The sequence below is a fragment of the Flavobacterium sp. GNP010 genome, from assembly GCF_056428945.1.
In genome coordinates, this window is record NZ_JBWJVK010000014.1 from 1 (window position 1) to 57,671 (window position 57,671).

Below are 57,671 nucleotides of genomic sequence, written 5' to 3' on the forward strand. Positions count from 1 at the left end.
TATGGGGGATTTCGATACAACTTTTAAAAAAGAGTATTCCTTAAAATAAAAAATTCCTGTTTGCATTAGCAAACAGGAATTTTTATTTTGTGAAGATCAGCATTTATCTAATGGTATTGTTTTGAATTAAATCAATATACAAGTTGATCTTATCTTTTAGTTCCTTTCGCGGAGTAATAAAGTCTAAGAAACCATGCTCAAGTAAGAACTCAGCAGTCTGGAAACCTTCAGGTAAATCTTTACCGGTTGTGTCTCGTACTACTCGCGGGCCAGCAAATCCAATTAACGCCCCTGGTTCGGCAATGTTAATATCGCCTAGCATCGCGTAAGAGGCAGTTGTACCTCCAGTTGTAGGATCTGTACATAATGAAATGTAAGGAAGTTTTGCTTCGGCAAGTTGTGCTAACTTAACAGATGTTTTGGCTAATTGCATTAATGAATAAGCAGCTTCCATCATTCTGGCGCCACCTGATTTTGAAATCATCACAAAAGGCAAGTTGTTTTTAATTGCGTGATCAATTCCTCGTGCGATTTTTTCTCCAACTACAGCTCCCATAGAACCACCGATAAAAGCAAAATCCATACAGCAAATCACCAATTCTTTCCCTTTTGATTTTCCAACACCGGTGCGGACAGCATCTTTAAGTTTGGTTTTTTCCATCACATCTTTCAATCGATCTGCATATTTTTTTGTGTCCACAAAATGCAAAGGATCTTTAGAGGTCATGTTTTTATCAAGTTCAACAAATTCATTGTTGTCAAATAAAATTTGAAAATATTCTGTACTTCCAATTCGAACATGAAAACCATCTTCGGGACTTACAAATAAGTTACGCGCTAGTTCATCAGCATCGATAATTTTTCCAGTTGGAGATTTGTACCAAAGTCCTTTTGGAATGTCCATTTTGTCTTCGGTAGCAGTAGTAATCCCTTTTTCTTTTCTCTTAAACCAAGCCATATCCCTAATTATTATAAATTATAAATTTTGAATTATAAATTATTCCATAGTAGAATTTAAATTTATAACTCAAAATTTAAAATAGTTTAAAGTGTATTTACGTTATTTAAATCTGCAAATGCTTGCTCCAATCTTGTATTGAAAGTGATTTCACTTTCACGCAACCATTTTCTTGGATCGTAATGTTTTTTATTAGGAACATCGGCACCTTCTGGGTTTCCAATTTGAGTTTTTAAGTACTCAATATTTTTTACCATATAATCACGAATACCTTCTGTAAATGCAAATTGCAAGTCGGTATCAATATTCATTTTTATAACTCCGTAGCTAATGCCTTCTCTAATTTCTTCAAGTGTTGAACCAGATCCACCATGGAAAACGAAATCTACTGGATTGTGACCAGTATTGAATTTATTTTGAACAAAATCTTGAGAGTTTTTCAAAATTTTCGGTGTCAATTTTACATTTCCTGGTTTGTATACTCCGTGTACGTTTCCAAAAGCGGCTGCAATTGTAAAACGAGGGCTTATTTTAGAAAGTTCTTCGTATGCGTATGCAACTTCTTCAGGTTGTGTGTATAATTTTGAACTATCAACATCAGAGTTGTCTACACCATCTTCTTCACCACCTGTAATCCCTAGTTCAATTTCAAGAGTCATTCCCATTTTGCTCATTCGCTCTAAATAGCCTTTGCAAATTTCGATGTTTTCTTCAATTGGCTCCTCAGATAAATCAATCATGTGTGATGAATATAACGGTTTTCCAGTTTTAGCAAAATGTGCTTCTGAAGCGTCTAATAATCCATCAATCCAAGGTAATAATTTTTTTGCACAGTGATCAGTATGTAAAATCACGGTTGCTCCGTAGGCTTCCGCCAAGGTATGAATATGCAATGCACCTGCTATTCCGCCTGCTATTGCTGCTTTTTCACCTGCATTAGAAAGTCCTTTTCCAGCGTTGAATTGTGCTCCACCATTCGAAAACTGAATGATAACTGGTGCGTTTAATTTTGCTGCAGTTTCAAGGACACAATTAACGGTGTTCGATCCGGTAACATTTACTGCTGGAAGTGCAAATCCTTTTTCTTTAGCATAATTAAAAATTTCTTGAACTTGATCTCCAGTTGCTACTCCAGGTTTTATATTGTGTGCCATTGTACTTTTTTTAGTTGTTTTTTATTAGTTTTTAGTTTTGCAAAAATAAGAATTAATTAGCATTAGAAAGGGTAATTTATTCCAAAATTTAAAACCGAGTTGGCAAAGTTGTAATCTCTAAACCATCTTTTGTTGATTTCATCAGCAGGATTGTAGGTTTTAAATCCAAAATCAAAACGTATTACAAAAAAGCTCAAGTCGTATCTAAGCCCAAATCCTGTTCCCAAGGCAATATCTTTTAAATCTTTGAATTGGGTGAAAGTAGATTTTTCATCTTCAACATTATCTAATACGTTCCATATGTTTCCTGCATCTGCAAAAAGAGCTCCTTTCAAACTGCCTAATATCTTAAATCGAAATTCTGCACTAATCGCAATTTTCATATTGGCTTCATTAAAATCATCTAAAGCACCACTGCTTCCTGGTCCTAAACCATAAGGTTGCCAAGCTCTGTTGTCATTGGATCCGCCCGAAAAATAACTTCTGGAGAACGGTACATAATCAGAGTTGCCAAAAGGGATTGCTATGCCAAAAAATGATCTAAAGGCTACTATTTTTTCTTTGGATAAATCCCAGTGTTTGATGTAATCAAATTCTGTTTTGATGTATTCAGAATATTCTAAATTGAAAATCTCATAATTTCCATTAGAGTTTTTCTTTTGATTGGTTGTGGATGCAACAGCTGTTAAAACAGTTCCTGCCGATTCTATTTTGGTCTTAAAAAGATAAAAATTGTTATCTGCTAAATCCTTTTTTGTCGTTTTTGAAAAAGTAAAACTGGTAGCCAAAATGAAGTCATTTTCTGTAAGTCGGAGTCTTCGTTCCTCAATACTTTTTACAGCTTGAAAATCTTCCGGCTCTAGTGGTTTCAAGAAATTGGCATTGCCAGTCAGCACATCGTTAGTAAACCCATCAGTTCCTTCTTCAATTAGTAAATCTTGGTCAATGCTATTGTTGTAATAAGATGAATTGGTATTGTATTCTTTACTAATTTCGTTCAACGCATTATAACTAGAACCGTATACATTAAAGTAATTCTGCGGGTTTAGGTTGCGCACAAACTGTGTGTTGAACAAATCAAATCGGGCAGTTGAGTTTCTAGTCGGGGTCCAATTGTAGGATAGTGCTCCCGTAAAATTTTCTTTATCCAAACCAATATTTTGCTGCTTTGCAAAACCCAACGTAATTAACGTTGACGGAATCATACTTTTTGGAATAATTTTTTCAGTACTGAACGGCATGAAAATCCTAGGAATGTTCAGTTTTAGATCTAACCCATACTCTGAAACATTAAAGAAATTATTTTTGGGATTTGCTAAATCTTTTGAGGAACCAATATTACCACGGGCTGCTAACTCGAGCGTTTCGGCACCATTAAACACGTTTCGAATAGTTTCAGATACACTAAAACCTACACCAAAATCCTGAATATTAGAGTGGGTCACATCTAAAGTGGTGCCGAAACTATATTTTTTTCGAGGGGTCAAATACACTTTTGCAATTAAGGATTGTGCAGTTGAGTCTCTTGGGTCAACTTCATATTGTATCGATGGGTAGTTGAAGATTTTGAGATTGTTTAAATAACGGGTGGTAAGTACCGTTTTATAATCTGCAAACAAACCGCCTTTGGTAATGAAGATCGCATTAGTAATGGCTTTTGGTTTGTATTTTAATTTATCCTGGCTGTATAAGTTAAAGTTTTTATAGGTAGTACTATCTGTGATTTTTTGGTTGTTGGTGTTTGAAGAATAATCCGTGTATATATTTACATCACTTATTTTGTAAATTTTAAAAGGTTCTGTTCTGCTCGAATCTTGCTGCTGGTAGGAGTAATTTGCAATTCTCAAATTGATATTGGCCTGATTCACTTTCTTAATGGTGTCTATGTCAAAGGTCACATAATTAGGCTGAAAATAATAAACACCGTTGTTTCGAAAATGAGTGTTAATACGATTTTTTTCATTGTCAAAATCTTCTGTTTTGTATTGATTCCCAGATTTTATGAAGGTATTAGATTTGTTGGTTTCGTATAAAGAATCTAACGCTGGGGTCAAAATAGTAGTTTTTAAGGAATCTAAAAAATAGGCACTTCCAGATGTAATAGCATATTTTATTCTTCCTTTTTTGACACTCAACGTGTCAATTTTATAGGAAGCATCCACATTAAAAAAGCCATTATTAAAATAATAATATTTGAGGCGCAAAAGGGATTTGTCGGCCCTGTCTTTATCAATAATAACAGGTGGTTCTCCAGTTTTTTTTAGGAAATCATGAATTCCGTGATACCAGAATGATTTGCCAAGTCTGTTTACTTGCTTTTCAGATAGCCATTTTGATTTTCTTCTAAATTTTTCAGGATTATTTGTAAATTTAGCTTGATACGTAGAGTCCGGATTTAGATTAGCAAGATTATACAGATTCAATCGCAAACGATAGCCCAATAAAGTGCTGTTTGGTTTTTGATACAGTTGATTAAAAACAGTTTCGTCCTTAATTTTTTTGTCATTTACGGCAATCTCGTTTTTAGTAAGCAGCAATTTCCCCTCTGGAACTCTTTTTACAGCGTTACAAGCGCAAATTAGTATTGCAATTAGAATAAATGCAGTTATTTTTGTAGAAGTTTTTTTCAAGTGTTCTAGAATATTTAATCCAAAAGTACATTATTTTATGGTTAGTAAAAACCAAATAAAGCTTATAACGAGTTTGCAGCAAAAAAAATATAGAATTACCAATAAATTATTTTTTGCCGAAGGCGTAAAAGGGATTCAGGAGTTATTATCTTCTAATTTTATACTAGAACATTTGTATACGACCCAGAATGATTTTGAAGAAGTGGCATTTTCTAAAAAAACAATTATTCAAGAAAGTGATTTAAAAAAAATAAGTGCATTAGCAACCCCAAATACCTGCTTGGGAGTTTTTAAGATGCCTCAAGAAGAATCAATTACAACAACTGGATTAATCCTTGCGCTCGATACTATTCGTGATCCAGGAAATTTAGGAACTATTTTGAGATTGTGTGATTGGTTTGGCGTGAAGCAAATTCTATGTTCTAAGGAGACTGTAGATATTTATAATCCAAAAGTAGTTCAAGCTACCATGGGTTCTATCGGCAGGGTCAATGTAAATTATATTGATCTAGAGCATTTTATTGCTGATTCGACATTGCCCGTTTTTGGTACTTTTATGGACGGCGATAATATTTACAAATCGGTTTTGCCCAAGGAGGGAGTACTAATTATGGGGAATGAGGCCAATGGAATATCAGTTGAATTAGAAAAATTGGTACAAAACCGACTGACGATTCCTCGTTTTGGAGCAGTTCAAAAAACGGAAAGTCTTAATGTCGCTACGGCAACTGCCATTGTATTGAGTGAGTTTTGTCGAAGCTAAAATTTATTTTAATGCCATTTAAAGTCTGAAAATAATACTTTTATAGGGACTTTAATGGAACGTGAAATTAATGAACACAGCACGAGTTTTCAAAGATTCTATATTGCTGGTCCAGGGACTATTTGGGTCTTTGTCCCTAATTAATTCATCATTCATACCAAAAACACCTCTGATTGATGGTGAAAATATGAAATATTCAGAGAAAAGATCAATTCCAAAACCCAATTCATAATTGGTTGTCCATGATTTTACTCGAAATCGTTGTTCTAGATTGTCGTCAATTAATTTGGAATTACTAGATAAATTCAGTGTTGCAGATACGCCTCCTAGTGCATACGGTCGAATATTTCCGGTACGCAAAGAGGAGAATTTCAACAATAAAGGAAAGTGTATGTTAGTGCTATTTACCTCTCTTAGCGCATCACTATTTTTTGTAAAAGCTGAATTGGGAGGATAATACAAATCTCTTTTTGTATAATATAAGCCAGGTTCAAATCGCAAATTAATGTATTCTTGAAGTTTTAAATCGCCTACGATTCCTACGTTAAATCCGGTGGTTTTTTTAATGAGAATATCGGGTCCTACTGTTTTGTAGTCAATTTTGAAATCATAGGAATTGAATCCGAGATAAAATCCGTAGTATACTCTCTTCTTTTGAAAATTTTCCAAATTAATAATAGGGTCTTTGCTAAAAATGTTTTTAGAATTTTGTGCGTATCCTTTTATTACAAAAGCAAAAAATAGTAAGACAATTAATTTTTTCATGTTTATGCTGAAATCTTCAATATTATTTTTTAGAAGCAGAGTAAATGGTAGCAACACCAAAAGTTTGTGGCAAGGCTACCACATCTATAAACCCAATTTTTCTTAAAATATTGTTTAAAGCTTCTCCATATGGAAACGCAGCAGCAGACTCTGATAAATAACCATAGGCAACAGTGTCTTTAGAAAAGATCTTACCAATTATAGGAAGTATGTTTTTACTGTAAAAATTGTAGCCTTGTTTGTAAGGTGTTTTGTCTGGGACAGAAGTTTCTAGGATTACAAATACGCCATTTGGTTTCAAAACTCTCAAGATTTCAGCCAAACCTTTTTCTAAAGTCTCAAAATTACGTACACCAAAAGCAACAGTAATTGCGTCAAAGTAGTTGTCCTCAAAAGGCATGTTTTCAGAATCGCCCAAAATCATTTCGATGGTGGTAGAAAGTTTTTTTGAAGCAATTTTTTTTACGCCTACCTCTAGCATGCCAGCAGAGATATCTAAACCAATAATTTTTTCTGCTTTTGTCTGCGCCATCAATATTGCCAAATCACCTGTTCCTGTTGCAATATCAAGAATTATCTTTGGATTTGATTTCGCAACCATATGCAATACTTTTTTACGCCATTTGATATCAATACCAAAAGAAATGACACGATTTAGATTGTCATAATTTCCAGAAATGGTGTCAAACATTTGTGCGACTTGTTCTTTTTTACCGAGGGCTGAATCTTTATAGGGCGTTATTTTTTCTGACATTATTTTAGTTTGTGCAAATATAATACAATCTTAATGAACTTAAAATGAGTTTCAAAAAATTGATACAAGTTTATCTTTTGTCAAAAAAAGATGAATGTGATATTAATTTTCATTTCAATTGAAATATCACTAAAAGTGGGTATTGCGTTAAAGGATTTAATTGTACAAATTTGTAATTCAGGAAAATAACCATATTAAATGATTAAAAGAGAATTGATCAACCAAATCAAGTGGATAATTCTAGCGTTTTTTATCTCATTTGTTCTTGTTAGCTGTTTTGAAAATACTGTTTTAAACGACAGTGTTGTTGTTAAAGCGCCAAACACGTTCTTAGGATTAAATTTGTTTTTGGAAATTTTAATTTTTTTCGTCTTTAGTACCTTCGTGGTATTTGGTATTAAAGGCTTTTTTGAGATGTATTCTCAGAAAACATCAAATGTAATAATCCTCGTTTCTGGAGTTTTACTACTATTTGTAAATTTTATTTTATGTTATCAAATACTCTTTCAAGAGTAGGTCATCTCTTAAATCAATGGTAAAAAAAAACATCCCGTAAAAAGGATGTTTTTTTGTTTTATTTTCTAAGGAAAGTTTGAAAGGTAAAATCATACATATGATGATCGTCTTTACTATTAAACACAGAATCAGAAAGTTCCCAAATTTTAAAATCGATATCTGGAAAGTAAGTATCTGCCTCAAAAGACTGGTGTACTCTAGTAATGTCTAGTTTATCAGCATAGGGAAGTCCTAAGGTATAAATTTCACCACCACCAATGATATACGTGTCTTGATCTTGTGGACAAACCGCTAGCGCTTGGTCTATACTATCCACTATTATACATCCTTCTGCTTTGTATTCTTTTTCTCTGGTGATGATAATGTGAGTTCTATTTGGTAATGGTTTTGGAAAACTTTCAAATGTCTTTCTTCCCATTATAATGTGGTGTCCAGAGGTAAGTGATTTGAACCTTTTGAAATCATTAGGTAAATGCCAAAGCAAATCATTGTTTTTTCCCAATGCATTATTTTCGGCAACGGCCGCAATCATTATTATCATTATAAATGTACTTTTTATTGTTGGTTATCGTTGTTAACCTGCGTTTGTAATTGATCTATTTTCTTTTGCTGTAATGCTACAAGTCGGTCTATTTGCTCTCTTTCCCAATTTTTGTTCATAAAACGATCTGTTATGAAAATTTTTATAAAATGTAGAATAAAAAGGAACAACCAGATTGTAATTATCCAAATAGACCAATGAGAATCTACAGCAATTTCGAAAAATTTATTAGCAATAAATAGCATTAAACTTCCTAAAACGAAAACAACAAAATGGAAATAGAGTCCTTTTTTTTGTTTTATTCTTCTTCGGGCATATTCGTACTGCTCGTGTAGTTCTTTTTCCATCAATTATAATTTTGTTTATAAAGGTAAAATATATTTTGGAAAGGCACTATTTTGCCAGTTGATAATTTGTAATGAAAACGTTTTCGGATTTCCGAATAGTAAATTTAGCTATTTTTAATTATTAAATCAGGTATAAATTAACATAGTTTACACCATTCTATTAAATTTTATAGTTGGTGTTGAAACTTCACTTTCTTTTATTTACTTTGCCATATAAATCTATAAATGAAATAGTTATGGCTATCAAAAAACAGTTTGTAAAAACAAAACCAGTATGTAAAGTTACTTTTTCAGTTGCAGCAAAAGAAGCAAATCACGCTTCGGTTGTAGGGGATTTTAATAACTGGAATAGTGCTGAAGGAGCTATGAATAAATTAAAAAATGGTACGTTCAAAGGGGTATTTGATGTAAATAGAAACGCTTCTTATGAATTTAAGTACGTTATTGATGGCACATTTGTCAATGAGCCTGACGCAGATTCTTTTCAATGGAATGCATTTGCAGGAAATGAAAACGGTGTTTTAGTCGTATAACTAAAACACCGTTTTTTTTATTCTTTAAACAGCTACAGTACCTTTTATGATAGGATGCGGTTCATAACCTTCGAGTGTGAAATCTTCGAAATTGAATTCGAAAATATCTTTTATATTTGGATTTAAAATCATTTTTGGTAATGGTTTTGGCTCACGGGACAATTGCAATTCGAGTTGTTCAAAATGATTGTTGTAAATATGGGCATCGCCAAAAGTGTGAATGAATTCCCCTGGTTCTAAGTCGCAAACCTGCGCAATCATCATCGTGAGTAGCGCGTAAGAAGCAATATTAAAAGGAACACCTAAAAAAATGTCAGCACTTCGCTGGTACAATTGACACGATAATTTACCGTCCGAAACATAAAACTGAAAGAAAGCATGACAAGGAGGCAAAGCGGCTTTATTGTTAGCTACATTATCGTCAAATGATTTTGTAGTGTCAGGAAGAACTGAGGGATTCCATGCCGAAACCAGCATTCTACGGCTGTTAGGATTGGTTTTTAACTCTTTAATCAGTTCTGAGATTTGGTCAATCTCTTCACCGTTCCAATTGCGCCATTGCTGGCCATAAACGGGTCCTAAATCGCCATTGGCATCAGCCCAAGCATCCCAAATTTTAACTCCATTTTCTTGTAAATACTTTATATTGGTATCTCCTTTTAGGAACCAAAGCAATTCGTATATAATCGATTTTAGGTGTAATTTTTTAGTAGTAACCATAGGAAAACCATCCTGCAAGTTAAAACGCATCTGATATCCGAATACGCTTTTTGTTCCAGTACCTGTGCGATCTCCTTTTTGACAACCGTTTTCCATAACGTGTTGTACTAAGTCTAAATATTGCTTCATTGTGCTACAGTTCTATAAATGGTAATCGATCTAGTTTTTATATATTTTTCCGTCTTTCATCACAAAAATAACTTTCTCAAGTGTTGAAATGGTAAGCAACGGATTTTCATTTACTGCTATGATGTCTGCCAAAAAGTTTTCTTTGATTTGACCTACTTCATTGCCAATGCCCAATAACATCGCATTAGTAATTGTTGCTGATTGAATTGCTGCTAACTGCGGCATTCCAGCATCTACCATATAGCCAAATTCTTTAGCATTTATGCCATGGGGATAAACGCCAGCATCTGTTCCAAAAGCGATTTTCACTCCTTTTTGGTATGCTTTTGCAAAAGTAGCTTTTAGTTGCGGACCTACTTCTCTAGCCTTGGGAACCACAATTTCGGGATAAAATCCATTAATCTCTGCATTTTTTTCTACTTCTTTACCGGCAGTAAGCGTAGGGACCAAATACGCATCGTATTTTTTCATCATTTCCATTGTCTCTTCACTCATAAAGGTACCGTGCTCAATGGTTTTTATGCCGCCAAGTATGGCTCGCTGCATTCCTTCATCACCGTGTGCGTGAGCGGCAGTTAACATGTTATAATCTTTGGCAGTTGTAGTAATGGCTTTGATTTCTTCTAAAGAAAATTGTGGATTTTTACCGCTTTTCGCTACGCTTAAAACGCCTCCAGTAGCAGTAATTTTGATGACATCGGCTCCTTCTTTGTACCGTTCTCGTACTGCTTTAACAGCATCTTCGGGAGAATTAATTACACCTTCGTGTGGGCCAGGATCTCCTACAAGTTTTCGGTTGCTTCCGTTCGTTGGGTCAGCATGTCCGCCTGTAGTGGCAATAGCTTTTCCAGCAGTAAAAATTCTCGGACCTTTTACAATTCCTTTGTTAATAGCATTTCTAATGGAGATATTAACACCTGTTCCGCCTAAATCGCGTACCGTAGTGAATCCGGCTAGAAGAGTGATTTCGGCACAACGAACTGCCTGAAAAGCTATGTCAGCCTCGTTTTCCAAATATTTTGACATATAGCTTTTTGTATTTTGTTCGCCTTCAATATGTACATGAAGATCGATTAAGCCTGGGAGTACATACTTGTTTTTAAGATCAATTTCAATGTCTTCGGGTTTGGTTTTTACAATAAAACCATCCTGAATTTTTATGATTTTGTTTTTAGAAACAACGATAGTTTGGTTGGATAACTCTTTACCAGTAAGGGTATTAAGAATTTTTCCACAGTGAAGGTAATAATCTTGGGAAAATGCAATTGTTGAAATGAATAGGGATGCGACAACACCTAAAATTTTTGTTTTCATAGAATAATTTTTATAACAGATGTGAATAAAAAATAGATAAAATAGCATTTTTACTTACATCTTAATTTTTTAATATTTAATCTCTATCAAAGAAAATTATAATGAAACGCAATACTAAAATTATCTTTTTGAAATTTCATCTCTAATTTTAGCAGCTTTCTCATAATCTTCATGTGACACGGCTTGGTCTAACAATTCATTCAATTCTTGCAAGCTGTGTTTAGAATAGGTAGATCCAGATTGATTGCTTTCTTCCTCACGACCAAAGGTTTCTGGATTAGACAATACGTCATCAATTTCTTGAGAGTCTTTGTTGGGTTCCAATGGATTTGCTTTGAGGTATATTCCTGCTTTGTCCAAAATGTTTTTATAGGTAAAAATTGGAGCATTGAAACGTAGCGCCAGAGCGATTGCATCCGAAGTTCTAGCATCGATAATTTCCTCAATTTTATCTCTCTCGCAAATTATACTGGAATAAAAAACGCCATCAACTAACTTGTGAATGATGACTTGTTTTACTACAATATCAAAACGCTCAGCAAAATTCTTGAAAAGGTCATGAGTTAAAGGACGCGGTGGTTTTATTTCTTTCTCTAATGCGATAGCAATGGATTGAGCTTCAAAAGCACCAATGACAATGGGTAATTTTCTGTCACCATCGACTTCGTTCAATATCAAAGCGTAAGCTCCGTTTTGTGTTTGACTGTATGAAATTCCTTTTATGGATAATTTAACTAAGCTCATAATTGTTGTAATGGAAAAGTACGGTGTACTTTTTTTTAATAAAATAAGGATGCAATTTTTTGATAATAGACCATAAAAAAAGCTGTCCAAAAGCAAAGGTACGAATAACTTTTATTTTTGGACAGCAATAATTGTATTGTGAATATTTTAGAATTCTAATTCTGAGCTTTGAATGCTTTGAATTTTTCTATCAATTGAGGTACTATTTCAAAGGCATCACCTACAATACCATAATCAGCTACTTTAAAGAAAGGCGCATCAGCATCACTATTGATAACTACTTTTACTTTTGAGGAGTTAATTCCTGCGATGTGTTGTATCGCTCCCGAAATTCCAATGGCAATATACAAGTTTGTAGCTACGGGTTTTCCAGTCTGCCCTACGTGTTCTCCGTGAGGTCTCCATCCTAAATCTGAAACTGGTTTTGAACAAGCTGTAGCAGCTCCAAGAACTGTAGCTAATTCTTCTACCATTCCCCAATTTTCAGGGCCTTTTAATCCACGACCTGCTGAAACAACAATATCAGCATCAGCAATTGAAACTTTTCCAGATGCTTTTTCTACTGATTCTACTTTGACGCCAAAATCTTTGTCACCAATAGTAGGATTAAAATCCTCTTCGGTAAGTGTCGAAGGAGTTTCGAAAATCCCGTATGAGTTTTTTGCAAGTCCAAGTACTTTAACTTCAGTCTCAATTTCTGTAATGTTGAATGCCTTGTTCGAGAACGCCGTTCTTTTTACTTGAAAAGGAGTTGTCGAGATTGGTAGTCCAACCACATTTGATGCATAGCCAGCTTCTAGAGCCACTGCTACTAGAGATGAAAGATAAATACTGTCTGTTGTGGAAGATAGCAAAACTAATTTTACGTTTTCTTTTTCAGCAGCTTGTTTGATGACATCAGCATAGGCTTTTGCAGTAAATCCAGATAGTTTATCATTGTTTACTTTTAATACTTTGTCTACACCGTATTTTGATAACTCCGAAACATCTCCGGCATTTACCGTTACAGCAGTAACCGTTGTGCCTAAAGTTTCAGCTACTTTTTTCGCATAAGAAGCTAGTTCAAATGCTACTTTTTTAAATTTTCCTTCTGCGTACTCCGCGTATATTAATATTGACATAATTTTTTATTTTAGTCTTAAAGTTTTAAAGTCTTAAGTCTTAAAGTGAAATTAATGTAAAATTCTATCCTTTTGACTTTTGACCTTCGACGTTATGACAGTTAGATTACTTTTGCTTCGTTGTGTAGTAAATTAATTAACTCATCTAAATTATCAGCTGAAATTAATTTTACGGCTGATTTAGCTGCTGGTTTTTCAAATTTCACTGCTTTGGTGTTAACATTTGCAGCTACTGGCTCCAATATCGTTAAGGCTTTTGTTCTTGCCGTCATGATTCCTCTCATATTTGGAATACGCAAGTCTTTTTCTTCAACCAATCCTTTTTGACCACCAATTATTAATGGTAAACTAGTTGCTACTGTTTCTTTTCCCCCATCGATTTCGCGAACTGCTGTTACGCTTGTTCCATCAACCGTTAGGTTTGTACATGAGTTTAGGAAATTGTATCCTAAAATTCCAGCGATCATTCCTGGAACCATTCCTCCGTTATAATCTAATGATTCTTTTCCGGCGATAACAACATCGTATCCTCCGTTTTTGATAACCTCTGCTAATTGTTTGGCAACAAAAAATCCGTCAGTAGGTGTTGCATTTACTCGGATCGCTTCGTTAGCACCAATGGCTAAAGCTTTTCTTAAAGTAGGCTCTGTGTCTGGTCCTCCAACATTTACAACTGTTACCGTTGCGCCTTGTTGTTCTTGAAACCAAATAGCACGTGTTAATCCAAATTCATCGTTTGGGTTAATTACATATTGAACACCGTTTGTGTCAAATTCAGAATCACCGTTAACAAAGTTAATTTTTGATGTAGTATCAGGAACGTGACTGATGCAAACTAATATTTTCATACCTATATTTTTTATTAATCTTAATTTCTTTTACAAATTTAAAATATTAATTTGAATAATATACTATGCGTGCATAATATTTTTTGTTAACTATTTCGTTTTCGTAGCCCGGATAGTAGCGACATCCTTCTTGTGGCTCCTTTAGCCACAGGAAGATACAGCGAAGAGCCGGAAATAGCTCCTTAAAATAGCGCTTGAAATCCTGAATTAATTTAGAGAAATTTATGCTTTTAAGTGATTTAAAATATTTATTTTTGCTGTTCGAAAATTAGACACATACAACATAAAATATGAGAACGATACAATTTAGAGAGGCTATTTGTGAAGCGATGAGCGAAGAAATGCGTCACGACGAGTCCATATACTTAATGGGTGAGGAAGTTGCAGAATATAATGGTGCTTACAAAGCATCTAAAGGAATGCTTGCAGAGTTTGGTGAGAAAAGAGTGATTGATACTCCTATTGCAGAGCTTGGTTTTACTGGTATTGCAGTGGGATCAGCCATGAACGGATGCAGACCAATTGTAGAGTACATGACCTTCAATTTCTGTTTAGTGGGGATTGACCAAATTATAAACAACGCTGCCAAAATGCGTCAGATGACTGGAGGACAGTTTAATGTGCCTATCGTTTTTCGTGGACCAACAGCTTCAGCAGGACAATTAGGAGCTACGCACTCACAAGCATTAGAAAACTGGTTTGCGAACACACCGGGTCTTAAAGTGGTAGTTCCATCTACAGTTTATGATGCAAAAGGATTGTTGAAAGCCGCTATTCGCGATAATGATCCTGTGATTTTCATGGAATCAGAGCAAATGTACGGTGACAAAGGAGAAGTGCCAGATGGTGAATATACAATTCCGCTTGGAGTTGCTGATATCAAACGTGAAGGTACCGATGTTACAATTGTATCTTTTGGAAAAATCATCAAAGAAGCGCACATTGCTGCTGACGAACTGGCTAAAGAAGGCATTTCATGTGAAATTGTCGATTTGAGAACGGTACGTCCTATGGATTATGAAACGATTTTAACTTCGGTTAGAAAAACAAATAGACTAGTAGTTCTTGAGGAAGCTTGGCCATTTGCAAGTGTTGCTTCGGAGATTACCTATATTGTGCAAGAGCGTGCTTTTGATTTTCTAGATGCACCTATCCAACGTATTACCACAGCAGATACTCCGGCACCGTATTCTCCTGTTTTGTTGAAAGAGTGGTTGCCAAATGCTGGTGATGTTGTAAAAGCAGTAAAAAAAGTGATGTATAAAAAATAGTCAGTTCCAAATGATTTGATATTTAATATGTTTTATAAAAATGCTCATTAAGTATTCAATATGGCACTAGCTTAAATTAACTATATTTGAAACTTCATCAATTTTTTAATTTGATGAAGTTTTTTTTTGAATGATTATGAAAAAAAATTTCTTGTTTTTTCTGTTTTTTGTAGTGATCTCGACTACAATTGCTTTTGCTCAAACCAAAGTGAGCGGTGTTGTGGTTGATAAACAAAATCAACCTATTCCTTTTGCGAATGTAGTTTTCAAGGGATCTAGTGAAGGAATAGTGACTAATGAAGATGGTATATTTTATTTAGAATCTGCTAAAACGTACGTTACGTTACTAATTTCCTCCGTAGGATTTTCTGAAAAAGAAATAACGTTAGACAAAGCAGTCAATTATGATTTCAAAATTCAGTTGAGTGAAGCCGAAAGTTTGAATGAAGTAGTTGTTTTTGCTGGTAAAACTTCTAAAAAAAACAATCCTGCATTAGATATTTTGCGCAAAATTTGGGAACGAAAGCGTAAAAACGGTCTGTTTATGTACAACCAATACCAAATGGAAAAGTACGAAAAGATAGAATTCGACATGAACTCTATTGACAGTGCTTTTATGAAAAACAGGGTGTTTAAAGGAATGGAATTCATTTTCAACCAAATGGATACTTCGAAAATTACAGGTAAAACGTATTTGCCTATTTTTATCAATGAATCATTAATTGATGTTTATGGAGATGCCAAATTAAATAAAGTAAAGGAGAAAATTAAAGCGAGTAAAACATCTGGATTTAATGGGAATCAACAAATTTTATCTTTTGTAAAAGATTTATATTCGGATTACAACATCTACAATAACTATTTGACTTTTTTTGACAAAAGTTTTACCAGTCCGCTTTCTAAAACAGGGATTGATGTTTATAATTATGTCTTGAAAGACAGCGCTTTCATTGACAAAAAATGGTGTTACAATATTGTTTTTTATCCAAGGCGTAAAAACGAATTGACTTTTAAAGGGGATTTTTGGGTGAATGACTCCACATTTGCCATCAAGAAAATAAATATGGCAGTTACTAAAAGTGCCAATATTAACTGGGTGAAAGATATTTATTTAGAGCAGGAATTTGAAGTTGTAAGTGATTCTGTTTTCCTTTTAACCAAGGATTATTTGATGTCTGATTTTGCTTTAAACAAAAAAGAAAGTTCCAAGGGAGTTTATGGAAAACGAACCAGTTTTTATAGAAATCATCAGTTCAATAAAGAGTTGCCAGTAGCATTCTACAAGGATGAGGTCAATTATATGGATGACGAAGTCTATAAAAAATCAGAGGAATACTGGAATGAGAATCGTTTTGAGAATTTAAGCAAAGATGAATTGGGCGTGTACAAAATGCTTGATACGTTGCAAACAGTAAACCGGTTTAAGCAATTATACAGTATGGTTTCTATTTTAGGAAGTGGGTATGTCGAGTTTAAAAATTTCGATTACGGACCTGTTTTTTCAAGTTTTGGATACAATGAAGTCGAAGGTATTCGTTTGCGTGTTGGTGGTAGAACGTATTTTGGGCCGAATGATCCATGGCGCGTACAAGCCTATACTGCTTATGGATTTGATGATGATAAGTTTAAATACGGACTCTCTGGAAAATGGATGGTCGATAAAAAAAATAGAGTCATTTTGTCTCTAGGGAATAGGCGAGACATTGAGCAAATAGGAGCTAGTTTAACAACTACAAACGATATTTTAGGCAGAAGTTTTGCCTCTTCAGCAGTGTTTTCGTCGGGTAGTAATGGAAAATTGACGAACATAAACTTAACTAATATGGCAATAGAAATGGAGCCTATTAAAAATTTAGTGTTGCAAGCGGGAATTTCCTACCGCACACTCGAATCTGCTTCGCCCACATTTAGTCTGGACTATTACACGGATATCTCAAATGGAATTACAAAAAGTGATGTTAAACAATCTGAAGCAAATTTTCAAATTGAATATTCTCCAAAGCGTAAAACAATCGGTTTTGGTGTAGAAAGAAGCAATGTAGACAGCCCTTATAGTCGTTTTTTTGTTAATTACAGTCACGGATTCAAAGGACTTTTAAACAGTGATTTTAAATACGATAAGCTGCAGTTGTATTACAAACAACCTATCATCATTGGGCCCTTAGGAAGAACAAATATTATTGTTGAAGTGGGTAAAACCTTCGGGAAAGTGCCGTTGGGATTGTTGAGTGTAATTCCAGGAAACCAAACCTATTTCACCATAGAAAATACGTTTAGCAACCTTAATTTCTATGAATTTGTCTCGGATCAATATGCTACTTTACAGTGGAATCACAATTTTAACGGTCGTATTTTTTCCAGAATTCCGTTTATGCGCAAACTCAATTGGAGAGAATTAATTTCGATAAAAGGTGTTTATGGAAGTATTTCAGATGAAAATAGAGCTATCAATGCATCTGGACTAGTTTACAATGCGCCAGAAAAAGGATATTGGGAATACAGTGCTGGTATTGGAAATATTTTCAAAATATTCCGAATTGATTTTGCTTGGCGAGCCAATTATCTCAACGTACCAGAAACCAATCGCTTTACTATAAAAGGATCGTTCGGATTTAATTTCTAGGAGCTATTCCAACTATTCGTTTCAATCTTTTCCTTTTTGAAAGAAAAAAAGGAAAAGGATTTACACTGCAAACGAAGTTCACGGAACTCCTATTAAAAATAGATATTAAGTGAAGTAATCTGGGCTAAAAAAAGTAAAAATATGCAAGATGCTATCGATTTCCTTTTAGCTAAAGACACCGTTTTTAAAACTATTATTGATAAATATGGGTTGCCAATAATTCCCTTTCGACCTCAGGGTTTTGAGACTTTGGTTTTATTGATTTTAGAACAACAAGTATCGATCGATTCGGCCAAAGCTACTTTTTTAAGATTACGGGAAAGGATACACGTCTTTGAACCACGTATAGTATTCGATTTATCTGATGCCGAATTTCGAACCATTGGCGTAAGCCGCCAAAAGACAAGCTACATCAAAGCTTTGGCTACAGCCTTAATTAACAAAGAACTTGATTTAGACAGTTTGCCATTAAAAACAACGGCACAAGTACGGGAGGAACTCATTAAAATCAAAGGAATAGGAAACTGGACCATCGATATTTATTTGATGTTTAGCCTGCAAGCACCAGATTTATTACCGTTGGGCGATGTAGCGGTCGTTAACACTATGAAGGAGTTACTCGATATTCACGATAAGGAAGCGATGGAAAAGCACGCGCAACAATGGAGTCCGTATAGATCTTATGCCACTTATATTCTTTGGCATTATTACCTTAACAAACGAAATAGAACGATCACATACCAATATTAATTTTATAAAATTTAATACAGAGATAACACTGTTTTTCTATTGTAAAAACGTAATGATTGCGTACTTTTGCACCCTTAATTATAGAAAAGAAAAATTACAATGACTGCAGACAAATTAACGACTTTCGATGTACTTATCGAAATTCCAAGAGGAAGTAGAAACAAATACGAATATGATTTCGAAATAAAAAGAATGCGTTTTGATAGAATGTTGTTCTCTTCGATGATGTACCCAGCAGATTATGGATTTATCCCAGAAACATTAGCTTTAGACGGAGATCCACTAGATGTTTTGGTTTTAGTAACTGAACCTACGTTTCCTGGTTGTGTGATGGAAGTAAAGCCAATTGGTGTTTTCCACATGGCAGATGATAAAGGTCCAGATGAAAAAGTAATTTGTGTGCCGGTATCAGATCCGATTTGGAATTCATTAGAAAACTTATCAGATATCAACCCTCACTTATTAAAAGAAATTGAGCATTTCTTTCAAGTGTACAAAGACCTTGAAAACAAACAAGTTGATGTAGAAGGCTGGGGAGATGTAAACGAAGCATACGCAATCATCAAGGAGTGTACGACTCGTTTTAATGAGATTCCAAATAAACCAGAAGGATTATTTAGCATTAAATAAATAATTATCATAATCTTTATAAAAAAAGCAATATTCCGTTCGGAGTATTGCTTTTTTGTTTAAATTCGTTTGGTTACACTATAATTATTAACTAAAAACCAAACCAAAATTATGAATACAATAATGATTTATTTGCCAATCGCCATGGCATTCATTGGACTGGCATTTATGTTTACTAAACGCGCATGGGTTTTAAAACAAGATCCAGGTGACGGTAAAATGAAGGAGATATCAGATTACATTTATGAAGGCGCCTTGGCTTTCCTCAAAGCAGAATATCGTTTATTAACGTTCTTTGTTATTGGTGCCAGTATTGTTTTGGCCGGAATTTCATTTATCGTTCCTACTACACATATTTTAATTGTTGTTGCCTTTATTTTTGGAGCATTTTTCTCTGCTTTGGCTGGAAATATGGGAATGAAAATCGCAACCAAAACGAATGTTAGAACTACCCAAGCCGCACGTACGAGTTTGCCACAAGCCTTAAAAGTTTCTTTTGGCGGCGGAACCGTAATGGGATTGGGAGTTGCAGGTTTAGCGGTTTTAGGATTGACCACTTTTTTTATATTTTTCTTCCACTTTTTTATGAATGGTGTTTGGACTTCAACAGAAGATATGACCATTGTTTTAGAGACATTAGCTGGCTTTTCTCTTGGAGCAGAATCAATTGCTTTGTTTGCTAGAGTTGGTGGTGGAATATATACTAAAGCGGCCGATGTTGGTGCTGATTTAGTAGGTAAGGTCGAAGCAGGAATTCCAGAAGATGATCCTCGTAATCCCGCTACAATTGCGGATAATGTTGGTGATAATGTGGGTGACGTTGCCGGAATGGGAGCCGATTTATTTGGTTCTTATGTAGCAACCGTATTGGCGGCTATGGTTCTTGGGAATTATGTTATTAAAGATATGAACGGAAAAATTGATGATGCCTTTGGAGGAATTGGACCCATTTTATTACCAATGACTATAGCCGGTTTTGGAATTTTATTCTCTATCATCGGAACGATGTTAGTGAAAATTACGGATGATAATGCAAAAGAAGCACAAGTCCAAAAAGCATTAAATATTGGAAACTGGGTTTCTATCATATTAACTGCTGGAGCATGTTACTTTTTAATACAATACATGTTGCCAGAAACGATGAAAATGAATTTCTTCGGTGAAGGTATTCAAGAAATTTCATCCATGCGTGTTTTTTATGCGACTATTGTCGGATTAACCGTTGGTGCAGTTATTTCATCAGTTACGGAATATTATACGGGCTTAGGGACAAAACCAGTTATGGCAATTGTACAAAAATCGAGTACGGGAGCAGGAACCAATGTGATTGCAGGTTTGGCAACGGGAATGATTTCTACTTTCCCAACCGTATTGTTATTTGCAGCAGCAATTTGGACTTCCTACGCTTTAGCAGGATTTTATGGTGTTGCTTTGGCTGCTTCGGCTATGATGGCAACTACAGCAATGCAACTTGCCATTGATGCTTTTGGACCCATATCGGATAACGCGGGTGGAATTGCAGAAATGAGTGAACTACCAAAAGAAGTACGCACTAGAACTGATATTTTAGATTCGGTAGGGAATACAACAGCAGCAACGGGAAAAGGATTTGCTATTGCTTCGGCAGCATTGACGTCTCTAGCTTTATTTGCTGCTTATGTTACGTTTACTGGAATTGACGGAATCAATATTTTTAAAGCGCCAGTTTTAGCGATGTTATTCGTGGGCGGAATGATACCGGTAGTTTTCTCGGCTTTAGCCATGAATTCGGTTGGGAAAGCAGCTATGGATATGGTTTATGAAGTGCGTCGTCAGTTTAGAGAAATTCCAGGAATTATGGAAGGAACTGGAAAACCAGAATATGCTAAATGTGTAGACATTTCTACTAAAGCAGCTTTGCGCGAAATGATGTTACCAGGAATTTTGACTATTGGTTTTCCTATTGCTATTGTACTTCTTGGGAAGCTAGTTTATGCTGACAACAACCAGCTAATTGCTGAAATGTTAGGTGGTTATATGGCTGGAGTTACCGTTTCAGGAGTACTTTGGGCAGTTTTCCAAAACAATGCCGGTGGCGCTTGGGACAATGCCAAAAAGTCGTTTGAAGCTGGAGTGCTAATAAATGGTGAAATGACATACAAAGGTTCTGATGCGCATAAAGCTGCGGTGACTGGAGATACTGTTGGTGATCCGTTCAAGGATACTTCTGGACCATCGATGAATATTTTGATCAAATTAACTTGTTTAATAGGTTTGGTTATTGCTCCTATTTTAGGAAATGGTTCCCATACAATTTCAGAAAAAGCCGCTTGTTGTGCAACTACTGAAATGTGTACTTCGATGTCTAAAGAAGAATGTATGGCCAAAGGATGTGAAAGTAAAACATGTAAGTTCATGGGTACAGGTACTTCGGAAACTGTAACAAATTCTAAAGAAGTATCCATCGAAAAAACAAATGTAGATGGAAAAGTAAAAGCGACTATCAAAACAACTATTAACGGTAAAGAAGATATTAAAAGTTTTGAAGGAACTGATGCAGAAGTTCAAGCTAAAATTGATGCTGCGAAGTAGAATTTTCTAAAGATCAGATTAACAAAAAATGCCTTGCAATTTGCAAGGCATTTTTTATTTCTATGTTTTTTATTTAATTGTTACTCCCTTTCCTTCGGAGAGTCCCGAAGCTTCGGGAGGGGAGAGGATTAAAATAGCCCATGCAACTCTGCATCGATTCTATTAAAAATGTTTCCTAAATCCTCTGGATTATCCACAAAGTTGATGTTGTCTACATCTATAATTAATAATTTTCCTTTGTCATACGTTTGAATCCAGCCTTCGTACCGTTCATTCAAGCGACTCAAATAGTCAATAGAAATAGAGTTTTCATATTCGCGACCGCGCTTGTGTATTTGTCCCACTAAATTAGGAATAGAACTTCGCAAATAAATCAGTAAATCTGGTGCTTTTACAGTAGATTCCATCAATTCAAAAAGAGAGGAGTAATTCTGGTAATCACGATTGGTCATTAAGCCCATCGCATACAAGTTAGGTGCAAATATGTGCGCATCTTCATAAATGGTTCTGTCTTGTATGATTTTTTTACCACTTTCGCGAATTTGCATCACTTGTCTAAACCGACTGTTCAAGAAATAAATTTGTAAATTAAAAGACCAGCGTTCCATTTGATGGTAAAAATCATCTAAGTATGGATTGTCTACAACATCTTCATAATGGGGCTCCCATTTAAAATGTTTGGCTAATAAACGCGTTAAAGTTGTTTTTCCTGAACCTATATTTCCTGCTATTGCTATGTGCATTACGGTATTGTGATTTTATAATTTGTAATTCCTGAAGTTGTAAAAATAGATAAAATTTGGTCCTTGTAGTAGAATTTTTTAAACGATTTTTCTGAAATTTGAATTTCAGTTTTCTGCTCTTTTTGTACGTCTATGAATTTCAAAATACCGTTTTTGGAGTACAGGTATTGATTGTCATTTACTATCACAATCACATCATAATCTGGGATTAGACCTTTCTTACTGACTTTTCCAAAAATATCGCAGCTGTACCAATTATTTGCACTGTCAATCCAGTAAAAGGTATTAAAATCTGAGGTGTAGTAAGCAATGCTATCCGTTAACGGAACGGAAATCGGTTTGTAATTTTGATTTAAATAATCAAAAAGACCTATCTGCTGATTTAAGCTATTGTATATCCAAAATTGATTTTGCGAAGCGATGCCAATAGCTGTGGTTACAATAGGAACTGAACTTTCGGAAAAATTGACTTTTTGTATTTCATTCAGTTGATTGTCTAAAGTAACAACGGTATTGAAGTTCTCATAAAACAAGACAATTTTAAGCGGATTTTGAAGGTCAACTTTCGTGATCTTGCCTAAACTAAAGTTTTGGTATACGAAGGTTTCGCGTGTGCCGATTTTAGAAAAAACATTGTTTTTAACGGTATAATAAAAACCAAAAGAATCATACCCCAAAAACTCATCTGCATCAAAATGAATCGTATTAACAGTAACAAGATTTGGTTTTTGATTTTGACCAAAAACAATTGTAACTGAGCTGATAAAGAGCAAAAAAGCGAATTTCTTCATAAAAGCGAATTTACAATTAAACCATATACTAGCATAATGGTCTTAGTATTATTTTAACACATGTGCTTGTAACAATAGCTGTGTTTTTCTGTCTCACTTATAAAAATCTAAAAGTATGTATAAAGTAATTTTCACATTAGTATTAGCTGTAGCATCATTGATGGGGCTTCAAGCTCAAGAATTTCAGGGAATGGCTGTTTACGAGTCAAAAACCAGCACAGCGGATTTTAAATCGAGAATGGAGGGCAACAAAAATATGACTCCAGATATGCAAAAAAACATTGAGGAACGTATGAAAAAAATGTTTGAAAAAACATTTATTCTAAATTTTAATAAATCGGCCTCCATATACAAAGAAGAAGAAAAGCTCGAAGCTGCTACTCAAGGTGGTGGTATGCGAATAATGAGTTCTATGACTGGAGGTGGCGGTACTTATTACAAAAATGTAAAAGAAAAAGCCTACACCATTGATAAAGAGTTCATGGGGAAAGAGTTTTTAATAAAAGATTCTTTGTCCAATTTAAAATGGAAAATGGAGGGCGAAACCAGAGTAATTGGTGGTTATACCTGTTACAAAGCAACTGCAATAAAAGCAGCAAGCGCAACCGATTTTAGAAATTTCCGCCCGAAAAGAGATGAAGCAAAAAAGGAAGCTGATAAAAAGGAATCTGAAGCGCCTACTGCCGAAAAGAAAACGAATTTCCTAGATGCGATTGAAATGCCCAAAGAAATTACGGTTACGGCCTGGTACACGCCAGAAATTCCAGTTAGCCAAGGTCCAGAAGGATATTGGGGTTTGCCGGGTTTAATCTTAGAGGTAAATGATGGTAAGACTATTATTTTATGTTCGAAAGTAGTTTTAAATCCTAAGGAAAAGATTGAAATTAAGGCGTCGACAAAAGGAAAGGTGATTTCGCAAAAAGAGTATGATGAAGCGGTAGTGAAAAAGATGGAGGAGTGGAGAGAAATGAATCAAGGACGTGGTGGAAATGGCGGTATGGGAGGTTTCAGGATTGGTGGATAATACTGTTTTTAATTTATTTTAAAGAATATCAAATGACAAGAATTTTACTGTTTATTGCAATACTTACAACTTCTATTTCGTTCGGTCAGAGTATTAAGTTTGAAGGAATCGTTCAGGACACGGGCAAAGCACCTTTAGAAATGGCCAATGTTATGGCGGTCAATCAATCAACAAAGGCAATGGATGCGTATGCAATTACTACGGATAAGGGAAAGTATAGCTTAAACTTGAAGCCTAATACTACGTATGTGATTAAGTTGAGTTACCTCGGGATGCAAAATAAAGAGATCACAGTGGTGACCAAAGCAGAGAATATGCTGCAAAATATCACCATGGAATCAGGAGGAATCGAATTAGATGGTGTTGAAATTGTACGTGAAATGCCGGTTTCCATCAAGGGCGATACGATTGTGTACAATACAGATTCGTTTAAAACAGGCGAAGAGCGAAAGTTAGAAGATGTCTTTAAGAAACTACCAGGTTTTGAAGTCATGGCCGATGGTCAAGTACAAGTTGAAGGTAAAAAAGTAACCAAATTATTTGTCAATGGCAAACCATTTATGGATGGCGATACTAAACTAGGATCCAAAAATATCCCGTCGGATGCAGTTGATAAAGTGCAAGTATTGCGAAACTTCAATGAGGTATCTCAGATGAAGGGATTGGAAAACAATAATGACGACATCGCACTAAATATTAAACTCAAAAAAGGAAAAGATAAGTTTTGGTTTGGAGATGTAAGTGCCGGTTTAGCAAACGATAAAGGCTATATTTTTAATCCAAAAGTGTTTTATTATTCTCCTAAAACTAGTATCAACTCCATAGTAAATTTGAATAATATTGGGGAGGTTTCATTGACTTCAGCTGATTTTTTCAGGATAAATGGAGGCGCAAGGAATACTATAGGTAGAAGCGGAACTACATTAAACCTGAATAGGAATTTCTTTGGGCTTTCTGGTGGCGATAATGTTGCCAAGGCAAGCGATAAATTCGGAACCTTAAACATCAATCATTCTGTTTCTAAAAAATGGACGTTGACTGGTTTTGCTGCCTATTCCTCTACATTTAATCAGTCGATTACGAACTCTGATCGTGGTATTTTTGAACCCAATACAACAAATATTGCAACGCTCGAAAATAGAAAAAATAGCACCGATTCTAGAAATAATGCTTTTATCTCTAAGGTAGGTTCAAAGTATAAAGCTAATGATAATTTTCAGCTGGATTACGATGTTTTCTTTAGAAAAAACGATCAGCAGGATGTTGATAACAGTCAAAGTAATTTTAGTTCTTTTGCTAATGGAAATTCTTTTAACAGCTCAAACACGGTTATCGCATTTCAAAATCAAGCACCAGTTTCATTCAATCAAAGTTTGAATTTATTTTATACGCAAAACCCCAAAAATACTTGGGTAATTGAAGTGCAGCATCAATACGAGGATGAAGATCCCTTTTACAATCCGCAATTATCGGTTAATCCATATCAAAACAATAGCTCGCAAGATCCAAATGATCCAAGTGCTGTTTTTGTAAATGAAAACAGTTTAAATATTGAGCAGTCTCGATTTGTAAAAACGAATAAAGTAGATGCTAAAGCTGATTATTATTACCAAATCTCTAACAAAAGTATATTGAATGTAACGGCAGGAAATTCTAATGCATTTCAAACCTATAATTCAAGTCTGTTGCAAATTTTGGAGGATAAATCAGTTAATCCAGTTGAACAAGCAGCCTATAATAATGATGTTCGCTACGCGTTTAATGATGTTTTTTTAGGACTTCATTACAAGTTCATAGTTGGTAAGTTTACCTTTAATCCTGGGTTTTCGACCCATCAATACAACACCAACAATCAGCAATTTGGTACTCGGTATCAATTGAATTTCAGTAGATTTCTTCCTGATATGTTTGCCCGTTGGGATTTAAAAAAATCAGAAAACATAACCTATAATTTTAATGTTCGTAATGGGTTTAATGATATAAACTCTTTAGTCGAAGGGTTTATTTTTACTAATTTCAACAGTATTGCAAGAGGTAATTCACAACTGCAAAACTCATTAGTTACTAGCCATAGATTGAATTATTCGAAATATAATTTGTATAATTTCACTACCATTTTTGGAAATATTTCGTACACAACCACAAAAGATCCAGTGGTGAATGGGATATCTTTTCAAAGTATTTATTCTACCTCTGACCGTTTGAATTTAGACGCAGAAAATGAAAACTTGAACGGAAATTTGTTTTATAGCAAGAGTTTTAAGAAGTATTATAAAGTAACAGGCGGTATAAATGCTGGATGGAATAAAAACTTTGTTTTAAACCGAAGAGTTGCCAATGGTGCTACGCAGGAGTTTATTCAAGGAATCGAAAACGTAAATCATAGTTACAACCTAGCTTTTGCAACGCAATTCAAGAAATATCCAAATATTGATTTAGGCTACCGAATTAATTTATCAGAGCAAGCGTCAAACAAGTTTACTACGCAAACGCCAACGGTTAAGCTGAACTACTATTTTTTGAAAGGGTTAAATGTCAATTGGGATTATTCATTTAATCGCTTTAAAAATGAAACTTCTGGATTAACAAACGATTTTGAAATCATGACCGCAAGCTTAAATTATATCAAAAAGGACTCGAAATTCGAGTATAGAATACAGGCAAATAACCTTTTAAATACGAGATCAAGATTAAACAACTCGTTTAGTGTAAATGGTTTTAATGCGAATGAAACTATTATTTTACCGCGTTTTGTGACCTTTATTTTAAAGTACAATATATAGCCAAATTAAAAGGGGATTTTGACTGAACAAAATCCCCTTTTTTATTTTAAGTCTATAATTGAATTACAACCCAAAAGCAGTTTTTACTTGGTCTACAAAATCTAGTTTTTCCCAAGTAAATAATTCAACAGTAACTGTTTTTTCGTTTCCACCTGGAGCAGAAAATGTTTTAGTAACCGTTTCTGGAGTACGTCCCATGTGCCCGTAAGCAGCAGTTTCGCTATAAATTGGGTTTCTTAATTTCAATCGTTGTTCGATGAAGTACGGACGCATATCAAAAATAGCTTCTACTTTCTTAGCAATTTCACCGTTTGTCAAATTTACTTTTGATGTTCCGTAGGTATCAATAAAAATACCCATTGGTTTAGCCACACCAATAGCGTACGAAACTTGTACTAAAATCTCATCGGCAACACCAGCTGCAACTAAGTTTTTAGCAATATGACGTGTTGCATAAGCAGCAGAACGGTCCACTTTACTTGGATCTTTACCAGAAAACGCGCCACCACCGTGAGCTCCTTTTCCACCGTACGTATCTACAATAATTTTTCTTCCAGTCAAACCTGTATCCCCGTGTGGTCCTCCAATTACGAATTTCCCCGTTGGGTTAATATGGTATTGAATGGTATCATTAAATAAATGAGCGTGTGTTGGATTTTTAGCAATAATTCTCGGGATCAAAATTTCAACGATATCTTTTTTGATTTTAGCAAGCATTGTTGCTTCTTCATCAAAATCATCGTGCTGTGTTGAAATTACAATAGCCTCAATACGCGTAGGTTTGTTATCATCGCTATATTCTAAAGTTACTTGAGATTTAGCATCAGGACGTAAATACGTAATTTCGTTATTTTCACGTCTTAAAATCGCTAATTCTTGTAATAATTTATGAGACAAATCAAGTGCCAATGGCATGTAATTTTCAGTTTCATTAGTAGCATAACCAAACATCATACCTTGATCTCCAGCACCTTGCTCTTCTGGATTCGCTCTATCAACACCTTGGTTAATATCAGCAGATTGTTCGTGAATAGCTGAAAGAATACCGCAAGAATTGGCTTCAAACATATATTCGCTTTTTGTATAACCAATTTTTCTGATTACATCACGAGCGATTTGTTGTACATCTAAATAGGTATTTGATTTTACTTCACCTGCCAATATCACTTGACCTGTTGTCACTAAAGTTTCACATGCTACTTTAGAATCGGCATCAAATGCCAAAAAATTATCAATTAATGCGTCTGAAATTTGATCTGCAATTTTGTCTGGATGTCCTTCGCTTACAGATTCTGACGTAAATAAATAGGCCATAAGTACTTTTGTTTTAAAATTAAGCGAGAAAAAATAATTGCTGAAAAGGACTAAAGGAGCGTTTCTGCTTTAGCATTTTTTTCTACTGAAAATAGATCAGTACTCATAATGAATCAGTATCATTATGAAGAGGTTGCAATCAGTTCAAATTTTTCCTCTAATATTCGGGTGCAAAGGTATGAAACCATTTTGAATTGCAAATTAAACTTCATTTTTTTTTGTAGTTAAATCTTTTTTAGAATAGTGAATTCAAAAAACTTTTTTTAAATTTATTTTAAAAAGGGGTTTGTTTTTCTTAAAACTAATTTAGATATTTGATAATCAAATTAATAAATCATGAAAATGAATATGTGCAATATGTATAAAGATGAAGAGGAGTTCTCCTCTGGGTGTTATATTGTATGATTTCAATTAAATTATAAAGCAATAACTTCCCACTAAAAAGGGAAGTTTTTTTTTGAACAAAATTTAAGAATGCCATAAATTTAAAACAAATATGCATTACCAAATATTTGAAATCACTAGAACATATTTTGAGAAAAAATTATTTTGTTCTGGTGCCATTTTATTGATTTTGGACTGCTGATCCCAAAAGTATAAGTTATAGTATAACTTGAATGCCCTTTTGGAGTAGCCTCTAAAAGGGTTTTTCTCTTTTAGAACTTTTGATTTTCAAATGTAAAGTAAGTTGTATGGATATTTTCGATACACTAATTCATTCAGGATTGAAATTCAAAATGGATGTATTAAAATGAATTGGGTCATGTAATGGATTATTTGTCGCAAGGTATTCGTGTCAAAATGAGGTGCTTTTTTGCAGAGAATCTTGATTTATTGTTGTTAAAGTTGAGGTTTGCAATAGTTTTAATGTTGTTGTTTTGGCGGGGTGTGAAATGGTTTTGTTAGCTGGTGCCTCGTCAAAATAACAATGGAGAAAATACAAACTAATCTCTTTTTTTAAATGGATAAGAAACAATAGATTGCTTATAAAAATTTGCTTGCTAACTAAAATAGTATTTAATTTGCATCACAAAGTTCACAACTGTATTGAAATGTTATAAAGAAAGGCAGAGGGATTAGACCCGATGAAGCCTTAGCAACCCTTCGATTTATCGAAGAAGGTGCTGCATTCTACCACGCCCATCGTGGAAAGATAACACTAAGAATTTGTCTAGATAACACCTAGCTTTCTTTCTAATATTTCCAAACACAAGTCCTAATTATAACAGATTTGAAATTGGAAAATAAACCAACAACTATTACATTACACAATTTCACCACGGAGTCAGGTGCAAATTATGCTACTCTAAACTTAAGTTATCAAGTTTTTGGTTTGTCTTTGCATACAGCTCCCATTGTTTTGGTCAATCATGCGCTAACCGGAAATTCACAGTTGGTGGGCGATAACGGTTGGTGGAATGACCTAATTGGCACCAACAAAACTATTGATACTACAAAATATACCGTACTTGCTTTTAACGTTCCCGGAAATGGATTTGATGGAGTTGTAATTGAAAATCATCTTGATTTTACAGCAAGAGACATTGCTAGAATTTTTATAAAAGGCCTTCAGTTGCTTGAGGTTAAAAATCTCTACGCCATTATTGGAGGTTCTGTAGGTGGCGGAATTGCATGGGAAATGGTCGCATTAGAACCAACAATAACCCAAAAATTAATTCCAATTGCTACCGATTGGAAAGCGACAGACTGGCTTATTGCCAATTGTTTTTTGCAAGAACAAATTCTTACCAATTCATCTAAACCCATTCAGGATGCCCGCGCACACGCGATGTTGTGTTACCGAACTCCAGAATCATTTGCGGCAAAATTTCAACGAACTACTAATGAGGAGTTAGCCATTTTTAATGTTGAAAGTTGGTTGTTGCATCACGGCGAAAAATTGCAACAGCGATTTCAATTGGCATCCTATAAAATGATGAATCAATTATTGAAAACCATTGATGTTACTCGCAATAGATCTTCGTTTGAAAATTCAATCGAAGCTGTAACGGCAGAAATTCACATCATAGCCATCAATTCGGATTTGTTTTTTACAGCCAGTGAAAACAAAGCCACTTTTGAGCAATTACAAAAATTAAATAAAAAAGTCAGTTACAAAGAAATAATTTCCATTCACGGACACGATGCTTTTTTGATAGAATACAAACAATTACACAATTTGCTTCAAGATTTATTCTAAGCTACAAACACACAACACAATGAAAATATTAAAATTTGGAGGTAAATCCTTATCAAATGGTGACGGATTAAATAAGGTGGTTGCCATAATAACAGACAAAGTAAATCAGGGAGAGAAAATTGCAGTTGTGGTTTCGGCACGTGGTAATGCTACGGTTGATTTGGAACACATTTTAACTATTGCTTCTCAAAACGGAGATTACAAACCACTTTTTGAAGATTTCAAAACCTATCAGCAAGATGTTTATGATGCTGTTGATTTGTCTGAGGAGTTTACTATTTTAGAAAAATTGTTTGAAGGTGTAAGTCTGATTGGCGATTACAGCAAAAAAATCAAAGACCACATTTTGTCTAAAGGCGAATTGCTTTCGGCAAAATTACTAACGGCCATACTCATTGAAAAAGGAATCCATGCTCGTTTTACCGATACGCGTGAATTGATAAAAACTGATGCTAAATTTGGTGATGCACAACCCTTAGAACAACTTTCTAAGAAAAATGTGGTTGCTTTTTTTAAGCAAAACACCGAAAATACAGTCAATGTAATCACAGGTTTTATAGGTTCTACGACCAATAATGATGCTACAACTCTAGGCAGAAACGGGAGTAATTACACCGCTTCGTTGATTGCGAATTATTTAAATGCCGACGAATTACAAAATTACACGCATGTTGATGGAATTTATACTGCCAATCCTGATTTAGTTGTCGATGCTAAAAAAATTGATCACCTATCATTTAATGAGGCGAATGAGATTGCTAATTTTGGAGCAACTATTTTGCATGCCAAAACTATCATTCCGTTATTAGAAAAAAACATTCCGCTTCGAATTTTAAATACTTTCAATCATGAAAATAAAGGAACTTTAATTACTTCCAATTCTAATAAGGAAGGAATTAAAACGCTTTCGGTCCTTGAAAATGTGGCTTTGGTAAATCTAGAAGGAAGAGGTTTGCTTGGTAAAACAGGTGTTGATGCTCGAATTTTTAGAGTAATGGGCGACAATAATATCAGTGTGAGTATCATTTCGCAAGGTTCATCAGAGCGTGGAATAGGCTTGGTTGTGGCTGCTGACAAAGCTACTACGGCCATGATTGAATTGGAAAAAGAATTCGAGAATGATTTCTATTCGAAAGATGTCAATAAAATAACCGTAGCTGATGATGTAGCTGTCATCTCTATTATTGGACAGGACTTAAGCACTTTTCACAAACCTTATACCGCTTTAATTAAAAATAAAATAGTTCCGATTCTGTTCAATAATACGGTGACTGGTAAGAATGTGAGTTTGGTTGTTAAAAAATCACAATTACACAAAGCCTTAAATGTGATTCACGGAGAGATCTTTGGCGTAGCCAAGAAAATAAATATTGCTGTTTTTGGTCACGGTTTGGTGGGCGGTACCTTGATTAATCAAATTTTAGAATCCGCAGCAGCCATTGAAAAAAGAAAAGACATCAAATTGAATGTATTTGCTATTGCCAATTCAAGTAACGTGCTCTTGAATAAAAACGGCGTGACACCTAACTGGAAAAATGAGATTCAAACCAACGGATTCTCATATACTATTGATGATGTGATTGCCTACGCAAATGAGCATCATTTAGAGAATTTAATTGCTATTGATAACACTGCAAGTGCTGATTTTGTTACGAATTACATTTCGTTAGTTGAGAATAGTTTCGATTTGATTTCTTCAAACAAAGTAGCTAATACTTTAAGTTATAGTTTTTATAAAAAATTGCGAAAAGTTCTGGCAGAAAACCAAAAAACGTATCTTTATGAAACCAATGTTGGAGCAGGATTGCCGTTGATTGATACTATTAAATTGTTGCACCTTTCTGGCGAAAATATCACAAAGATTAAAGGCGTTTTCTCGGGAACATTGAGTTATTTGTTCAATAATTTTTCGGCTAAAGATGTACCTTTTAGCGAAATTTTAAAAGAAGCCATCGATAACGGATATACAGAACCAGATCCAAGAGAGGATTTATGCGGAAATGATGTAGGGCGAAAGTTATTGATTTTGGCCAGAGAACTAGACCTGCAAAATGAGTTCGAAGAAATTGCGATTCAAAATTTAATTCCAGAACATTTGCGTAGTGGAGATGTAGGAGAGTTTTTAAACAAATTGACGGAGTTTGATCCTATTTATGCAAAAATAAAAGCCGATCAAAAACCGAATCACGTATTGCGTTACATAGGCGAATTATCGGGAGATTTGCAAAATGACAAAGGAAATCTAGAAGTAAAATTAGTTTCGGTGCCATCAGAAACAGCATTGGGTGGATTGAAAGGTTCTGATTCTTTCTTCGAAATTTACACTGAATCGTATGGAGACCGACCAATTGTAATTCAAGGCGCAGGTGCAGGATCAGCAGTAACGGCAAGAGGTGTTTTTGGCGATATTTTAAGGTTGTCTGATAAAGGGTAAAAAGAGTATTCAGTGTTCAGTTTTTAGTGAACAGATTTCAGTAATTAGTTTTAAAATAAAAATCCGTTGAATCCGCGTTTGAAAATCCGCGTCATCAGCGTTCAAAAAAGATAACAATGAAAATAACATTAAACAGAGTAAACGACAATTTCCATTTCGAATTAAAAAACGAAAGAGGGCATCTAGTAAACGTAGACAGCCGTCCTGAGTATGGAGGAAATGATATGGGCGCCAGTCCGATGGAATTAGTATTGATGGGAGTTGCGGGTTGTAGCGCCATTGATATGATTTCGATTTTGAAAAAACAACGTCAAGAAATCACGTCTTTCAAAGCTGAGGTTGAAGGAGAACGCGTACAAGTTGGAGAAGCAAAACCTTTTAAAAATATCCATGTGGTGTTTTATTTAGAAGGTGATATCAAGGAAGACAAAGCAGCAAAAGCAGCACAACTTTCTTTTGAAAAATACTGTTCGGTTTCCAAAACATTAGAGCCAACAGCAACCATACATTACAAAGTTGTTTTGAACGGAAGCCCCCTAACCACCGAAGGGGGAACCAGTAATAGTTAATGAAACAATTTTAATTTTCAATTTTCCGACTTCGGCTCCCTCTCCTTCGGGGAGGGTTGGGGTGGGGATAATATTATACACTATGAATAATTCAGAATTTGGTTTCGAAACACAAGCCATACGCAATCAGTTAGAAAGAACACAATATTTAGAGCATTCGGTGCCGTTGTATCTCACGTCTAGTTTTGTATTTGAGGATGCCGAAGATATGCGTGCTTCATTTGCAGAGGAAAAAGACAGGAATATTTACAGCCGTTACAGCAACCCAAATAACAACGAATTTATTAGCAAAGTGTGTGCTATGGAAGGAGCTGCTGCTGGATTTGCGTTTTCATCAGGTATGGCCGCGGTGTATTCCACTTTGGCTGCTTTATTGAATTCTGGAGATCACATTGTTTCTTCGAGCAGTGTTTTTGGTGCAACGCATTCGTTGTTTATTAATTATTTTCCAAAATGGAACATACAAACCTCGTATTTTGACATCAATCAACCCGAGACTATTGAAGGTTTGATTACGCCAGATACAAAAATTCTATTCGCAGAGTCACCAACCAATCCTGCTGTTGATATTATTGATTTGGAATTGCTAGGAAATATTGCGAAAAAGCACAATATAATTTTAATTATTGACAACTGTTTTGCAACGCCTTATTTGCAGCAACCAATAAAATGGGGCGCACATTTAGTGGTGCATTCGGCTACCAAATTAATGGACGGTCAAGGTAGAGTTTTGGGCGGAATAACTGTTGGTGATGCTGATCTGATTCAGAAAATCTATTTGTTTTCCCGACTTACAGGTCCGGCTTTATCGCCTTTTAATGCGTGGGTATTGTCTAAAAGTTTAGAAACATTAGCCATTCGATTGGACAGACATTGTGAAAACGCCTTGAAAGTAGCGGAGTTTTTAGAGAATCATCCTCAGGTGAATAAAGTGAAATATCCTTTTTTGAAATCGCATCCTCAATATGAAATCGCACAAAAGCAAATGAAGTTGGGCGGAAATATTGTTGCTTTTGAAATAAAAGGAGGATTAGAAGCCGGAAGAGCTTTCTTGGATAAAATTAAATTGTGTTCGCTTTCACCAAATTTAGGAGACACCAGAACTATTGTTACGCATCCAGCCTCAACAACACACAGTAAATTATCTGTCGAAGAACGTTTGGCGGTGAGTATTACCGATGGTTTGGTGCGTGTTTCTGTAGGTTTAGAAACCGTAAAGGATGTAATTGCCGATTTGGAGCAGGCGCTTTCGTAACTGATAGATTTGGGATTAACGATTTTAGATTGTAGTTTTGGTTCAAACAACGCAAGGTTTAATACTTGCGAATCTTTTTTATACAATTCTAAAACAGTAAAATGCTCTCAAAAAAAACAAAATACGGTATAAAAGCATTGACCTTTTTGGCTCGCCGAGAAGACCAAACTCCTGTTGCGATTGCGGATATTGCTAAATCTGAAAACATCTCGCTCAAATTTTTAGAGAGTATTTTATTGTTGTTGCGTCATTCCGGTTTTCTGGGAGCCAAAAAAGGAAAAGGCGGCGGTTATTACTTGATAAAAGAACCGAAAGACATCAGCATGGCCAAAGTGTATCGCATTCTGGAAGGGCCAATTGCTTTGTTGCCGTGTGCCAGTCATAATTTTTATGAGCCTTGTGACGATTGCACCGATGAAGCCACTTGTGCAGTTCGTAAATTAATGACGGAGGTGCGTGATAATACGCTTATGGTTTTGGAAAATAATAGTTTAGCAGATATTGCATTTTAAGTTTTAATTAGAAAAAATGTTTTGTAATTAAAGTAAATATATTATTTTTGCAAAATAACCTAGTAACCCGATAGGGTAATAGTTTTTATATTGAATTTTGTTGAATTGAAAGGAATGGATAAAGAATTAAAAGTGAATAATAATACCGAAAGCCCTGCTACAAGTTTTGTAGAACGATTATGGGTTCTTGTTCCTGCAATTTTATTGATAGGATTATTGGCAACGTTAGTGTACAACCACCATGATGAATTTTCAGTGGATGGCTTGATAGCTGGCTTTGATCAAGAGTTTTTAATTTTTTTCTGTATTGGCGTATTTGCACAATTAGTAGATGGAACGTTAGGAATGGGTTACGGAGCAACTTCAACTTCATTTTTATTAGCGTACGGAATTCCGCCTGCTATTAGTAGTACAGGTGTTCACGTTGCTGAAATGTTTACAACTGGAGCTTCGGCAATTTCACACCATCGTTTTGGAAATATCAACAAAAAACTAGTAAGACATTTGTTAATTCCAGGTGTTTTGGGTTCTATTACTGGAGCCTATTTGTTGTCGGATGTGATTGATGGAGAAGTGATAAAACCATTTATCGCTTTGTACATGATTGGGTTGGCAGTCATCATTATTAGGAAAGCATTAAAAAAGAATCTGGTAAAAAAGAAAACTAAAAAACTAGGTATTCTGGCAACTTTTGGAGGTTTTATGGATGCTGTAGGAGGCGGAGGATGGGGACCGATAGTGACTTCTACTTTATTAGGAAATGGAAGAAATCCAAGATATACAATTGGTTCGGTGAATGCAGCAGAGTTTGCAGTAGCTTTTTCAAGTGGAGTAACATTTATGCTTTTTGGAGGTATTCAAGGATGGCAAGTAATAATTGGATTGATTTTAGGAGGTGTAATGGCAGCTCCATTAGCCGCATTTTTAGTCAATAAAATTCCAAGAAAATCAATGATGATATTAGTGGGTGTTTTAATTATTCTTTTGAGTTTAAAAACATTATCAAAACTGCTGTAAAACGAAATAAGATTATGAGTAAAGAATTAGTAGCGGCATTAGTAGAGCGTACAAAAGTCCTTAGTTTGGAGGAAACGTTTGTTTATTTAGCTGCAGAATACAAAGATAAAGTTGTTTTTTCAACTTCTTTTGGTCAAGAAGATCAGGTGGTTACGGCAATGATTGCCAACAGTGATGCTGGGGTTAAAATTTTTACATTGGACACAGGTCGATTGTTTCAAGAGACCTACGATGTTTTTCATAAAACCCAAAAAAAATACAATCAACATATTAAAGTATTTTTTCCAGAGGCAGCAGCAGTAGAAAATTTATTGGAAACTAAAGGACCTAATAGTTTTTACGAATCGGTTGAGAATAGAAAAGAATGTTGCTCCATTCGTAAAGTAGTGCCTTTGCGCAAAGCTTTAAAAGGAAATACCGTCTGGATTACAGGATTAAGAGCAGAGCAATCCGAAAACAGAAATGATTTAGACTTATTTGAATACGATGCACATTTTGACATTATTAAATTCAATCCACTCTTAAAATGGACTTTGCAAGAAGTAGAAGATTATTTAGAAAAAAATAATGTACCACAAAATACATTGCACAAAAAAGGATTTGTAAGCATCGGTTGTGCGCCCTGTACAAGAGCCATCACTCCAGATGAAGACATCAGAGCTGGAAGATGGTGGTGGGAATCTAGCCATAAAGAATGTGGGTTGCATAGCCCCCTAGCCCCCAAAGGGGGAATTAACGAAGTGAAAAATTAATAATAACAAAATAAATACCCCAACAGTTCCCCCTTCGGGGGTTAGGGGGCCGATAGATATGAGTGCACAATTAAAAACAAACGCTTTAGAAAGCGAAGCGATATACATTTTCAGAGAGGTAATTTCTCAGTTTGACAAACCGGTATTGCTTTTTTCGGGTGGAAAAGATTCGATTACCTTAGTTCGCTTGGCGCAAAAAGCTTTTTTTCCAGCTAAAATTCCGTTCCCATTGTTGCACGTAGACACTGGGCATAATTTTCCTGAAACCATTGAGTTCAGAGACAAATTGGTAGCGGAACTAGGATTGGAGTTAATCGTGCGCAATGTACAAGACGCGATTGATCAAGGAAAAGTTGTCGAAGAAACCGGAAAATATTCCAGCAGAAACAGCTTGCAAACCACAACACTTTTAGATGCTATCGAAGAATTCAAATTTGATGCGTGTATTGGTGGAGCGCGTCGTGACGAGGAAAAAGCTAGAGCCAAAGAACGAATTTTTTCGGTGCGTGATGATTTTGGTCAATGGGACGAAAAAAATCAGCGTCCTGAATTATTCGATTTGTTGAACGGAAAAATAGAGAATGGTCAAAACGTACGTGTTTTTCCAATTTCCAACTGGACCGAGCTAGATGTGTGGAGTTACATCGAACAAGAGCAAATTGAAATTCCATCGATTTATTTTTCGCATAAGCGTAAAGTATTCTTACGTGATGGTATGATTTGGTCACATTCTCCATTTGTATACCAAGAAGAAAACGAAGAAATCGTGGAACGCATTGTTCGTTTTAGAACCGTAGGTGATATGAGTTGTACAGCAGCAGTTGATTCTTATGCAGCAACAATTTCTGAAGTGGTGGGCGAAATTAGATCTTCAACAATTTCAGAAAGAGGTGCTAGAATTGATGACAAACGTTCGGAAGCAGCGATGGAAAAAAGAAAACAACAAGGGTATTTTTAGAATACCAATTGAAAGATTTAAGGATTTAAAAATTAAAAGATTTAAGGTAAGGAGTTTTTAAAACTTGAAACTTTAAACCTGAAACAAAAATAGTAGAATGGAAGTTTTAAAAATAGCAACAGCAGGAAGTGTAGATGACGGTAAGAGTACCTTAATTGGGAGGTTATTGTATGATACGCAATCGTTGACAACAGATAAATTAGAAGCAATAGAAAAAAGCAGCAAGCAAAAAGGCTATGATTATTTAGATTTTTCGTTGGCTACAGACGGTTTAGTGGCCGAAAGAGAACAAGGGATTACCATTGATGTGGCGCATATTTATTTTTCGACAGCCAAGAAAAGTTATATCATTGCTGATACGCCTGGCCATGTAGAGTATACGCGAAACATGGTTACCGGAGCTTCAACTTCGCAAGTGTCAATCATTTTAATTGATGCTCGTAAAGGCGTAATTGAGCAAACCTACCGCCACTTTTTTATCAATAATTTATTGAGAGTAAAAGAGGTCATTGTGGCGATCAACAAAATGGATTTAGTAGATTATTCAGAAGAAGTTTTTAATAAAATCAAAACGGATTTTGAAGCCTTAAATGCTAAAAGTACGTTCAAAGAACAAAACGTGAGTTACATTCCGTTAAGTGCTTTGACAGGTGATAATGTAGTAGAATCATTAGGAGGAATGCCTTGGTACCAGGGACAGACGATCTTACAACATCTTGAAGAGTTAGAGCCAGCTGATGTTTACGAAAAAGGAAAAGCGCGTTTCCCCGTTCAAACCGTAATCCGACCAAAAACCGAAGAATACCACGATTTTAGAGGTTATGCTGGAAAACTGTATGGTAATAATATCAAAGTAGGTGATGCTGTAACGGTGCTGCCTTCTTTAACCGAATCAGTGGTGACAAATATTCATTTTTTTGACAAGCAATTTGAGGAAGCAGCTGTGGGTTCTTCAATCACAATTGAATTAGGAAATGATATCAATGTGACCAGAGGCGACATGATTGTAAAATCATCTGAATTGCCAAAAGTAGAAAAGGACATCAACACCACCGTATGCTGGATGGACAGTAAAAAGTTAGTTCCTGGTGCCAAATATTTTGTACAACACAATACCAACAGAGTTTTGGCTAAGATTGACAGTGTGAAAAATGTGATTGCAACTGATTTCTCAGGAACTACAGAAGCCTCTCAACTTGCCATCAATGAAATTGGCGAGGTGAACATCAAATTAAGCAAAGCCATTTATTTTGATGCTTACAACGATAATAAATCAAACGGGGCATTCATCTTAATAGATGCAACAACCAACACAACGGCAGGAGTGGGATTTATAAAATAGTCCTCACCTCTCCCTCTACTTCGGGACTCCCCGAAGTAGAGGGAGCTAGAACCATAATAATGTTGGTTTTGAGTTTTTGTAAAATATAAAGTAAAAAGTAAAAAAATAAATAAATACATACCAGACTTGGCTCCCCCTCCTTCGGAGGGGGCTGGGGGGAGGATAAACATAACTACAAATGGAAAGTTTTAGAACCGAAATTGAAGATCCGATTGTTCAAAAAGACATAATCGATTTAGAAAGAAAAATTGCTTTATTCCGTGACGGAAAAATTGATGACGAGCGTTTTCGTAGTCTGCGTTTAGCACGCGGCGTTTACGGGCAGCGTCAGGAAGGCGTACAAATGATTCGTATCAAATTGCCTTTTGGTAAAGTAACTAGCGAGCAACTCTTTCGAATTACAAAAGTTTCTGATGAGTATTCAACAGGACGTTTGCACATTACAACACGTCAGGATATCCAAATTCATTATGTGAGTTTAGATAGAACACCGCAACTTTGGGCCGAACTAGAAAAAAATGATGTTACCTTAAGAGAAGCTTGTGGAAACACAGTTCGAAATATTACCGCAAGCGAAACAGCAGGAATTGATCCAGAGGAACCTTTTGATGTTTCTCCGTATGCGCATGCCATGTTTCAGTTTTTCTTGAGAAATCCGGTTTGTCAGGAAATGGGACGTAAATTCAAAATGTCGTTTTCATCCTCTGATAAAGATACAGGTTTGAGTTATTTACACGATTTAGGATTTATTCCAAAAATTATAAACGGTGTAAAAGGTTTCAAAGTAATGTTAGGTGGAGGATTAGGTTCACAACCTAGTCATGCCGAATTGCTGACAGAGTTTATTCCGGCCAATCAAATCATTCCAACTACCGAAGGGATTTTAAGAATTTTTGACCGCTACGGTGAAAGAGCCAAACGTTTAAAAGCGCGTTTGAAATTTTTGTTGAAAGAAATAGGGAAAGACGAGTTTTTACGATTGGTAGACGAAGAGAAAAAAGCGTTGTCACTGCATACAGTCGAAATTGATACCACTGCTTTTGAGGGAGCTATTGCAGCGCCATTATTAGAAGTTCCAAAAGTCGAAATTGAAGATACTACAGCTTTCGAAGCTTGGAAAAAATCGAATGTAATTCCGCAAAAACAAGCTGGTTATGTAGCCATCGGAATCAAAGTACAATTAGGTGATTTTTATACCGATAAAGCTAGAGAACTGGCTCATTTGATCAAAAATTATGCAGCAAACGAATTGCGTTTTACGTTGCGTCAAGATATTTTAATTCGCCATGTAAAAGAGGAAAACCTTCCTTTCTTTTACCAAGAATTGGCCAAACTCGATTTTGTAAAGGTAGGCTATAACAGTATTTCTGATATAACAGCTTGTCCTGGAACCGACACCTGTAACTTAGGAATTGCGAGCAGCACTGGAATTGCAGTAGAGTTAGAACGCGTTTTAAATACTGAATATCCACAATACAGCAACAACCGCGAAATTACCATTAAAATTAGTGGTTGTATGAATGCTTGTGGGCAACATAATATGGCCGAAATCGGCTTTCAAGGCATGTCAATCAATGCTGGTAAATTAGTAGCGCCAGCGTTACAAGTTTTGTTAGGTGGAGGAAACTTAGGAAACGGAAACGGAAGATTCTCTGATAAAGTAATCAAAATCCCCAGCCGAAGAGGACCGGATGCTTTGCGATTGATTTTAAATGATTTCGAAGCTAATGCAAACGGACAATCGTTCTTGAATTATTATGACGCTCAAGGCGAAAAATATTTCTACGAATTTTTAAAACCATTAGCCGATCTAACCAATCTTACCGAAGCTGATTTTGTAGATTGGGGTAATGCTGATAATTACGTAAAAGCCGTAGGAGTTGGTGAATGCGCCGGAGTTGTGATTGATTTAGTGGCGACATTACTTCTAGAAGCAAAAGACAAATTAACGTATGCACAAGAAGCGTATGAAGAATCAAAATGGTCAGATGCCATTTACCATTCGTATGCTGGTTTTGTTAATGGTGCCAAAGCGTTATTGCTTGCCGAAAACCAAAAAACAAATCACCAAGCAGGAATCATCGATTTATTTGATACCGTTTTCGTAGAAACAAACAAAATTCAATTGCCAACAACCTTGAAACAGCTAGTGTTTCAAATCAGAGATAATGAACCTACTCCAGAATTTGCTCAAAAATACAGACAAGAAGCCATTGCTTTTTTTGAAACTATAGAAGCATTTAGAGCCAAAGATCTACAAGATGAAAAATAAAAGAGAACCTCAAGTAACACTGGTAGGCGCTGGTCCAGGTGATCCAGATTTACTTACTATCAAAGGAGCAAAGGCGCTGGCTGAGGCAAATGTGGTTTTGTATGATGCCCTAGCAAATGAAGAATTATTGTCCTATGCTCCTAAAAAAGCACTTAAAATATTTGTGGGAAAACGAAAAGGTTCACATGAATATACGCAAGAGGAAATCAATCAATTGATAGTAGACAATGCACTTACGTATGGAAATGTGGTTCGGTTAAAAGGTGGCGATCCATTTATTTTTGGTCGGGGTAGCGAAGAAATAGAGTTCGTAGAGAGTTTTGGAATCCCTACCTTTGTAGTTCCGGGTATTTCTTCATCGATTGCGGTTCCAGCTTCGCAAGGTATTTCGTTAACAAAAAGAGGCGTTTCAGAAAGTTTTTGGGTGATTACGGGAACCACTTCGGCAAGAAAATTGTCAACAGATGTTGCTTTAGCGGCACAATCTACAGCAACTGTTGTGATTTTGATGGGCATGAGTAAGTTAGATCAGATTGTAGCTTTGTTCCAAAAAGAGTCGAAAGGCGAGATGCCTGTTGCCATTATTCAAAACGGAACAACGGCAGCAGAGAAAGTAGGAATTGGCACTGTAAATACTATTCAATCAGTTGTTGCAGCTAAAAGTTTAAGTTCGCCAGCTATAATTGTTATCGGAGAAGTGGTAAGAGATGCGAAACGAAATGCTGCTTTTTACAAGGAATTAAAATCACAGCACAACCAGGTTTTGGCTTATGGAAAAGAATGAATTATATCCCATCTTTTTGAAATTACACAATCTTAACACTCTAATTGTGGGTGGTGGAAATGTGGGATTAGAAAAATTATCTTTTTTGTTAAAATCGAGTCCAAACGCTATTGTTGAGGTAGTCGCACCGCGATTTTTACCTGAATTAGAAACTTTGGCGGCAAGCCATGAATCAGTAAAACTCACGTACAAAAGGTTTAATCGCTGGATGCTCCGCAATCGCCACATGGTCATTGCTTGTACCGATGATTTGAAAGTGAACAAACGGATTTATGATTTGTCGCGAAAAAGATTTTTAATTTGCAACATTGCAGATACACCACCGCTCTGCGATTATTATTTAGGAGGAATTGTCACAAAAGGGCATGTAAAAATTGCGATTTCGACCAACGGAAAATCACCTACAACTGCCAAGCGATTGCGCGAGTTTTTTGAAGAAGTTATTCCAGAAGACATCAATGCAATGGTCGAAAATTTGAATGAATATCGCAAAACCTTGAAAGGAAATTTTGAAGAGAAAGTTCAAAAAATGAATGAAATAACAGCAACATTGAAAGGTCTTTAAAAATAGATTGATAATAGCTATACTTCAAAAAATACTAAAAACTAACTTGTACTAGTTCTTAATAATAGTTTTTCGTTTTTTTTGATAATGATAATAATGATATTTGCATTGAATTAATATTCAGGCATTTTTTTTGAAAAATAGTAAATAAAATAACACTTTCCTTGAATTACATTGTTGGAAATTTAAGGACTAATTAAAACAAAATGATTAAAACAGACATACTAATTATTGGAGCAGGACCTACAGGTTTATTTGCAGTATTTGAAGCAGGATTATTAAAATTAAAATGCCATATTCTAGATGCCTTGCCACAAGCAGGCGGACAGTTATCTGAGTTGTATCCTAAAAAACCTATTTATGATATTCCTGGTTTTCCAGAAGTATTGGCTGGCGATTTAGTAGATAATTTAATGGAACAAATTAAGCAGTTCGAACCGGGATTTACCTTGGGAGAACGTGCCGAAACAATAGAAAAACAAGAAGATGGTACGTTTATCGTAACTTCAAACAAAGGAAAAAAATTCCACGCTCCTGTCATTGCTATCGCTGGAGGATTAGGTAGTTTTGAACCAAGAAAACCATTGATCGAGGATATCGAATTTTATGAAGACAAAGGAATCAAGTATTTCATTAAAAATCCAGAAAAATTCAGAGATAAAAAAGTAGTAATCGCTGGAGGTGGCGATTCTGCTCTAGATTGGAGTATCTTTTTGTCAAATGTAGCTTCAGAAGTGACTTTGATTCACCGTCGCAACGAGTTTCGTGGTGCTTTAGATTCTGTAGAAAAAGTACAGGAATTGAAAAATTCTGGTAAAATAAAAATGATTACTCCGGGAGAAGTTGTGGGATTGAAAGGTGCAGAACATCTTGAAGCGGTTGTAGTCGAGGAAAACGGTGCACAACGAACCATCGAAACCGATTATTTTATTCCGCTTTTTGGTCTTACGCCAAAGTTAGGTCCTATTGGAGACTGGGGATTGGAAATCGAAAAAAATGCCATAAAAGTCAATAATTCATTGGATTACCAAACCAATATTCCGGGAATTTTCGCTATTGGTGACGTAAATACCTATCCGGGGAAACTGAAATTGATTCTTTGCGGATTCCACGAAGCCACTTTAATGTGTCAGGCAGCGTACCAAATCATTAATCCAGGCAAGCGTTATGTTTTGAAATATACTACTGTTTCTGGCGTAGATGGTTTTGATGGTACACGTAAAGAAGCTCCAAAAGCTGTAGTGAAAGCCATAGTCTAAAAAGGTGCTGAGATACAAAGGTTCTGAGTTGCGAAGGTTGGTTAAAATCTTTGCAATTCAGAACCTTTTTATTTAAACGTTTTGCAACAAACTCCGCTAGAAACTTTAAAAAAAAACTTGCAATTGTTAGCGCTTTGTCTTTTCTTTGTAGTGTTCCTATATTTATTGAAAGTTATCACGAAAGGCGGAGGGAAAGACCCAATGAAACCTTAGCAACCCTTTATCTTTAAAGAAGGTGCTACATTCTACTTTATGTTGAACTTGTTTCAATATCTAAGATAGATAACACAAGAATACTTCCACAGTATTTCTCAAACCTTTTCTTGACAACGTATCGATTTTTTTTAGAGCAGATTAATGGCGCTTTTCAGTCATAATCGTTCCTGCTGTACGCTATATCTTTTTATTCGCCGAAAAAAGGCGAATAAAAAGGATGCCGCTGCCATCAGGGCTAAAAAGAAAAATAGTGAACTTTTGGAAATACTAATCAAAAGTAAAAATCACCATTTCAAATTGTGATTTACAAGAAATAGAAAGTTATGTCAAGCATTCACGAAGCCATTACAAAAAACATACTTATCCTTGATGGAGCTATGGGAACCATGTTGCAACGGTACAATTTCTCCGAAGAAGATTTTAGAGGAGAACGTTTCAAAGATTTTCCGCATTCGCTAAAAGGAAACAACGATTTATTGTCGCTCACTCAACCACAAGCTATAAAAGACGTTCACGCCGCTTATTTTGACGCTGGAGCTGATATTGTTGAAACCAATACCTTCTCAGGAACCACCATCGGTATGGCTGATTACCATCTTGAAGAATATGTATATGAATTGAACTATGAGTCGGCAAAATTGGCCCGCGAAGTAGCTGATGAATTTACCACCAAAAATCCAGACAAACCTCGTTTTGTAGCGGGTTCCATTGGTCCTACGAACAGAACAGCAAGCATGTCACCAGATGTAAACGATCCAGGATACAGAGCCGTAACTTTTGATGATTTGCGCATTGCGTACAAGCAACAAGTAGAAGCGCTTATGGATGGTGGTTGCGATTTACTTTTGGTAGAAACTATTTTTGATACCTTAAATGCCAAAGCAGCACTTTTTGCCATTGAAGAAGTAAAAGAAGAACGCAATCGTGATATTCCAATTATGGTTTCAGGAACGATAACTGATGCTTCAGGAAGAACACTTTCGGGACAAACGGTAGAGGCTTTCTTAGTTTCGGTATCGCACATACCATTGTTGAGTGTAGGTTTCAATTGCGCACTTGGTGCCGATTTATTAAAACCGTATTTACAAACCTTGTCACAAAACACTTCGTTCAACGTATCTGCGCATCCTAATGCAGGATTGCCCAACGCTTTTGGAGAATACGATGAAACACCAGAACAGATGCAAGCTTTTATCAAAGAATATCTAGATGATAATTTAGTCAACATCATAGGTGGTTGTTGCGGAACAACACCTGCCCACATCAAGTTAATCGCTGAAATCGCAAAGGAGTATAAACCGAGAGTTTCTTCTGCGGTGATGTAGTTTTAAGATAATTTAGTTTATATAAAAATGGAGGAAAAGACTACTGATAAATTTAAGAATTTGAAATGGGTACTGATATTCACTCTCATCTTTTCAGTACTTTATATTTTGTTTGACAATTCAAGAACAACAAAGTTTAATAAGTACAAAGAAACATTTAAGGGCGAGGCAATTGGTTTAACAACGAATTTTAAAGAGGTCGGTAGACATAGGTTATTAATCTATTGCTTTTATGTGAACGGTAAGGTTATGTCAAAGAGAAAGACAATAGGTGGAAATGAAATTCTGAACAAGTTTTACAAAGTGAAATATGATTTAAATAATCCTAAAGGGAATTACATTTTTTTAGATCAAGAACTGAAGCCTGATTCCCTTACTCTTGTTAAAAATGGTTTTACTTGGACTAAATATTATGTATACGATGGAAATGTAACTAGCAAATATCTAGAAAAATCAAAATGGCAGTGATTTTACACAGGAGATTTTTTTTAACACATTTATTGCACACGTGAATCGATATAAAAGGAAATAGTTTTATTCAGCGATAAAACTCAATTTGAAGTTTATTTGTCATTCTGAGGAACGAAGAATCTTTGTTAATTGAGCAACTTGTTAAGATTCTTCGTTCCTCAGAATGACAAAAAAGAGGACGATGTTTAAAGATTTGCTGTATGAGATTGCTTCGTTCCTCGCAATGACATAGAAGATACAAAAACCAGCTGTTCAAAAGTGTTCTTTTAAAAAAGTACGTTCTTTAAAATACGGATGCTCTGCGAAGTCTCGAGACTTCGTAGCTATTCCAAAAATTAACAAAAGTGAGCAACTAATGTGGTTGCTTCGTTTCTCGTAATGACATACGAGAAGCTGAAATAAATAAGTCCAATAGGGACGACCCATTTTGTAGCAACGGATTTTAATCCGTTGAAAAAAGGAATTCATACCGTTGTTAATTATAAAACGGCATCGTTTGGTTGAAACAAAAAGGATCTTACAATGCACAAGACTCGCGTGAGGGATAGTAGCGGCATCCTTTTGTGCAGCGATAGCGGAACAAAAGATATAGCGTATAGCCCGTTCGCCGCGGCGAACCCGCCCAAATAATAAAAAAACAAGTTACTCCAACACGGTTTTTGAAACCCTGCAGGAACAAATACAATAGAAAATGGCAGTAGCAGAGAAAAGAAGAAACTTAATTTTATCAGGATTAGAGCCTTTAATAATTACACCCGAAAGTGTTTTTGTGAACGTAGGGGAACGAACCAATGTGACGGGTTCGCGAAAATTTCTTCGATTGATTAAGGAAGAGAAATACGATGAGGCGCTTGATATTGCACGGGAGCAAGTAGATGGTGGTGCCCAAATCATTGATATTAATATGGATGAGGGATTGCTCGATGGAGTGTATGCCATGACAAAATTCCTGAACTTAATAGCCGCAGAGCCCGATATTTCTCGTGTGCCTATTATGATTGATAGCTCAAAATGGGAAATTATTGAAGCAGGCTTGAAGGTGGTACAAGGGAAAAGTGTGGTAAATTCTATTTCGCTGAAAGAAGGTGAGGAAGCTTTTATTGCACATGCTAAATTGATAAAACGTTATGGTGCTGCTGTAATTATCATGGCTTTTGACGAGAAAGGTCAGGCAGATAATTACGAGCGTCGCATAGAAATATGTCAACGCTCGTATGACATTATGGTGCACAAAGTGGGTTTTCCTCCGCAGGATATTATTTTTGATTTGAATGTTTTTCCAGTAGCGACAGGAATGGAAGAACACCGATTGAATGCTTTGGATTTCTTTAGAGGGACTAAATGGGTACGCGAAAATTTACCGCACGCTCACATAAGTGGCGGCGTAAGTAATGTGTCGTTTTCGTTTAGAGGGAATGATACTGTTCGAGAAGCGATGCATTCGGTTTTCTTGTATCATGCGATCCAAAACGGAATGACGATGGGGATTGTAAACCCAGAAATGCTATCGATATATGATGAGATTCCGAAAGATTTATTAGAGCATGTTGAAGATGTGATTCTGGACAGGCGTGACGATGCCACAGAACGTTTACTCGATTTTGCCGAGAATGTTAAGGGCGATGTAAAAAATATTGAAAAAGCGATTTTAGAATGGCGATCAGGAACGGTGCAAGAACGAATTACACATTCGCTTGTAAAAGGGGTCGATCAATTTATTGAAGAAGATGTTGAGGAAGCCAGACAAGCAGCCGCAAAACCGATTGAAGTAATCGAAATCAACTTGATGACTGGTATGAATGTAGTGGGCGATTTATTTGGCTCGGGAAAAATGTTTTTGCCGCAAGTAGTAAAATCGGCACGTGTAATGAAAAAAGCGGTGGCGTATCTACTTCCTTACATAGAAGCCGCTAAGCAAGTTGGAGACAAGTCGGGGAACGGAAAAATCCTGATGGCTACTGTAAAAGGGGACGTTCACGACATTGGAAAAAATATTGTTTCGGTAGTTTTGGCGTGCAACAATTATGAGATTGTTGACCTTGGTGTCATGGTGCCTCCAGAGAAAATTATTGCAGCAGCTATAGAACACAACGTTGATATTATTGGTCTTAGCGGATTGATTACTCCATCGCTGGACGAAATGGTTTATCTGGCTAAGGAATTAGACAAATTGAACGTTCAGATTCCGATAATGATTGGAGGAGCAACAACCTCACGAGCACATACTGCTGTGAAAATTGCGCCACAATACAAGCAAACGGTAGTTCACGTAAACGATGCGTCTAGAGCGGTAACAGTGGCGGGTAATTTATTAGATCACAATCGAAAAATATATGCAAGCGATATTAGAGCCGAATATGATGCTTTTAGAGAAACCTTTTTAAACCGTTCTCGAGATAAAGACTATTTAACAATTGAACAAGCGCGTAAAAATAAATTACAACTGAATTGGGAAACCTATACTCCAAAAACTCCCAATTTTATAGGTACAAAAACTATCGAGGTGGATTTGGATGTTTTGGTTCCGTATATAGATTGGACACCCTTTTTTAGAACGTGGCAATTGTTTGGGAAATATCCGGCTATACTTACTGATGAAATTGTGGGCGAACAAGCAACATCTGTTTTTGCAGATGCACAACAAATGTTAGCTATTATTTTGAAAGAAAAGAAACTCTCTGCTAAAGGTATTTATGGCATTTTTCCAGCCAATCAAGTGAACGATGATGATGTTGAAATAAAAAATGGGGACGGGAAAGCACTAGAGAAATTTTTGACGTTACGTCAACAATCCCAAAAAACCAAAGGCGCTCCAAATATTGCCTTATCTGATTTTATTGCTCCAAAAGACAGCAAAATAGTAGATTATATGGGCTGTTTTTGTGTCACTACAGGTTTTGGTGTAGATGAATGGGCGGCTGAATTTGAAAGAGATTTAGACGATTACAATTCAATAATGGTGAAAGCATTGGCAGATCGTTTTGCAGAGGCCTTTGCCGAATATTTACACGAGCAAATTAGAAAGAATATTTGGGGGTATACTCCTGATGAAAACTTGAGTACAGAGGCGATGATTGATGAGGTTTACAAAGGAATTCGTCCTGCACCAGGCTATCCCGCGTGTCCCGACCATTTAGAAAAACCTACTATTTGGAAACTACTAAACGTAGCAGAAGAAATAGGAGTAACCTTGACAGAAAGTATGGCGATGTGGCCCGCTTCGTCCGTGTCAGGCTATTATTTTGCACATCCAGAAAGCAAGTATTTCGGACTGGGGAAAATAAAAGAAGATCAAGTAATAGATTACGCCAAACGCAGAAGTATTTCTACAGATAAAGCAATGAAGTGGTTGGGTCCAAATATAGCTGATTAGGAATTTTGTTTCAAGTTTAAGGTTTCAAGTTACTCGGGAGAACTTTAAACTTTAAACTTGGAACTTGAAACAAAAAATAAAATGAAAGTAACACAACACATAGAAGCAGCTAACGGAGAAACCTTATTCTCCTTTGAAATTATTCCGCCACAAAAAGGGAAAAGCATTCAGGAACTGTATGATAATATTGATCCCTTGATGGAGTTTAAACCGCCATTTATTGATGTAACGACCTCACGTGAGGAGTTTATTTATGTAGACAAAGGCAATGGTTTATTAGACAAAAAACTAACCAGAATGCGCCCTGGTACCTTGGGGATTTGTGCTTCAATAAAACATAAATACAACGTAGATACTGTTCCACATGTGCTTTGTGGGGGCTTCACGAAAGAGGAAACAGAATATTTATTAGTAGATTGTCATTATCTGGGTATCAATAATGTGATGGCGTTGCGCGGTGATGCTATGAAAGACGAACAATCTTTTGTTCCGAAAATGGGTGGAAATAGTCACGCAATAGATTTAGTGCAACAAATTAAATTATTGAATGAAGGCAAGTATTTGCATGAAGTTGTACACGTAGACAATAAAGCTGATTTCTGTATCGGAGTTGCGGGTTATCCTGAAAAACACTTGGAGTCTCCATCGCTACTTTCTGATTTGAAGAGACTTAAAGAAAAAGTTGACGGTGGCGCTGATTACGTGGTTACCCAAATGTTTTTTGATAATGCTAAATATTTTGATTTTGTTGCCAAAGCCAGAGAAATAGGTATTACAGTGCCTATTATTCCAGGTATCAAGCCATTGGCAGTGCACAGACATTTGCAAATTTTACCGCAAATTTTCAGGATCGATTTACCCGAAGATTTAATTGATGCCGTAGACAAATGCAAAACAAATGCTGATGTGAAACAAGTGGGGATCGAATGGGCTATTCAGCAATCACGCGAACTAAAGGCTGCTGGAGTTCCTGTTTTGCATTATTATTCGATGGGTAAGTCAGAAAATATTCGTCAAATTGCGAGTCAACTTTTTTAAAGTCATTGCGAGGAACGAAGCAATCCTACATTTTTGAAAGTTTCTAGTTCGCCTTGGTGAACTAGAAGCTTTTTTTATTGTCTTGTCATTCTGATGAAAGAGGAGCCACACTTGGTGAGATTCCTCCTTCGTCGGAATGACAAAGCCGAATTTTGTGTTTTAGCAGCGTTTGTTTTTTATTTGAAACATAACGGAACACTGCCAGCTATTTCGTAATCTCTCTAAACACCGCTTCTAAGTTTTTATTCTTCTGATTGAGTTGTAAGGTTTTCAAACCATTGTTTTGAGCAAAATCAAAAACTACAGAACGCATGTCTTTATCTGATTTAAAGGTCAGTTCCCACATCATATCGTGAATGTTTACATACGAAACAAGATTTTCAATTTTAGAAATCAATTGTTCCTCAACTTGAAAATCAAATTCTACTTCAATTACTTGTTCTTTATCTTCAGAAATTAAGTTATCTAGTTTTTTATCGGTAACAATTTTACCATTGTTGATGATAATTACACGATCACAAATGGCCTCAACCTCTTGCATGATATGTGTTGAAAGAAAAACAGTCTTTTCTTTCCCTACGTTTTTAATCACATTGCGAATTTCCATCAGCTGGTTCGGATCTAAACCAGTTGTAGGTTCGTCAAGAATCAATACATCAGGATTGTGCAGTAGCGCATTTGCTAAACCTACACGTTGGCGATATCCTTTAGATAATTGTGCGATTTTTTTATGACTTTCGGTACTTAAACCAGTGAGTTGAATTACTTCTTCAATTCGAGATTTGGCTACTTTATACACATCTGCGTTAAACGCTAAATATTCACGAACATACAAATCTAAATACAACGGATTGTGCTCCGGCAAATACCCAATAGCAAGTTGTACCGCTTTCTGGTTGGTGTTTACATTATGGCCGTTTACTAGAGCATCGCCTTCATCTGCATTGATATAAGTAGTCAATATTTTCATCAAAGTCGATTTTCCAGCGCCATTGGGACCTAAGAAACCAACGATTTCTCCTTTGTTAATGGAAAATGAAATGTTATCTAGTGCTTTTTGAGCACCATAGCTTTTGGATATGTTTCTTACCTCTATTGACATGATGAAATATTTGTTGCAAAAGTAAACAGAAAATCAATGAATTTGTTGTTACACGTCCTGCTAATTCCTAAATTATTTTTTGAATAAGAGTATCTATTCACTTGCAATACGGTATAAAAAGAGAAATGAGGTTACGAATCTAGCAATTAGATTTCTATATTTACGGTACGCTAAAAAAAGAGAAATATGAAAAACACGACTTCAAGTAGTTTCTTAAAAAATTACAACAGTATTATTTTGCTGCTCGGTGGGATTTTTGTAGGGAGTATTTTAGGTTTGGTTTTTGGAAAAGGAGTGGAGGTCATTAAGCCGCTAGGCGATATATTTTTAAATTTATTGTTCACCGCAATAATTCCTTTGGTGTTTTTCACCATCGCTTCTTCTATTGCCAGTTTAGAAAAGACTGAAAAGTTAGGAAAATTGTTTCTAATTGTAATCGGAGTTTTTTTATTTACGGTATTGGTTTCGGCCATCTTGATGCTTGTAGGCGTTTTGCTTTTTCCAATTCAACAAGATTTTATTCTTTCTCAGGTTCCTATTGAAATGGTCGAAACAGGAACCGCAGGCTCGCAGATAACACAATTGCTAACAGCTAGTGATTTTTTCGAACTTTTGTCTCGAAAAAACATGTTGGCACTTATTATATTTTCATTTTTAATAGGATTTGCGTGTTTGAACTCGGGTGAAAAAGGGAAGGATTTTAGTCGGTTTCTTCATTCTGGTAATGAAGTTATGAAGCAATTGCTTCACATTATTATGAAAACGGCGCCTGTTGGTTTGGGTGCTTATTTTGCCTATCAGGTAGGCATTTTTGGGCCACAGCTGTTTGGAGCATACGCAAAACCATTAGGATTGTATTATGCGGTTTGTGCTTTTTATTTTGTAGTGTTCTTTAGTTTGTATGCCTACATGGCGGGAGGAAAATTAGGGTTTAAAGTGTTTTGGAAAAACAACATAACGCCTTCCTTGACGGCACTGGGGACTTGCAGTAGTATTGCAACAATTCCCGCAAACCTTGAAGGTGCTGAAAAAATCAATATTCCAGCATACATCAGGAATGTGGTAATACCGCTAGGCGCGCCACTGCATAAAGACGGTTCGAGCATGTCGTCGATCGTCAAAATAGCGGTGATTTTTGCTCTATTTGGAAAAGACCTTACGGATCCCTATACTATATTGGTTGCTTTGGGAATCACAGTTATAGTATCAGTAGTAGAAGGCGGAATCCCAAATGGTGGGTATATAGGTGAGATTTTAGCCATTTCAGTCTACGGATTTCCTATGGAGCAAGCCTTGCCCGCCGCTATGATTATAGGAACATTAGTAGACCCAATGGCTACATTGCTTAACGCCAATGGGGATTTAGTTTCGGCTATGTTAGTAACCCGCATTGCAGAGGGAAAAAAATGGTTGTGGGAGAAAGTATCTGATTAACAAAGTCTATAAATTCAGTTTGTTTTTAAAACCCAACAGATAGTACTGTTTTTATTGGTGTTTTAAAGGCTATTTATTGAACATTATACAATTAATAACCAGTTTTTTAGGGAATCTCTTTTTTGTCGAACAAAATGAACTTTTTCTTTGGGTCAAGTGTAAATTTTGCATACATTCGCAATGTAAAAAATATAAAAAAGCAATAGCATGTTGAGTAACCAATTTTATTTTAGCAATTCTTATTATTTCTTCTGGAAGGTCGAAAGGGATTGTTGTATGGTTATTTAATTCAAAAATTAAATTGATACTATAAATATACAATCCCGATGCGAATCGGGATTTTTTTTTGCTTAAAACTGAATAATAATGAATACAATAATAGGAATACAAGGCGTAGCGGGTTCATTTCATCATCAAGTTACTCAAGAATATTTCAATCATGAATTTGTTCTAGACGAGTGTTTGTCTTTTGAGGAATTGATCGATAATTTAATGTCAGGTAAATCAGATCAAGCGGTTATGGCGATCGAAAATTCTATTGCGGGCCCTATTATTCCTAATTACGCATTAATTGATAAAAATAATTTACACATTATAGGTGAGCATTATTTGAGTATTCATCAAAATTTAATGGCGTTGAACGGTCAAAAAATTGAAGAAATTCTTGAAGTACATTCACATCCGATGGCATTATTACAATGTATGGATTTCTTAAAAAAATATCCACATATAAAGTTAGTTGAAGATAAAGATACCGCTGAAACAGCGCGAAGAATCCAAGAAAAGCAGTTGAAAGGAATAGCGGCAATTGCCAGTAAAACAGCTTCACTAATGTATAATTTGGAAATTATTGCGCCAGAGATCCAGACGATTAAAAACAACATGACGCGCTTTGTTATTATCAAAAAAGAAAATTCATTTGTTTCCAAAAGTGAAATTAACAGAGCATCGATAAAATTTGAACTGGATCACAAGCGCGGGAGTTTAGCAGCAGTTTTAAACGTGATGAGCGATTGTAAATTGAATTTAACTAAGATTCAATCGTTGCCAAAAATAGAAACGCCCTGGAAATATTCTTTTTTTGTTGATGTCACTTTTGAAAAATATGAAGATTACGCCAAGGCAAAGTCGTTATTGATGATTATGGCAGAATACTTTAAAGTCTTGGGTGAGTATAAGAATACAAAGTGAGGCCCTTGGCTTGCCAAGGTTAGAAACAAGTTAAAAATTTAAAGCAAACGGATAAAAAACAATAAGATGATTACCACAGCAAAGCGTCTCAATACCATTGAAGAATACTATTTCTCCTCAAAATTGAGAGAAGTAAGGCAACGGGCTGCCGAAGGCAAACCCATTATTAATATGGGAATTGGAAGTCCAGATTTACTGCCGTCGCAAGCGGTAATTGACGCTATTGTTGACGCTATGCAAGATGAAAACGCACATCAGTACCAGAGTTATCAGGGATTGCCAGAGTTGCGTGAGGGTATGGCTGATTTTTATGCCAAAAATTATGGTGTAGCACTCAACCCGGTAACCGAAATTTTGCCTTTGATGGGTTCTAAGGAAGGAATTATGCACATTTCGTTGGCTTTTTTGAATGAAGGTGATCATGTTTTGATTCCGAATCCGGGATATCCTACGTACACATCAGTGACTAATTTAGTTGGAGCGGTTCCAGTGTATTATGATTTGAAAGAAGGAAACCAGTGGGAGCCTGATTTTGAAGCTTTGGAGCAACTGGATTTAAGTAAGGTAAAAATCATGTGGATTGGGTATCCACACATGCCAACAGGAGCTCGAGGGAGTTTAGAATTGTTTGAAAAATTAGTGGCTTTTGCTGCAAAACATGAAATCTTATTGGTGAATGATAATCCGTATAGTTTTGTTTTGAATGACGATCCGATGAGTTTGTTACAGGTAGAAGGCGCTTCAGCCGTGGCTTTAGAACTGAATTCTTTGAGTAAAACGTTTAATATGGCGGGCTGGAGAGTAGGCATGGTGTTAGGAAACGCCAATGCTATTGATGCGGTTTTGAAAGTAAAAAGCAATATGGATAGCGGCATGTTTTACGGAATTCAGAAAGGAGCCATTGAAGCACTTAAAAGCGAAAAAGCTTGGTTTGATTCTATGAACGAAATCTATAAAAAACGACGAATCCTTACGGAACAGTTAGCCGAAAAATTAGGTTGTAAAGTGTACAAAGAAGGTGTTGGTTTATTTGTTTGGGCAAAGTTGCCCGATGGAGTTACATCGGCTGCCGATTTTATTGATACGATCTTGTACGAAAAATCAATTTTTATTACGCCGGGTACTATTTTTGGGAGTAATGGCGAAGGGTATATTCGGTTTGCTTTATGTATTAAAGAAGAAAAGATAAGAGAAGCAATCAGTCGATTTTAGTAAGGACTTGATTAATCTTTCACGTCGTAGAGTTGAAAAATAAAGATCGTTTTAAGAAAATAAATGTTCTCGAGAACGAAATTCCCTAGCCCTGATAGCAGTGGAAATCCTTTGCTGCCGGCGTTCGGCAGGAAAGATTGCAACGGATAGCAGGATAAGCTTCGGATAAAAAACAAAAAAATGAAAGTATTTGTAATAGGCATAGGATTGATAGGTGGTTCGATGGTGTTGGATATTAAAGATTTATATCCCCACGCTACGATTTATGGGATTGATACCAACGAAAAACATTTGGAACAGGCAATTGAGTTGGGTGTTATTGATGAGGTGGCAACATTTGCAGACTTACTGCATGCTGATTTTGTGATTGTTTCGGTTCCGGTAGATGTAGCGCTCACGGTTGTGCCCCAAGTTTTGGATTCAATAGAAGACCAAACGATTGTTTTTGAAGTTGGTTCTACAAAATTACCTATTTGTGAGGGAATTGCCAATCATCCCAAAAGGAGAAATTTTATAGCTACGCATCCTATTGCTGGAACGGAATTTTCGGGACCATCTGCAGCGATAAAAGGCTTGTTTCAAGGAAAAACAAACATTATTTGTGAGGTGGAGAAAACGACTTTTAAATTGCAAGAACGTGCCTTGGCGTTGTTTCAAGAAATGGGAATGCGCATTCGGTATATGGATCCAAAATCACATGATAAGCATATTGCGTACGTCTCGCATTTGTCTCACATCAGTGCTTTTATGTTAGGGAAAACAGTAATTGACAAGGAAAAACATGAGCAGGATATTTTTGATATGGCGGGTTCTGGTTTTGAAAGTACCGTGCGTCTTGCTAAAAGTTCGCCCGCGATGTGGACACCCATTTTTAAACAAAATAGAAAGCAAGTAGTAAAAACACTGAATGAATACATCTCGAATTTATCTAAATTTAAAGAGCTTTTAGAGAATGAGGATTACGAGGCGATCTACAATGAAATGGAAAGCGTGAATAAAATAAAAGAAATATTGAACGGGATGAATGTAAAGAAGTGATAGTGATAAGTGTTCAGTCAAAGTTAACAGAAAAAATAATTAAAAATAATTAACAACAATCATCCATTTGCAGCTCCCTCCCCTTTGGAGAGGGCTGGGGTGGTGAAAAATTTAGAAAAGATGGAAAATAAAAAAGAAATGAGAAACTGGTTGAATGAATTCAATTTGACTCATCCCTTAGTAATTGCAGGGCCTTGTAGTGCCGAAACAGAAGAGCAAGTATTGAAAATCGCACATGAGTTAAAAGATTCAGATGTAAGTATTTTTAGAGCAGGAATCTGGAAACCAAGAACGCGTCCAGGAGGATTTGAAGGCGTGGGCGAAATAGGTTTGAAGTGGTTGAAAAAAGCAAAAGAGCAAACCGGTTTGCTTATGGGAACTGAGGTAGCCAATGCTGCTCACGTAAAATTAGCGTTAGAGTATGATATTGATGTATTGTGGATAGGAGCAAGAACAACAGTAAATCCTTTTGCGGTTCAAGAAATTGCTGATGCATTAGCGGGAACAGATAAAATTGTTTTGGTAAAAAATCCTGTAAACCCAGATTTATCATTGTGGTTAGGTGGTGTAGAGCGTTTGTACAATGCTGGAATTGAGAAATTAGGAGTAATTCACAGAGGGTTTTCGACTTATGAAAAAACCAAATACCGTAATATTCCAGAATGGCAAATTGCTATTGAATTGCAAAACAAATTTCCAGATTTGCCTTTAATTATTGATCCATCGCATATTACTGGTGATCGAAAAATGATTCTTGAAGTTACGCAAGAAGCCCTAGATTTGAATTACGACGGAATGATTATTGAAACGCATATTGATCCAGACAATGCTTGGAGTGATGCGGCTCAGCAAGTAACACCTGATGCTTTGAAACAAATTTTTATTGATTTGAAAGTAAGAAAACTAAATGATGTGTCTGACGAGTATACACAGAAAATGAAAAAATTAAGAGCTAACATTGACGTTTTAGATGCTACTTTGCTAGAACTTTTAGGAAAACGAATGAAAGTAGCTG

Annotated in this window: 47 protein-coding genes and 2 riboswitches (1 of these 49 running past the window's edge); of the genes, 31 read left to right on the forward strand and 16 right to left on the reverse strand. The window is 35.8% G+C overall.

All coding sequences use genetic code 11. The features are described from left to right. Positions 1-103: 103 nt before the first annotated feature. The 3 genes from accD to tamL form a co-directional block, all read right to left on the reverse strand. Positions 104-958 (reverse strand): acetyl-CoA carboxylase, carboxyltransferase subunit beta, encoded by an 855-nt coding sequence (gene accD, locus AC061C_RS07635; RefSeq protein ID WP_417946220.1) that lies wholly within the window; start codon positions 956-958, stop codon positions 104-106. Between the two features lie 86 nt (positions 959-1,044). Next, a complete protein-coding gene (fbaA, locus tag AC061C_RS07640) occupies positions 1,045-2,112 on the reverse strand; it encodes a class II fructose-bisphosphate aldolase (protein WP_417984594.1) in 1,068 nt (355 codons plus the stop codon). 62 nt (positions 2,113-2,174) lie between these two features. Beyond that, the gene (gene tamL, locus AC061C_RS07645) at positions 2,175-4,742 is read right to left on the reverse strand and encodes a translocation and assembly module lipoprotein TamL (protein ID WP_478290675.1); all 2,568 of its coding nucleotides are present in this window, start codon (positions 4,740-4,742) and stop codon (positions 2,175-2,177) included. Positions 4,743-4,779: 37 nt separating this feature from the next. On the opposite strand from tamL, the gene AC061C_RS07650 reads away from it, so the two are divergent. Next, entirely contained in the window at positions 4,780-5,505 is a 726-nt protein-coding gene (locus tag AC061C_RS07650) for an RNA methyltransferase (RefSeq protein ID WP_478290676.1), read from the forward strand. Between the two features lie 51 nt (positions 5,506-5,556). Here AC061C_RS07650 and porT read toward each other — a convergent pair whose 3' ends face one another. The 4 genes from porT to AC061C_RS07670 form a co-directional block, all read right to left on the reverse strand. Then, positions 5,557-6,270, reverse strand: a complete 714-nt coding sequence (gene porT, locus AC061C_RS07655; RefSeq protein ID WP_478290677.1) for a type IX secretion/gliding motility protein PorT/SprT — start codon at positions 6,268-6,270, stop codon at positions 5,557-5,559. A gap of 22 nt (positions 6,271-6,292) precedes the next feature. After that, on the reverse strand, positions 6,293-7,024 hold the full coding sequence (gene ubiE / locus AC061C_RS07660; protein WP_478290678.1) for a bifunctional demethylmenaquinone methyltransferase/2-methoxy-6-polyprenyl-1,4-benzoquinol methylase UbiE: 732 nt from the start codon (positions 7,022-7,024) through the stop codon (positions 6,293-6,295). A gap of 574 nt (positions 7,025-7,598) precedes the next feature. Next, complete coding sequence (locus AC061C_RS07665; protein WP_478290679.1) at positions 7,599-8,081, reverse strand: dihydrofolate reductase; 483 nt, start codon at positions 8,079-8,081, stop codon at positions 7,599-7,601. Positions 8,082-8,095: 14 nt separating this feature from the next. Continuing rightward, positions 8,096-8,428 carry a 2TM domain-containing protein gene (locus tag AC061C_RS07670; protein ID WP_309754870.1) on the reverse strand — a complete coding sequence of 111 codons (333 nt, stop codon included), beginning with the start codon at positions 8,426-8,428 and terminating at the stop codon, positions 8,096-8,098. Between the two features lie 236 nt (positions 8,429-8,664). Here AC061C_RS07670 and AC061C_RS07675 point away from each other — a divergent pair, with 236 nt between their 5' ends. After that, complete coding sequence (locus tag AC061C_RS07675) at positions 8,665-8,961, forward strand: isoamylase early set domain-containing protein (RefSeq protein ID WP_478290680.1); 297 nt, start codon at positions 8,665-8,667, stop codon at positions 8,959-8,961. A 24-nt stretch (positions 8,962-8,985) separates the two neighbouring features. Here AC061C_RS07675 and AC061C_RS07680 read toward each other — a convergent pair whose 3' ends face one another. From AC061C_RS07680 to AC061C_RS07700, 5 genes are all read right to left on the reverse strand, one after another. Continuing rightward, positions 8,986-9,810, reverse strand: coding sequence for a thymidylate synthase (locus AC061C_RS07680; protein WP_478290681.1), 825 nt, complete (start codon positions 9,808-9,810; stop codon positions 8,986-8,988). Positions 9,811-9,840: 30 nt separating this feature from the next. Then, the gene (locus tag AC061C_RS07685; protein WP_478290682.1) at positions 9,841-11,124 is read right to left on the reverse strand and encodes a metal-dependent hydrolase family protein; all 1,284 of its coding nucleotides are present in this window, start codon (positions 11,122-11,124) and stop codon (positions 9,841-9,843) included. A gap of 120 nt (positions 11,125-11,244) precedes the next feature. After that, a complete protein-coding gene (locus AC061C_RS07690; protein ID WP_309755927.1) occupies positions 11,245-11,868 on the reverse strand; it encodes a bifunctional nuclease domain-containing protein in 624 nt (207 codons plus the stop codon). A gap of 155 nt (positions 11,869-12,023) precedes the next feature. After that, entirely contained in the window at positions 12,024-12,989 is a 966-nt protein-coding gene (locus AC061C_RS07695) for an electron transfer flavoprotein subunit alpha/FixB family protein (RefSeq protein ID WP_478290683.1), read from the reverse strand. 101 nt (positions 12,990-13,090) lie between these two features. Next, positions 13,091-13,837, reverse strand: a complete 747-nt coding sequence (locus tag AC061C_RS07700) for an electron transfer flavoprotein subunit beta/FixA family protein (protein ID WP_417968955.1) — start codon at positions 13,835-13,837, stop codon at positions 13,091-13,093. 290 nt (positions 13,838-14,127) lie between these two features. Between AC061C_RS07700 and AC061C_RS07705 the strand changes: the two genes are divergently transcribed. The 5 genes from AC061C_RS07705 to AC061C_RS07725 all read left to right on the forward strand — a co-directional run bounded on the left by AC061C_RS07705 (position 14,128) and on the right by AC061C_RS07725 (position 21,682). Further along, positions 14,128-15,108, forward strand: coding sequence for a pyruvate dehydrogenase complex E1 component subunit beta (locus tag AC061C_RS07705; protein WP_417946200.1), 981 nt, complete (start codon positions 14,128-14,130; stop codon positions 15,106-15,108). A 136-nt stretch (positions 15,109-15,244) separates the two neighbouring features. Continuing rightward, on the forward strand, positions 15,245-17,731 hold the full coding sequence (locus tag AC061C_RS07710; RefSeq protein WP_478290684.1) for a DUF5686 and carboxypeptidase-like regulatory domain-containing protein: 2,487 nt from the start codon (positions 15,245-15,247) through the stop codon (positions 17,729-17,731). 141 nt (positions 17,732-17,872) lie between these two features. Beyond that, complete coding sequence (locus AC061C_RS07715) at positions 17,873-18,481, forward strand: DNA-3-methyladenine glycosylase family protein (protein WP_478290685.1); 609 nt, start codon at positions 17,873-17,875, stop codon at positions 18,479-18,481. Between the two features lie 99 nt (positions 18,482-18,580). Further along, positions 18,581-19,111, forward strand: coding sequence for an inorganic diphosphatase (locus AC061C_RS07720; protein WP_309755943.1), 531 nt, complete (start codon positions 18,581-18,583; stop codon positions 19,109-19,111). A gap of 111 nt (positions 19,112-19,222) precedes the next feature. After that, positions 19,223-21,682: a sodium-translocating pyrophosphatase gene (locus tag AC061C_RS07725; RefSeq protein ID WP_478290686.1), complete on the forward strand. Its 2,460-nt coding sequence runs from the start codon at positions 19,223-19,225 to the stop codon at positions 21,680-21,682. Between the two features lie 128 nt (positions 21,683-21,810). Here the strand turns inward: AC061C_RS07725 and AC061C_RS07730 are convergent, their stop codons facing one another. Beyond that, positions 21,811-22,425, reverse strand: a complete 615-nt coding sequence (locus AC061C_RS07730) for a deoxynucleoside kinase (RefSeq protein WP_309758950.1) — start codon at positions 22,423-22,425, stop codon at positions 21,811-21,813. After that, a complete protein-coding gene (locus tag AC061C_RS07735; RefSeq protein ID WP_478290687.1) occupies positions 22,425-23,216 on the reverse strand; it encodes a hypothetical protein in 792 nt (263 codons plus the stop codon). Before AC061C_RS07735 ends, AC061C_RS07730 begins: the two co-directional genes overlap by 1 nt. A gap of 115 nt (positions 23,217-23,331) precedes the next feature. Here AC061C_RS07735 and AC061C_RS07740 point away from each other — a divergent pair, with 115 nt between their 5' ends. Next, positions 23,332-24,240 carry a GLPGLI family protein gene (locus tag AC061C_RS07740; protein WP_478290688.1) on the forward strand — a complete coding sequence of 303 codons (909 nt, stop codon included), beginning with the start codon at positions 23,332-23,334 and terminating at the stop codon, positions 24,238-24,240. A gap of 32 nt (positions 24,241-24,272) precedes the next feature. Next, complete coding sequence (locus AC061C_RS07745) at positions 24,273-27,023, forward strand: carboxypeptidase regulatory-like domain-containing protein (RefSeq protein WP_478290689.1); 2,751 nt, start codon at positions 24,273-24,275, stop codon at positions 27,021-27,023. 63 nt (positions 27,024-27,086) lie between these two features. Here AC061C_RS07745 and metK read toward each other — a convergent pair whose 3' ends face one another. Next, the gene (gene metK / locus AC061C_RS07750) at positions 27,087-28,337 is read right to left on the reverse strand and encodes a methionine adenosyltransferase (RefSeq protein ID WP_417968972.1); all 1,251 of its coding nucleotides are present in this window, start codon (positions 28,335-28,337) and stop codon (positions 27,087-27,089) included. 1,052 nt (positions 28,338-29,389) lie between these two features. Then, positions 29,390-29,497, forward strand: a riboswitch (SAM riboswitch). Positions 29,498-29,574: 77 nt separating this feature from the next. Here metK and AC061C_RS07755 point away from each other — a divergent pair. The 17 genes from AC061C_RS07755 to metF all read left to right on the forward strand — a co-directional run bounded on the left by AC061C_RS07755 (position 29,575) and on the right by metF (position 50,679). Further along, entirely contained in the window at positions 29,575-30,537 is a 963-nt protein-coding gene (locus AC061C_RS07755) for an alpha/beta fold hydrolase (protein WP_478290690.1), read from the forward strand. 19 nt (positions 30,538-30,556) lie between these two features. Further along, a complete protein-coding gene (gene thrA / locus AC061C_RS07760; protein WP_478290691.1) occupies positions 30,557-32,971 on the forward strand; it encodes a bifunctional aspartate kinase/homoserine dehydrogenase I in 2,415 nt (804 codons plus the stop codon). A gap of 116 nt (positions 32,972-33,087) precedes the next feature. Continuing rightward, the gene (locus tag AC061C_RS07765) at positions 33,088-33,540 is read left to right on the forward strand and encodes an OsmC family protein (RefSeq protein ID WP_478290692.1); all 453 of its coding nucleotides are present in this window, start codon (positions 33,088-33,090) and stop codon (positions 33,538-33,540) included. A gap of 82 nt (positions 33,541-33,622) precedes the next feature. Then, positions 33,623-34,795 carry a trans-sulfuration enzyme family protein gene (locus AC061C_RS07770; RefSeq protein ID WP_478290693.1) on the forward strand — a complete coding sequence of 391 codons (1,173 nt, stop codon included), beginning with the start codon at positions 33,623-33,625 and terminating at the stop codon, positions 34,793-34,795. Positions 34,796-34,896: 101 nt separating this feature from the next. After that, positions 34,897-35,307 (forward strand): RrF2 family transcriptional regulator, encoded by a 411-nt coding sequence (locus AC061C_RS07775; RefSeq protein WP_144891578.1) that lies wholly within the window; start codon positions 34,897-34,899, stop codon positions 35,305-35,307. 114 nt (positions 35,308-35,421) lie between these two features. Beyond that, complete coding sequence (locus AC061C_RS07780; RefSeq protein ID WP_144891581.1) at positions 35,422-36,324, forward strand: sulfite exporter TauE/SafE family protein; 903 nt, start codon at positions 35,422-35,424, stop codon at positions 36,322-36,324. 11 nt (positions 36,325-36,335) lie between these two features. Then, positions 36,336-37,076 (forward strand): phosphoadenylyl-sulfate reductase, encoded by a 741-nt coding sequence (locus tag AC061C_RS07785; RefSeq protein ID WP_478290729.1) that lies wholly within the window; start codon positions 36,336-36,338, stop codon positions 37,074-37,076. A 58-nt stretch (positions 37,077-37,134) separates the two neighbouring features. After that, positions 37,135-38,034 (forward strand): sulfate adenylyltransferase subunit CysD, encoded by a 900-nt coding sequence (cysD, locus tag AC061C_RS07790; protein WP_144891585.1) that lies wholly within the window; start codon positions 37,135-37,137, stop codon positions 38,032-38,034. Between the two features lie 97 nt (positions 38,035-38,131). Next, positions 38,132-39,376 carry a sulfate adenylyltransferase subunit 1 gene (locus AC061C_RS07795; protein ID WP_478290694.1) on the forward strand — a complete coding sequence of 415 codons (1,245 nt, stop codon included), beginning with the start codon at positions 38,132-38,134 and terminating at the stop codon, positions 39,374-39,376. Positions 39,377-39,554: 178 nt separating this feature from the next. Further along, positions 39,555-41,648, forward strand: coding sequence for a ferredoxin-like domain-containing protein (locus tag AC061C_RS07800; RefSeq protein WP_478290695.1), 2,094 nt, complete (start codon positions 39,555-39,557; stop codon positions 41,646-41,648). After that, positions 41,638-42,432, forward strand: coding sequence for a uroporphyrinogen-III C-methyltransferase (cobA, locus tag AC061C_RS07805; protein ID WP_417947170.1), 795 nt, complete (start codon positions 41,638-41,640; stop codon positions 42,430-42,432). Before AC061C_RS07800 ends, cobA begins: the two co-directional genes overlap by 11 nt. Then, a complete protein-coding gene (locus tag AC061C_RS07810; RefSeq protein WP_478290696.1) occupies positions 42,419-42,997 on the forward strand; it encodes a precorrin-2 dehydrogenase/sirohydrochlorin ferrochelatase family protein in 579 nt (192 codons plus the stop codon). The genes cobA and AC061C_RS07810 overlap by 14 nt, the downstream gene beginning before the upstream one ends. A 206-nt stretch (positions 42,998-43,203) precedes the next feature. Beyond that, positions 43,204-44,256, forward strand: coding sequence for an NAD(P)/FAD-dependent oxidoreductase (locus AC061C_RS07815; RefSeq protein WP_417947168.1), 1,053 nt, complete (start codon positions 43,204-43,206; stop codon positions 44,254-44,256). A gap of 169 nt (positions 44,257-44,425) precedes the next feature. Beyond that, positions 44,426-44,545, forward strand: a riboswitch (SAM riboswitch). 250 nt (positions 44,546-44,795) lie between these two features. After that, entirely contained in the window at positions 44,796-45,797 is a 1,002-nt protein-coding gene (locus tag AC061C_RS07820; protein ID WP_478290697.1) for a homocysteine S-methyltransferase family protein, read from the forward strand. A gap of 249 nt (positions 45,798-46,046) precedes the next feature. Next, entirely contained in the window at positions 46,047-46,265 is a 219-nt protein-coding gene (locus AC061C_RS07825) for a hypothetical protein (protein WP_478290698.1), read from the forward strand. Positions 46,266-46,959: 694 nt separating this feature from the next. Next, positions 46,960-49,641: a methionine synthase gene (gene metH / locus AC061C_RS07830; protein ID WP_478290699.1), complete on the forward strand. Its 2,682-nt coding sequence runs from the start codon at positions 46,960-46,962 to the stop codon at positions 49,639-49,641. 81 nt (positions 49,642-49,722) lie between these two features. Next, positions 49,723-50,679, forward strand: a complete 957-nt coding sequence (gene metF / locus AC061C_RS07835) for a methylenetetrahydrofolate reductase [NAD(P)H] (RefSeq protein ID WP_478290700.1) — start codon at positions 49,723-49,725, stop codon at positions 50,677-50,679. Between the two features lie 205 nt (positions 50,680-50,884). On the opposite strand, the gene gldA is transcribed toward metF, so the two are convergent. Then, positions 50,885-51,781 (reverse strand): gliding motility-associated ABC transporter ATP-binding subunit GldA, encoded by an 897-nt coding sequence (gene gldA, locus AC061C_RS07840; RefSeq protein WP_478290701.1) that lies wholly within the window; start codon positions 51,779-51,781, stop codon positions 50,885-50,887. 186 nt (positions 51,782-51,967) lie between these two features. Between gldA and AC061C_RS07845 the strand changes: the two genes are divergently transcribed. The 5 genes from AC061C_RS07845 to AC061C_RS07865 form a co-directional block, all read left to right on the forward strand. Further along, complete coding sequence (locus AC061C_RS07845) at positions 51,968-53,215, forward strand: dicarboxylate/amino acid:cation symporter (RefSeq protein WP_478290702.1); 1,248 nt, start codon at positions 51,968-51,970, stop codon at positions 53,213-53,215. A gap of 366 nt (positions 53,216-53,581) precedes the next feature. Further along, on the forward strand, positions 53,582-54,406 hold the full coding sequence (locus AC061C_RS07850; protein WP_478290703.1) for a prephenate dehydratase: 825 nt from the start codon (positions 53,582-53,584) through the stop codon (positions 54,404-54,406). Between the two features lie 66 nt (positions 54,407-54,472). Continuing rightward, positions 54,473-55,618, forward strand: a complete 1,146-nt coding sequence (locus tag AC061C_RS07855) for an aminotransferase class I/II-fold pyridoxal phosphate-dependent enzyme (RefSeq protein ID WP_478290704.1) — start codon at positions 54,473-54,475, stop codon at positions 55,616-55,618. Positions 55,619-55,798: 180 nt separating this feature from the next. Continuing rightward, positions 55,799-56,656 carry a prephenate dehydrogenase gene (locus AC061C_RS07860; RefSeq protein WP_478290705.1) on the forward strand — a complete coding sequence of 286 codons (858 nt, stop codon included), beginning with the start codon at positions 55,799-55,801 and terminating at the stop codon, positions 56,654-56,656. A gap of 120 nt (positions 56,657-56,776) precedes the next feature. Beyond that, on the forward strand, positions 56,777-57,671 hold the 5' portion of the coding sequence (locus tag AC061C_RS07865) for a chorismate mutase (RefSeq protein WP_478290706.1). The gene runs 188 nt beyond the window's last position; 895 of the gene's 1,083 nt are visible here — the first part of the coding sequence; it begins with the start codon at positions 56,777-56,779; its stop codon lies beyond the right edge, outside the window.

Excerpts from the sequence above, each read along its gene's own strand:
- accD (WP_417946220.1), bottom strand. The coding sequence starts at position 958 with ATGGCTTGGTTTAAGAGAAAAGAAAAAGGGATTACTACTGCTACCGAA.
- fbaA (WP_417984594.1), bottom strand. The coding sequence starts at position 2,112 with ATGGCACACAATATAAAACCTGGAGTAGCAACTGGAGATCAAGTTCAA.
- AC061C_RS07650 (WP_478290676.1), top strand. The coding sequence starts at position 4,780 with ATGGTTAGTAAAAACCAAATAAAGCTTATAACGAGTTTGCAGCAAAAA.
- porT (WP_478290677.1), bottom strand. The coding sequence starts at position 6,270 with ATGAAAAAATTAATTGTCTTACTATTTTTTGCTTTTGTAATAAAAGGA.
- ubiE (WP_478290678.1), bottom strand. The coding sequence starts at position 7,024 with ATGTCAGAAAAAATAACGCCCTATAAAGATTCAGCCCTCGGTAAAAAA.
- AC061C_RS07665 (WP_478290679.1), bottom strand. The coding sequence starts at position 8,081 with ATGATAATAATGATTGCGGCCGTTGCCGAAAATAATGCATTGGGAAAA.
- AC061C_RS07670 (WP_309754870.1), bottom strand. The coding sequence starts at position 8,428 with ATGGAAAAAGAACTACACGAGCAGTACGAATATGCCCGAAGAAGAATA.
- AC061C_RS07675 (WP_478290680.1), top strand. The coding sequence starts at position 8,665 with ATGGCTATCAAAAAACAGTTTGTAAAAACAAAACCAGTATGTAAAGTT.
- AC061C_RS07680 (WP_478290681.1), bottom strand. The coding sequence starts at position 9,810 with ATGAAGCAATATTTAGACTTAGTACAACACGTTATGGAAAACGGTTGT.
- AC061C_RS07685 (WP_478290682.1), bottom strand. The coding sequence starts at position 11,124 with ATGAAAACAAAAATTTTAGGTGTTGTCGCATCCCTATTCATTTCAACA.
- AC061C_RS07690 (WP_309755927.1), bottom strand. The coding sequence starts at position 11,868 with ATGAGCTTAGTTAAATTATCCATAAAAGGAATTTCATACAGTCAAACA.
- AC061C_RS07695 (WP_478290683.1), bottom strand. The coding sequence starts at position 12,989 with ATGTCAATATTAATATACGCGGAGTACGCAGAAGGAAAATTTAAAAAA.
- AC061C_RS07700 (WP_417968955.1), bottom strand. The coding sequence starts at position 13,837 with ATGAAAATATTAGTTTGCATCAGTCACGTTCCTGATACTACATCAAAA.
- AC061C_RS07705 (WP_417946200.1), top strand. The coding sequence starts at position 14,128 with ATGAGAACGATACAATTTAGAGAGGCTATTTGTGAAGCGATGAGCGAA.
- AC061C_RS07710 (WP_478290684.1), top strand. The coding sequence starts at position 15,245 with ATGAAAAAAAATTTCTTGTTTTTTCTGTTTTTTGTAGTGATCTCGACT.
- AC061C_RS07715 (WP_478290685.1), top strand. The coding sequence starts at position 17,873 with ATGCAAGATGCTATCGATTTCCTTTTAGCTAAAGACACCGTTTTTAAA.
- AC061C_RS07720 (WP_309755943.1), top strand. The coding sequence starts at position 18,581 with ATGACTGCAGACAAATTAACGACTTTCGATGTACTTATCGAAATTCCA.
- AC061C_RS07725 (WP_478290686.1), top strand. The coding sequence starts at position 19,223 with ATGAATACAATAATGATTTATTTGCCAATCGCCATGGCATTCATTGGA.
- AC061C_RS07730 (WP_309758950.1), bottom strand. The coding sequence starts at position 22,425 with ATGCACATAGCAATAGCAGGAAATATAGGTTCAGGAAAAACAACTTTA.
- AC061C_RS07735 (WP_478290687.1), bottom strand. The coding sequence starts at position 23,216 with ATGAAGAAATTCGCTTTTTTGCTCTTTATCAGCTCAGTTACAATTGTT.
- AC061C_RS07740 (WP_478290688.1), top strand. The coding sequence starts at position 23,332 with ATGTATAAAGTAATTTTCACATTAGTATTAGCTGTAGCATCATTGATG.
- AC061C_RS07745 (WP_478290689.1), top strand. The coding sequence starts at position 24,273 with ATGACAAGAATTTTACTGTTTATTGCAATACTTACAACTTCTATTTCG.
- metK (WP_417968972.1), bottom strand. The coding sequence starts at position 28,337 with ATGGCCTATTTATTTACGTCAGAATCTGTAAGCGAAGGACATCCAGAC.
- thrA (WP_478290691.1), top strand. The coding sequence starts at position 30,557 with ATGAAAATATTAAAATTTGGAGGTAAATCCTTATCAAATGGTGACGGA.
- AC061C_RS07765 (WP_478290692.1), top strand. The coding sequence starts at position 33,088 with ATGAAAATAACATTAAACAGAGTAAACGACAATTTCCATTTCGAATTA.
- AC061C_RS07770 (WP_478290693.1), top strand. The coding sequence starts at position 33,623 with ATGAATAATTCAGAATTTGGTTTCGAAACACAAGCCATACGCAATCAG.
- AC061C_RS07775 (WP_144891578.1), top strand. The coding sequence starts at position 34,897 with ATGCTCTCAAAAAAAACAAAATACGGTATAAAAGCATTGACCTTTTTG.
- AC061C_RS07780 (WP_144891581.1), top strand. The coding sequence starts at position 35,422 with ATGGATAAAGAATTAAAAGTGAATAATAATACCGAAAGCCCTGCTACA.
- cysD (WP_144891585.1), top strand. The coding sequence starts at position 37,135 with ATGAGTGCACAATTAAAAACAAACGCTTTAGAAAGCGAAGCGATATAC.
- AC061C_RS07795 (WP_478290694.1), top strand. The coding sequence starts at position 38,132 with ATGGAAGTTTTAAAAATAGCAACAGCAGGAAGTGTAGATGACGGTAAG.
- AC061C_RS07800 (WP_478290695.1), top strand. The coding sequence starts at position 39,555 with ATGGAAAGTTTTAGAACCGAAATTGAAGATCCGATTGTTCAAAAAGAC.
- cobA (WP_417947170.1), top strand. The coding sequence starts at position 41,638 with ATGAAAAATAAAAGAGAACCTCAAGTAACACTGGTAGGCGCTGGTCCA.
- AC061C_RS07810 (WP_478290696.1), top strand. The coding sequence starts at position 42,419 with ATGGAAAAGAATGAATTATATCCCATCTTTTTGAAATTACACAATCTT.
- AC061C_RS07815 (WP_417947168.1), top strand. The coding sequence starts at position 43,204 with ATGATTAAAACAGACATACTAATTATTGGAGCAGGACCTACAGGTTTA.
- AC061C_RS07820 (WP_478290697.1), top strand. The coding sequence starts at position 44,796 with ATGTCAAGCATTCACGAAGCCATTACAAAAAACATACTTATCCTTGAT.
- AC061C_RS07825 (WP_478290698.1), top strand. The coding sequence starts at position 46,047 with ATGTCAAAGAGAAAGACAATAGGTGGAAATGAAATTCTGAACAAGTTT.
- metH (WP_478290699.1), top strand. The coding sequence starts at position 46,960 with ATGGCAGTAGCAGAGAAAAGAAGAAACTTAATTTTATCAGGATTAGAG.
- metF (WP_478290700.1), top strand. The coding sequence starts at position 49,723 with ATGAAAGTAACACAACACATAGAAGCAGCTAACGGAGAAACCTTATTC.
- gldA (WP_478290701.1), bottom strand. The coding sequence starts at position 51,781 with ATGTCAATAGAGGTAAGAAACATATCCAAAAGCTATGGTGCTCAAAAA.
- AC061C_RS07845 (WP_478290702.1), top strand. The coding sequence starts at position 51,968 with ATGAAAAACACGACTTCAAGTAGTTTCTTAAAAAATTACAACAGTATT.
- AC061C_RS07850 (WP_478290703.1), top strand. The coding sequence starts at position 53,582 with ATGAATACAATAATAGGAATACAAGGCGTAGCGGGTTCATTTCATCAT.
- AC061C_RS07855 (WP_478290704.1), top strand. The coding sequence starts at position 54,473 with ATGATTACCACAGCAAAGCGTCTCAATACCATTGAAGAATACTATTTC.
- AC061C_RS07860 (WP_478290705.1), top strand. The coding sequence starts at position 55,799 with ATGAAAGTATTTGTAATAGGCATAGGATTGATAGGTGGTTCGATGGTG.